Below are 57,671 nucleotides of genomic sequence, written 5' to 3'. Positions count from 1 at the left end.
GCAGGGCTAATATAAACGTAAACATGGTGGCCTCTTTTGCCGCGTAATGACGACTGATAACGGAAAATAAATCTTACGGTTAATAGGAATAGCAATTGACGGGTAATGCTGCCAAATCGATTATATAAATAAGGCGCATTGTACACGATTGCAAGGGCACTGTTAAACCTACTTTTGCCAACTGATAAGGACATTTTATAATCGAGACCGCCATGAAATGCACGTTTTATCTTTATTGACTAGTCTTTAGCTCGACTAAAGGCATTGGCAATTGCCAAAAAACTCTCTACCTTTAATGATGCGCCGCCAACCAATGCCCCATCAATCATAGGATCTGCAGCGAAGCTATCGGCATTGTCCGCATTGACACTACCACCATATAACACACTCATTATCTTTAGTGATTCTGCAAAGCCTGTGATGGTTTGCTTAATATGCTGATGCGTTTGACTGACTTCGCTCACGGTTGGGACTTTGCCAGTACCAATCGCCCACACTGGCTCATAAGCAATGATCAGTCGATCAGATAGTGATGATATGAGATCTGGTTGGGTAGTAATTACTTCTTTTATTACTGATAACTGAGTGTCAATTACGTCAAGGGTTTGCTTATCATCATATTGAGCCTGAGTTTCACCAATACAAAATACCACGCCCAAACCTTGGGTGAGTGCGTGAGTCACTTTCTGCAATAACGTATCGTGAGACTCGCTATGATACTGGCGACGCTCAGAATGACCCAGTATCGTCCAAGTTGCCCCAGCGTCTGCTATTTGCTGTGCTGAGCAATCACCCGTATAAGCGCCAACACTGGCACTATGCGCACTGACGTCCTGCGCTGCACTCAATATCGAACTACCAGCTAAACGCGCACTGACAGCTGCCAGATGAATACAGCTTGGTGCCACCATCAACTGACAGCGACTATTTGACCGTTCTGTGTCGGCTTGCTCTTTAGCATCAATCGTAGTCAACAAATTATTCAACAATAAATCGACGTCGTGACTCGTTGCTGGATTTTGTTTCCAATTACCAATTACCCAAGCTTGCATACTCATCTACCTTGTTTCATCTATTCTTGCCAATTTGGCTAATATGCGCGCCAGTATAACAAATAATTCCCAAGTGCTATAGTATGCTGCCGCCAGCAGAAAAACAGACAGTCAATGCAAATATTTACTAGGGCGTGTCCTCACTCTAAAAAATAATGATAAAAATGAGATAAATTACTGTCAAACAAGGAAAGTAGCGCAAATATTATCGAGATATTGATAAGCTATTTGACGATGTTTGGCAAAATTTAGCTTATTTAGAAAATAGTCTATTGAATTGAAGACACGCCCTAGACATTGTCTCAAGCTATGATTTTTTGGGTCAAGCACTCAATCGTCCATATAAAATCTTTAAACTAAAGTAATGTTTTATAGTATTGTGTCTATATATAACAGACTATTATCAAGAATCTAACAACTAAGCTACTGATGAACTACACTATTAAAACGGTTTCTCTGCTAAATCTCATAAGAGCATCTCTGCATTGACTGTTATTCATGATGGCCTAAAGGCTAACAATGACTTATAGCAGGTATTTGTTAAAAATTATAATAGTAAGTGGCTCTCAGAAGTATATGGATTTCAGACAAATATATAGCATATTGGATATTAAGGAGAAGTCGTAATGTCTATCACCACGAGCAAGTATGGTGGTTTAGCGCACCAGCTAATCAGCGAAGGTATCGTCAGCGAAGCGAATATGAAAATCGCGCAGACCGAATCGCAACAGCAACAAGTAGGACTAGTGCCCTACCTAGTCGACAATAAATTAGCAGATGCTTATCATCTTGCGCAGATGTTGTCACAAGCGTTTGGCGATCCTCTTTTCGATCTTGATGCTTTACATGTTGATGTCATTCCAAAAGACTTAGTAGATGAAAAAATCATTCGTAAATTTAATGCGTTGCCATTATTCAAACGAGGACAGCGTTTATTCGTCGCATTAAGTGATCCAACTCGTGTGGATGCAATTGACGCTATTGCTTTTAATTCACGGCTGTCTATTGAAACTATTGTCGTCGAAGAAGACAAGTTAAAAAAGCGTATTGAGAGTCTTTACGCTGATGCCATGCAAAATTTTGATAGCTTCTCTGATAGCGATTTAAATGTTGGCTTTGATGAAGGTGAAGAAGAGGAAGGCGAGACCAAGCTTAGTGATGGTGTCGAGGAAGCACCCGTTGTAAAATTTGTTAATAAAATGCTGGTTGATGCCATTCGTATGGGTGCCTCTGACTTGCACTTTGAACCCTATGAAAAAACCTATCGCGTTCGCTTTCGTGTCGATGGTGTGATGCAAAAAATGGCCAATCCACCCGTACAACTGGCTGGGAAAATTGCAGCCCGTTTAAAAGTCATGTCGCAGATGGATATTTCAGAGCGCCGTGTGCCACAAGATGGACGTATCAAGCTCAAGATATCTAAAGATAAAGCCATCGACTTTCGAGTAAGCTGTCTGCCTACCCTATTTGGCGAAAAACTTGTACTTCGTATTTTGGATCCTTCTTCAGCGATGTTGGGTATTGAAGCGCTCGGCTATGAACCTGATCAGAAAGATATGTTTTTAGAGGCACTGCATAAACCACAAGGTATGTTGCTTATCACGGGACCAACTGGTTCTGGTAAGACCGTGTCGCTTTATACTGGTATTAATATTTTAAATACTGGCGCGACCAACATATCCACTGCTGAAGATCCAGTGGAGATTAACTTGGAGGGGATCAATCAAGTCAACGTCAATCCAAAAGTGGGTCTAACTTTCGCAAATGCCCTCAAATCTTTTTTACGACAAGATCCTGATATTGTCATGGTCGGTGAGATTCGTGACCTTGAGACTGCTGAAATTGCAATTAAAGCAGCGCAAACAGGGCACATGGTGCTCTCAACCCTACATACCAACTCAGCACCTGAAACACTGACGCGGCTGCGGAACATGGGTGTGGCCTCCTTTAATATCGCGACTTCAGTAAACTTGGTTATCGCCCAGCGCTTAGCACGACGTTTGTGTAAAAACTGCAAAAAACCTATTAACATCCCTAAGCAAAGTCTGCTTGAGCTCGGCTTTACAGACGCTGATTTGGACAATCCAGACAATATCATTCACGAGCCAGTAGGTTGTAATGAATGCCGTGAAGGTTATAAAGGACGAGTCGGTATCTACGAAGTTATGAAAGTCAGCCCTGATATCTCACGCATCATTATGGAAGACGGTAACGCGATAGATATAAAAGACGCTGCACTTAAAAATGGCTTCCGAGACCTGCGTCGCTCTGGGATTTTAAAAGTCTTACAAGGCGTAACCAGTATTCAAGAAATGATGCGCGTCACTTCTGAATAAGAATACTGGCTATGCGTATGTTGCATACGCACAAAAATACAGACACTGCTGATCACTAAAGAGGAACGTTTGAAGTGACTAAACCAACTACTTTTTAATCTTGAATTGTCGAAAAAATAGCTTTTAGTAATGCACTGATAAAAGGGTATTTGGACATTCAAAACTGTCCTTATATGAGTAATGCCATTATTTATATGAGGACTTATATGATGGGTGGTAATCGTACGGACTTTTATAAATCAGCAATAATCTCTACCAGATATACTTAAATATAAAACAGAGTTATACTGGTTTTTTACGTTAAAATAAAGTATGCCTCTTTTATGTAATGAGTCAGGCATCGTTGTACATCTTTGCAAGATCTATATTAGACAATATTTTGAGGGTAGTAACATGGCAAAAGCGAAGACCGACGTGCTGTTAGACTTTGTCTATGATGGGGTGAATCGACGCGGACAAAAAGTGAAGGGAGAGACCACCAGCCGTAGTTTAGAGTTAGCAAAAGCAACTTTACGCAAACAAGGTATCAGCGTTAAAGGTATCAAGAAAAAACCAAAGCCACTTTACACTTTCAAAAAATCCATCAAACCTATCGATATTGCCATTTTTGCCCGTCAATTAGCGACTATGATGAAAGCGGGTGTGCCATTGACTCAATCCTTTGAGATTGTTGCTGACTCACTTGACAATCCAAGTATGAAAGACTTGGTATTACAAATAAAATATGACATTGAAGCGGGTGGGACTTTTGCTTCAGCATTGCGTAAGCATCCCCGTTATTTTGACGACCTGTTTTGTTCACTTGTCGATTCTGGTGAGCAGTCTGGTGCACTGGAAACCATGCTTGAACGTGTTGCTACCTATAAAGAAAAAAGTGAATTACTTAAAGCCAAAATTAAAAAAGCAATGAAGTACCCTATCGCGGTTGTCGTTGTCGCTATTATTGTGACTATGATTTTGCTAATAAAGGTCGTGCCGGTATTTTCAGAATTATTTGGCTCATTTGGTGCAGATTTACCTGCATTTACCCAAATGGTTGTTAATATGTCTGAGTGGATGCAGGTATGGTGGTTCATTCTAGTTGTTATTATTGGTGGTGCCATTATTGGTTTTTCGGAGGCCAAAAAACGGTCTAAAAAATTCCGTGATTTTTTAGACCGTGCAGTATTAAAAGCACCAATATTTGGAAATATCGCTTATCAAGCGGTTATTGCCCGTTTTTCCCGCACACTATCGACTACCTTTGCTGCGGGCGTGCCGCTTATTGACGCTCTTGAATCTACTGCTGGTGCGGCAAATAATGTCGTATTTTATAACGCTATTCAGCAAATCAAAAATGATGTTTCTACTGGTCAACAGCTACAGTTTTCGATACGCTCAACCAACCTTTTCCCAAGTTTAGCCATTCAAATGGTCGGTATCGGTGAAGAATCCGGTAGTTTGGAAGAGATGTTAGATAAAGTTGCTGTCTATTATGAAAATGAAGTAGACAACGCCGTTGATGGATTGACCAGCTTAATGGAACCTTTAATCATGGCGGTGCTCGGTGTATTAGTTGGCGGCTTGGTGATTGCCATGTATTTACCAATATTCCAAATGGGCTCAGTAGTAGGCTAAAAGCTATTTAAAGGACAGCTTGTTCATGCAATTTATAGAGTTATTACAAGACAATATGCCTATCGCTTTAGGCATATTCGGCCTGCTAGGTCTTTGCGTTGGCAGTTTTTTAAATGTGGTGATTCACCGTATTCCGCTGATGATGGTTTATAGCTGGCGACAAGAGTGCAGCCAGTTTATGTCAGAACAAGCAGATATGCCTCGCGGACACACTCTGCCCCTAACAAATATCGTAGCGGCTGACCAGCCGATTACTTTGAGTCGACCAGCCTCACGCTGCCCTCATTGCGCCCACAAAATAAAGTGGTACGAAAACATACCGTTAATTAGCTGGTTAATACTACGTGGCCGTTGCTCAGAATGTAAAGCAGCGATTGGACTGCGTTATCCACTGGTTGAGCTAGCAACAGCCCTACTATCAATGTTAGTGATTTATCAGTTTGACGTAACTGCAGCTGGCTTGTCAGCCCTGATTTTGGTATGGACGCTGGTTGCATTAACCGGTATTGATTTTGATACCCAATTACTGCCTGATCGCTTGACCTTTCCATTAGCGGGTTTAGGATTAGCAGTGAATTCACAAGGCTGGTTTGTCTCACCTACCCAGTCAATTTGGGGCTTATTGCTAGGGTTTTTGTCATTGTGGATAGTGGTTAAGATATTTTATCTAATCACTAAAAAGCATGGTATGGGGCAGGGAGATTTCAAATTATTGGCAGTATTAGGTGCTTGGCTTGGGCCCATGATGTTGCCATTGATTATTTTATTGTCTTCTCTATTAGGCTCAATTGTTGGGATTATTTTGATGAAGAAGCAGGGTGAAAGCAAGCCGTTTGCCTTTGGTCCTTATATCGCTATCGCTGGTATTGTTGCTTTATTATATGGCTCAGATATCGTCAACTGGTATCTCGGCATGTATACTTACTAAATTGTCCTAGAAAGTATTTCGGTCACTCCTTTTTAAACAGACACCAAATCTTAAAATAGGCACCAAAATACTTTCTTAGCTTATAACCATCACTGTCATTATATCGAGCAGATAAGTCATTATTATGTCAAAACAATCATTTTCACCTTATTCTCATAAGCCCCAGACCCCGCAAAAGAAAAGCAAAACTTTAGTAGTTGGCTTAACGGGTGGTATCGGTAGTGGTAAGTCCGCTGCGAGTGCTTGGTTCGCTGAGCAAGGCATTGATATTATCGATGCGGATGTGATTGCCCATGAAGTCGTCGCTAAAGGTAGCAACACTCTGCACAAAATCCAGAAAAAATTTGGTGATTGGGTGTTGAATAGTGATGGATCAATGGATCGAGTGGCAGTAAGAACGCACGTCTTTTCACATCCTGAGGCATTGATTGAGTTAGAAGCAATCACTCACCCAGCGATACGCGAAGCAGCAAAAGCACAGTTGGCAACCAGTACTTCGCCTTACGTGATATTGTCAGCGCCTTTACTTATTGAAGCAGCAGAAGCAGGGCTTGCCAATTTATGCCAACGTATCTTAGTAATGGATGCCACCGAAGATACGCAGATTGCGCGTGCCAGTCAGCGCGACGAACAAAGCATACAAAAAATCAAAGCCATCATGGTGAATCAGCTGAGCCGCGAAGAGCGTAATCGTCATGCAGATGATGTGGTGCTCAACGAAAGTGATCTTGCGGCTCTGTATGTGCAATTAGCGCCATTACACCAAGAATATCTTAAGCTTGCCCAGCAGCTAAAGTACGCTGTCGATTGACTTCATATAGCGCCATACCAGTGGCAACACTCACATTTAGACTTTGAAGGTTGCCATGCTCATTTCCTGACATCGGAATATACACCAGCTCATCACAGCTCTCCATAGTCAGGCGACGCATCCCCTCACCTTCTGAACCCATGATAATGGCTGTTTTGCCAGTCAGATCAGCAGCATGAATGGGTTTGGCATCCGCATTAAGCGCTGTACCAAACACAAATACCCCAGCATTTTTGATTTGCGTGAGCGTACGTGCCAGATTGGTAACACTAATAATCGGCATCATCTCTGCTGCACCGACTGATACTTTAGCCACTGTTGGTGTCAGACTTGCCGCATGATGTTTCGGACAAACCACGGCATCCACACCCATCGCCACTGCGGTACGCAAGCAAGCACCAAAGTTATGTGCATCCGTAATTTGATCTAAGACCAATAATAAGCATTGGTCACGCCCAGCAAGGGTAGCAAGCAAGCCTTCATCAGCAAATCCTAAAGGACGCGCATTCAGCACCACACCTTGGTGCTGCGGGCTGCCACACAATTGCGTGAGTTTGTCTTTTTGCGTGGGTTGGATACTGATACCATTGTCACGTGCTTGCGCCATAATCGCTTGTACATGGCTATCAGTCTCACGACCTTGCTGCACAAACAAGCTTAGCCCATCTAAAGGACGATATTCGAGTAAGGCATCAATCGCATGAATGCCATAAAAATAGGTAGGTTTTGCCATAATAGGCCTATTGATTATAAAGTGGGTATCGCGCTATATGATAAAAACTAGGCGATAAAAAGAGATGACAGTAATTGTATCAATAAATGGATATCTGCATATAAATAATATCAGCAGAAAAAGAAAAACCTTACCAATCCGATAAGGTTTTTCTTTTTTTGAGTAAAAGGCTTTTTGCTGTCATCAATCACTTAATAACAGCTTTAGCAAACTTACCCTTCTAAGTGGCAGATATATTGAACAATTTCTTCTGTCCGCAGATTAAAACCACTATTGCCTTCAACCACGAATGATTGACCAGCGCGGTAATAGCTGAATTCTTCATCACCATTAATTTTGACCTCACACTCACCGCCCGTGATTTCGATACGCTCGGAGGTATTGGTGCTAAAATGGTAATGCTCAACCAAATTATCACAAGGCAAGATAACGCCCAATGTTTTATGTCGACCATCTTCGAACATAATAGTGTGGCTTGAACAACGACCATCATAAGATACCGTCGCTTGAGCATTGACTGTTACATTAGTAAATTGCGCCGCTGTCATAGTGGCTTCCTTATCAAATAATCATTACGAAACTAAAAAATAAGTAATTGGTTAGAGTACCGCCAGAGTTGCGTCGTTAACCGACACCTCTGTACTACGTACTGTATCCTTCTATACTAGATATCTGTGCGCTAAAGCTAGCCACAGGTTCTATGAAAATACTTTAGAATAATGACCGAGTGGCATACTCTTCCAACTATACGCCTATCATTTTACAAAATTATGACTCGTTATCGTGTATTACACCGTACTAATCTAATCAGAAGAGTTTATCATTATGTGAGATTATGCTACCACATTATATCTATAAAGTTTGTTAAAGCGACTAGGAAAATGCTGTTTGATGCGAATCTTAAACTTACTTACTCATCTTTTTTTGAGTCAGCACCTTATCACTATAATGGGGCTTTTTTTATACATTTGATCCGCAACCATTCTTAGTCTAACGCCATCATTTTGACAGGCTTAGTCATCTTAATGATTGATATTGTGAATATTATGATGACGACTCATTGCCAGTTTTTGATAGCTTTATGGTAATCTTCCAAGAATAAATTCTATTATACAGTGCCTGAAAGTTTGTATTTAAGCGCGTTTAACATCATACTATTTGCCTATAACATTTATCTCATTAACACGGTTAAATGAATAATTTCACTCCCTTATCTACCCTATTTTATATATGGCTTCTTGAGATGTATATGAAGTCTATTGTCTGTCATGAGAGGCGTTGATGCTAGTATCATTAACTTTACATCAGTTTGCGTTGATCGCTCAGCATGAGCTGAGTGTGGCTGAAGGCTTCAATGTCATCACGGGTGAGACCGGTGCTGGCAAATCGCTATTACTCGATGCACTGTCTTTATGTGTTGGTGAGCGCGCAGACAGTGCAATGGTCAGACACGGGGCGGCGCAAGCCGATATTTATGCGCAGTTTGATGTGGAGCATAACAATGTCATCGCTGAGTGGTTCGCTAAAAATGATCGACCATTAGAAGAACCTGAAGTCCTAATTCGTCGTCAGCTCAGCAATACCGGACGCTCAAAAGCTTGGTTAAATGGCACGCCTGTCAGCTTGGCGGAGCTCAAAAGCTTAGGTGCATTGCTGGTCAATATCCATAGTCAGCACGCTCAGCAAGCGCTCCTCAAGCCGCAGTTTGTGGTGCAATGGCTCGACGAGATGGCACAAATCACGCCATTAGCTATACAAACTGCCAGTAGCTATCAAGCTTACCAGCAGCTCAAACGCCGTGCTGACGATATTGCGAGCCGTGAGGCTCAGCGCCAAGACCGTATTCAACTATTGCAAAGCCAACTTGCTGATATTGCGCCATTATTGGCGGTTGATTATGCAGAAGTTGAAGCAGAGCACGAAGAGCTGTCTAATATAGAAGCACTGATGCAAGAGGCCAGCCATGGCTTACATCTGCTCGACAATGACACGGATGAGCCAGATGTTATGACCTTGCTTGGACAAGCGATTAAGCTTTGTGATAACCAAATGAGTGTCAGTCAAACCTTTGAGCAAGCCTCCGAGCAACTACATTTAGCACAACAACAAATTACTGAGGTAACAGGCTTACTGTCAGATTATGCTGAGCAACAGTTGCCTGATCCTGAGCGTTTGCAGACATTAGACAGTCTTATCAGCTTAGGACATCGTTTATCACGAAAGCACAGCTTGCCAGCCAGTGATTTAATTGAGGAAGCAAAAGGCTGGGAGATACAATTAGAACAATTAGAGAACGAGCCCAGTAGCGATGCGATGGCTGCTCAAATTGAACAGGCTTGGCAAGAATATCTAACATTAGCCACTCAGTTAAACAAAGAACGCACTAAAGCTGCACCAATTGTCAGTAAACAACTGATTAAGCAATTACAACCGCTTGCGCTACCCAATGCCCGCTGCGAGTTTGTCTTTACCAAGAAGATCGAGCCGAGCCACTATAATGCACAAGGTTGCTATGATATTGATTTATTATTTAGCGCCAATGTCGGTATGCCGATGCAGCCGCTACATAAGATTGCCTCAGGCGGTGAGCTGTCACGAATGGCACTGGTGATGCAAGTACTGCAAGCGACCAATGCCGATAATAATGCCGCCAAGCCGATGCTAGTATTTGATGAAGTCGATGTCGGTATCAGTGGCGGCACGGCGCAAGTGGTCGGTGAGCTACTACGCGCGCTTGGGCAGACGCAGCAACTGCTTGCCATTACTCACCAAGCACAAGTCGCAGCGCAAGCGCATCAGCATATTTTGGTACAAAAGCATCATGACGAGCAGACCGAAAGCGCGCTATTAATACTGACTGATAGCGCGCAAGTCGACGAGCTGGCACGCATGTCTGGCGGTGTGATCATCACTGACGTCACTCGCGACCATGCGCGTAGTTTATTAACCGATGTGAAATAAAGGCTTGGTCATTCATCAACCAGTTGTGCAGCGCTGTGTCTCATCACTGCTAAATATTTGCTTTGGTTGATTTTTACCTCAGTATCGCCATATAGTGGTGTGTCATTTCTGTTATTTTACCTTCAATATTAGGGTGCGTTTGTCTCTATGTCTAAAGCCAATTTGACCCATCATTTCTTAATCGCGGCACCAGAACTGTCAGACCCACGGTTTGAGCAGGCGCTGATTTATATCTGTCGTCATGATAAACACGGCGCACTTGGTCTGATGGTCAATCGTCCATTAGAGCAGGCACGCGTGGGCAAACTGCTAGAAGATTTAGACATTGAAGTGACGGATGCGCAAGTGATGGAAGATGTAGCATTAGAGGGTGGCCCGATGTATCCAGAGGTTGGCTTTGTGCTGCATACGGGTCAACCAGAATGGGCATCGTCTTTTGCAATCTCAGAAAACGTCTGTATTACCACCAGTCAAGATATCCTTAAGCGTATCGCCGCAGGTCAAGGCGTTGGTCACTATCAGCTGTGCTTGGGTCATGCCAGCTGGGGTAAAAAACAGCTCGATCAAGAGCTAAATAATGGCGATTGGCTGGTCTGTCCTGCTGATCTAAATTTATTGTTTGATACACCATTCGAAGAACGCTGGCAAATTGCCGCGGATAAGATTGGGGTGAACTTTGATTACCTTAGTAGTGATATTGGTCATGCTTAATAATTGGTTATGATTGTTAAATTATCCATTTAAATTAAAGCCGTTAAGCTAAATGAATCACGCCCAATAGAAATAGGAAGTATGCATAATGATGGTAGAGTCTGATACGAGCATTAAAATCGAAACTGCTGACACTACTGTGGCGGAACCCGCTATTAAGCCTCATCTTATTTTGGCGCTCGATTACGGGGTAAAAAAGATGGGCATGGCGCTGGGTAATACCATTACCGAGACTGCGCGTGCCTTTGATATTTTAGCGATGAATAATGGTCAGCCTGATTGGGACAATCTGCTCGGTATTATCAAAGTCTGGGGCGTGGCAAAAGTGGTGGTTGGGTTGCCACTTAATATGGATGGCAGCAGCTCAATGCTGTCTAAGCGTGCGCATAAATTCGCTCGTCGTCTAGCGCATCGAGTCATGGAACAGCATCTACCAGTGGTTGTGAGCCTTTGTGATGAGCGTCTAACCTCAGTGGCAGCGCGTGAGATCGCGTGGGATAATGGTTGGATTAAGCATGAACGCGACCCAATTGACGACATCTCTGCCTGCATTCTGATGTCGACTTATTTCGCTGATCCCAGTAGCAGTATCGCCATCGACGCTATCAAAGCCGATTAAATCAGCGATAAACCTGCTGTTAAAGCACTCTTAATTAAAACACTGCCAATTCTGACATATCGTCACTCTACACGGATAAATACCTGATTATTATGACCACTGTCTCAGACCACTCCCTGCAAAACAAATCGCAACATGGTTTTGCGCCGCTTGCCATCGCCCGTATCAAAGGCGCACAGCGAGCGAATCAAATAGCGATTTATCTCATTTATGCCGCTATTCTCGCCTTTATGGTCTTTGGCACCATTGCCAGTATCAAAGCCTTTCATGACAATCAACTGCTTTATCAACTTTTCTATAACTTGCCTTATGCCTTGGTTGCGCTTACGATTCCTATTACTATTTATGATGCGCTGGTGATTTATCGTTATCGATTAAACCAAGCGTCGATGATTGCCATGAGCATTGGCGTATCGACCATCATATTGATTGGTGGCTTATTATTCGCTGATACCGCCTGGTTAGGCTTATCTTGTTGGCTAGGTGTGGCGTTTTTATTTAAAGTGAGCTTTAAGCGCTTTTTTAATTTTCTAGAAGCAGAAAAAGACACTGAAACCGCTGAAGAAGCGTAAAGCATACTTATAAATGACGCAAAAAACTTTTACCTTATATTATCGATTTAAATGACTACTATGAGCACTTCTACCATACAAACGACGATCAATCATCATTTAGACACTCAAGGGCTGATTTGCCCTGAGCCTGTCATGATGCTGCATCGAACCATCCGCAACGCTGATGCTGGCGAGGTGATTGAAATACTCGCCACCGACCCAGCCACCACTCGTGACATTCCTAATTTTTGTCGTCATTTGGGACATGAGCTTGTGCAGCAAGAAACGCTTGCTGAGAATATAAATCTAAACGTCGATCCCGATGAAATAATGGTCGCTGGCAATGAGGATGCACCAATCAGCGCCACGCTTTATCGTTATCTGGTTAAGAAAAAAAGCGCTTAAATGCACTCAAGTTACCGCAGCAAAGCATTGATCACAGCACAACATTGACAGCGCAATAAACAATATAAAGGTATCTTTGCATTTTAAGCGAAGTATCTTTCACAAAAGGTAGGCTATTACGTGTTACAAACAGAAAAGCAGTATGTACAATGGCAAGAAAACGAGACTCTACGTAATGCCCTTTGGTTGTCTGAAAGCAATCATATGCCACCTGCGCGCATTGTATTGGTCGATGATACAACGACCGCAGATGATGCTTACCGCTTGGCTTGCGAAGGCAGCTCACTGCTGTGGCGCGGTGACTTTCATAATGCACGCCAGTTGCTACAAGCGCTCGGTCGTCGCATAGATCGTACCAATGAGCGCTCTGAGCTGCGTAAAGCAAAAAAAGCGGCTAAATCTACAACAAAATCTGATTCAAGCAACTCTAAAGAAATACCTAATCTATTTCATCAGCAGCGCCAACTGCAAGCGCAGCGTTCGCGCATATTGAGCCGTTTGCTATTAGAGCTTGATGCCAGTTATGTCAGCCAACTACGCCGCGCCCCCGATGTCAGTGCAGCTTGTACAGCCGCTTTTGGCCCACTAGATAAGGCAATGGATGAGTCTTGTGTGCTGTCATTTCGTGACTTGCAAGGTGCACTTGGTGCAGCAGGATGGCGCGAAAAAGGTGTCCCAATAGACAGCTTAGGATTATCAATTTTCCCACATTATGGCGTCTTTGCACCAACTCGTCATGAGTATGTGCAGCTATTGCTCGATGCACCGTTACCAGCGAGCTATGATGTCGCTTATGATATCGGTACTGGCACGGGATTGCTGGCTATTATCTTAGCGCAGCGCGGTGTTCCGCAAGTGATAGCAACGGATTTGAATCCACGTGCTTTGGCCTGTGCTAACGAGAACTTTAAACGGTTAGAGCTGCCTGCCGTACGATTGCAGCAAGCCGATTTATATCCGACTGATGCCCCACTCGCCAATCTGATTGTCTGCAATCCGCCTTGGTTACCTGCTAAGCCAAGCTCGTCTCTTGAGTACGCCGTCTATGATGCCAAGAGCGCGATGCTACGTGGCGTTCTACAAGGTGCCAAACAGCACTTAGCTGAGCACGGCGAGCTCTGGTTAATAATGTCGGACTTAGCTGAGCACCTGCAATTGCGCACCCGTGATGAGTTATTAGGCTTGTTTGCCGATGCTGGATTGGCAGTAAAATATCGTCTGGATACCCAACCTAAGCATGGTCGCAGCCAAGATAATATTGATCCTCTACATGTCGCGCGCAGTGCTGAAGTCACTTCATTATGGTGTTTAACGCTTATCTAACATTCAACCACCGAGTACTGAGTTATGAGCCGTGATCGTGCCGTGCAACAGCGCCAACCTAAGGCGCTGGCAGTAGATGACGAACCCAGTTATATCACTGAGTTTCGTCAAGCTATGCTGGCGCGCGGTCTAGCAACGCGTACTCGTAATGCTTATGTCCGCGATTTGCGCTCTTGCGAGCTGACCAATCCTATCGCGCTGACACGCTGGCAGCCTGATGACGTGCTGCACTGCTTATCAACGCTTACTCAAGAAGGCAAAACCCCACGTACCCAAGCACGTATGCTCTCAAGCTTGCGTCAGTTTTATCTGTGGATGATTGCCAGTAATCTGCGTGAAGACAATCCTTGCGAGCGTATCAAAAGCCCAAAGCTTGGTCGTCCATTACCCAAAGATTTAGCCGAAGCGGATGTCGATAATCTACTTGCCGCACCCTATACCAGCACCGCGCTCGGACTGCGTGATAAAGCCATGTTAGAGGTGTTATATGCCTGCGGTCTGCGTGTGAGCGAATTGATTAATCTCTCATTAGAGCAAGTGAATCTAAACGCTGGCTGGCTGCAAATCACGGGCAAAGGGAATAAAACGCGCTTAGTACCACTCGGCGAATATGCCAGTGATGCGCTAGAAGATTATCTAACGCATGCTCGTGGTGATTTGATTGCGCATTTGAAATCAGGAAATTGCCAAGCGGTGTTTTTGACGGCGCAAGGCGGCTATATGACGCGGCAGAACTTTTGGTATTTGCTTAAGAAATATGCCAAAGTCGCTATTATCGATAAAGAGCTATCACCGCATACGCTGCGTCACGCTTTTGCCACGCATCTACTGAATCATGGCGCGGACTTGCGTAGCGTGCAGTTATTACTAGGGCACAGTGATTTATCAACGACGCAAATCTATACCCATGTGGCGACGGCGAGATTGCAGAAATTGCATGCGGAGCATCATCCGCGAGGTTAGAATTGAGACTAAGAGATAAAATTTATGACCAATAATAACAATCAAAGTTTTGTCAGAAAGATTACTGAACACTTTAAAAACTTGGATTTTGAAACTGCTTACAATATGTTGAAAAATTCAAATTTGCCAGCTATCGCTATTTTAGAATGCCAAGGAAATGCTGAGTTTTATAAGAAGAACTATCAAGACGCTTTTGCACTCTACGGTCAGGCGAATGCAATAGACAGTAGCTATCGCATAGCCAGAGATTGTTATCTGTAGGCTTCGAATTTCTTCGCTCAAGGTGATTTGGTTCAAGCTTTTGAATACTATCAAGAATCAATTGATATAGAGCCTGATTTTGTGGACGCCTATATCGATTTAGGGGCTTTAATGGCGGACATAGGAGAGTTTTCGTCTGCGAGAAAATGTTATGAAGATGCTCTGACTATAGATCCAAATGACACTAATATAAGAAAGAGCTTAGACTCCTTAAAAAACATGTGAAGCTAAAAGAGAGGTTGAGATTATAAAATGACTCACTATCGAGAAGTAATTATCGAGACTTACGAAAATATCAAAAGTGGTTCGTCTAAAAGAATTAGAGCTCGCCCAATCGAAGGACAGGGACTTGATACGAATATGAACGTCGAGTGTTCGTCAAAAATGAGAAAGTCTTACCCTGTAGGTACTAAGTTCTTATTACAGGCAAAAGTAACAGAAAAAGAAGGCGGTAAACCTTTTCTATACGCTCACTATGATGCCGAATACAAAGTAATTAAAGGTGATTAATTACTCCATAGTAGTAAGAATATAAGCATCAGTAGCAAAATCCACGCTCATAAACCAAAACTACTATATGGCTTATTACACACACTAATTTTTTTTCGATTAAAGTATAACTAGCACTATTAATAGTCATCTTGCTAGCATCAAGGTAGATACAAGTAAGAAACGTGATTAGCGTTATAAAACGTCAGTAATCCCTAGCTGCAATCTCTTTTAATTCTCGTTACAATACCCATCATAATGTGTACGCTGTTTTATTCCATCGCGTACCACCTTTTACTTATCTATTATCCGAGAATCTCATGAGCCATAGACCACCTGCTGACCTATTAAAAAACGCCCAACATTGGCGCGAAGACATTAATTTTCGCCAAGACGTACTGGGTAAGCCATTTGATTTTTCGACCACGTGGGGCATTTTTTCACCGCAAAAGCTCGATGACGGTAGCTTGATGCTGCTTGATTACATTGATTTTGAAGCGGACGATGACTCGATCGATTTGGGCTGTGGTTACGGCGTACTCGGTATGACGGCAGCGCGTGAATGTCCGAATGGTCTGCATACGCTTATTGATAAAGATTTTATGGCAGTCGAATATGCGCGCCGTAACTGTGAGAAAAACGGTCTAAAAAATGTCGATGTGCATTTATCAAATGGCTTCAATCACGTGGCAAAAGACAAAGACTTTAGCTTGGTGATGTCAAACTTGCCAGCCAAAGTCGGTAAAGAGCAGCATTATTTATATTTCCTCGATGCCTATGCCCGTATGCGTAAAGGTGGGCGTTTTTACGTGGTCACCATCAATGGCTTGCGTCAGTTTATGAAGCGCTCGTTTACCGAAGTGTTTGGCAACAGCGAAAAGATCAAACAAGGCAAAACCTATACGATTACCATGGCGACCAAAGACTAATATGAAACGCCAAAAATACGATTAGCTGTATCAAAATTGCTTAGACTACAATACGTATAATCAAAGAAGCCCGCTAAATCGTCATGATCTAGCGGGCTTCTTTATGGCAAATGATATCTGGCTACATCTGCCGTTTAAGCAAATAGCCACCCAATATCGCACTGGCGATAATCGGTAATATCACCATTAATAACGGCGAAAATCCAGTCGCCAATGAGACAAAGCCAACCAAGTCTTGCACGTAACTAAATAGCAAGCCAAACAATAATGCCACGACGATACGCAAGCCTAAGCTATGCGTACGTAGTGAGCCAAAGACGAATGAGCAGGCAACTATAACTAGCGATAGAATCGATAACGGTGAGAGCAGTTTTTGCCAAAAAGCCAGCTCATGACTTAACGAGCGCGTGCCTTGTTGGCGCATAAATTGACGATGCTCATACAGCTGAGTCAATGACAAATCCTCTGCCTTACGAGTAAGCAGATACACCGATTCAGGGGCAAAGGGCAGGCTTAAGGTATCTGACGGTGAGATGGCTTGGCTACTCTCAAAGCCCTGATTAATCATCAGCTTGGTCATGTTGTTCAGCTGCCACTCATAGCGATATTGCTCGCTCGGTTTGCTGCTGGCAGGATTAACAGGTTCACGACCAATATATTTACCACCCTCAGCGTGAATGGCCGTTTGCAGATTGCCATTATTGTCTAAATGCCAGCGTTTAACTTCGCCGATATTACCTTGCACATCAGCATAATCGATATACAAAATATCGCTACCATCTGGCTTGGCACTGCCATCTTTTGTACTCTCAAAGCGTGGCTGCAACGTCCAATAACCGCGTACCGAGGTGACCAATGAACTACTGTCTTCATCGTTGATTTCTTTTGCCAATTGATTAGAGTGCGGCAGCACGAACTGATTGATAATCAATGCGAGCAACACAAAAATCAAAGCAGGCTGCAATACCCAACCGACGATACGATAAACGCTGACGCCAGCGGCGCGCATCACGACCAGCTCACTTTTATTGGCAAGCAAGCCCAAGCCAACCACTGCACCTAGCAATGCGCCAGTGGGAATAAATTGCTCTAAAAAATAAGGCGAGCGATAAAAAATATACTTAATCGCCTCGCCCATCGTATAGCTATCATCTAACGAATCTAGCTCAGATAAATAAGAGAATACCAGCTGTAATGCCCACAAGCCTATGACAGCTCCGACGATTGCGAGCAAAGCGTTCAGCTTGACGTAACGGCTCAGCACTTTTAGTTTGGCAGGTTTACGAGCGTGCTTAGCATGAGCGTTTTGCGAGTCAGGATTGGACGGTTTAGAGAATAAGGCACTCATTAGGACTGCCCTCCTTGTGAGCCACTGCTCTGATGATCGGCAACCGTTAAAGGCGTGTTCTTCGGTTTGCGAAAGCGTAATCGATGCTGCACACGGCTACCCCAATTCATATAAAGCGCCAATGCCATAAATCCTAAAATGAGCCACGCATATGCCCAGACGCTCACACTGCCTTTGCTAACAGCGTTTTTGAGTGAAATAATACCCAGCGCACAGCTGACAAACAATAAAATAGAAGGAAATAGGCGCAACCAGCGACCTTGACGCGGACGTACTTGCGCCAGTGGTACAGCGAGCATTGGTGCAATGATCATCAACCACGGCAATGCCAAACGATAGCCAAGCTCACTTTGTGCCACACGCAGCGAGTTGCCACTACTTGCCGTACCACCCGTCGCGGCTCGCCATAATGGTCCAATCGCTTGCGTTTCGATATTATCTTCGGTGATGACTTCTTTTGAGGATTCTGTCAACGTAATGCGGTAACGATCAAAGCCCACTTGATTGTATTTCAGACTGCCAGCACCGACTTCATAACGACGCCCTTGGAACAAGTCCAATTGGGTCACACCGCTATTACCCGTGTCTACTTGCTCGGCACGCTTAGCCAACGTAATAGTATCTTTGCTGATGTTGGTATTATTAGTAATCGCAGTTGGCATATTTGGCATGTCTGAAATATTTAATTGCTCAGCTGTTTCGGGATCGATGGTATTTTTAACATCGACGGCAGCCTCTTTAGCAGTGTTGTTTTTAGCGGCACTGCCCTTTTTTTCAGGCTCAGATTGAATTAATATCACATCTTGCAATTGCTTTTTATCATCGCTCAAGCTGCCCACATACAAATGATAATTGCCACTACTAATAAATTCATTGGGACGAATTAAATCAAAAGCACTGGTCAATGCCTGCTGTTGCCAGACACTTTCCGATGAGCGTACGCCCCACGGTTTACCAACGATAGATAAAGCTGCTTCCCCAACGAACAACGCCAGGATTAAAGGCGTCATCAAACGGGCAAGTTTACCACGCGACACCCCACTGGCATTAATCACCGCCATTTCTTGATCGACATACAGCCGCCCGAATACCAGCATGAGAGCGATAAAAAATGCTAATGGCAGGATAAGCTCTAAAAAGTACGGCAAATTATAACCAATGATGGTAAATAACAAGCTGATATCTAAATTGCCTTCTGCGGCAATCCCAAAGTAACGGATCAAACGACCGCCCAGCATCATCACCACTAAAAACCCCAAAACCAATGCGGTCGTTGAGGCAACTTGTTGAGTCATATAGCGGCGTAATATCACAATGGGCACTCTTTTAAAAAGGTTGATAGTCGCACGATTTATCGCAGCTTTATTGGCAAACACTGACAATTATGGACCGCTCTAAATACAATAGCGGATACCGATAACTGGACAATAGAAATACAAGACCGTGCTGCTCAATCAGATACTTAAACAGCCCTAAAAGCAACGGCAAAAGATATGAAAATATCTGCGAGACGGGTTAGCGACATGCTGTAAAAATTAGCGATAAAGATAACCGCTAATCCTAGCATATTTTGCTCAAAAATGGCTGTGAAATGTGTTTGCAAACATTGCACCCCTCTTGCTATAACGCTGTATGGCTCACCAATAATAGATAAGATATGAGAAGAATAACTAGCATTTAACTCATTAGTTTGTCTTATCTAAGAAGCCTTTTTATTAAGTCTTTGCACGATATTTTTACTTGATGTCATTTGGAAACCTTTGTGTGTCATTCGTATCACTGCCCTCGCACCGTTAGGATTACTTGTTAAACTGAGAAAACTAAAAATTCCTAATTATCTCGCCCAATGGAGAATATTAATGACAAATAAACTTGCTTCTACCCCTTCTACTTTACTTGAAATCGCTGGTGGTCAATTTGATACGCTCGATTGGTCAAATTGCGCCGTGGTTTTTATTGACTATCAAAACGAATATGTCGATGGGGCGATGCCATTGGGGCAAGCTGGTACGAACGCCATTGAAAATGCGCGACTATTGCTAGACAAAGCTCGTAAACAGAACGTTCCTATCTTCCATATTGCGCATCATGGCGCAGATAATGGCAACGTTTTTGATCCTTTGTCATCTAACGTCGAGATTATCGCTGAATTACAACCAAAGGATAGCGAAACCGTCATCGTCAAAAAAAATCCCAATGCGTTCCATGATACCCAGCTTCAAGCACTTATTTCAGCTGCGCAAAAACAGCAAATTATTTTTGCAGGCTTTATGAGTCATATGTGTGTTAGCTCAAGCGTGAGAGCCGCCTTTGATTTAGGCTTTGACAGTTTCGTTTGCCATGATGCTTGTGCCACTCGCGACCTGCCTGACTATAAAAAAGAGAAAATCAGCGCTGATACCATACATGCTACCGCGATGGCAGCACTACAAGATAGATTTGCCGCTTTAGTAGCAACCGATGAGTTAGTTAATAGCTAATAAGCAGTTCGAACCCATGACCTAAACCTTGCTCACTGCGCACTCACCTCGCAATATGCTACACTATTGCGATTGCTTGATTGGCCAAACAATCTGATAATTTAACAGGTATCAGCAATTAAAAAAATCTGCCATTTTCATAGCGTTAACGTCATAACTATAATGTCATAACCCCAATAAGGATAAATATATGAATATTAAATTAACCCAAACACTGCCAAAAACCCATACGCAAAAAATCCTCAAAAAAGAAGCGAAAAGTAAAGACGCGGCCTGCCTCGTCGTCTTAATCGATGATAAGAAAAACATCTTAGCTGAGTCAGTATTGAGCGATTATCAAACCCGTATTGAGCAATTAATTGAAGTATCACACTTTAACGGCAAAGCTTGTGAAACCGTCGCTGACTATGCGCTAGCGGGTGATAAAAAAACCACCAAAGAAAATCCAGTACAGCTATTATTGGTCGGTGTGGGTAATGTTGATAAATTGCGTCATAGCGTTCTAGAAAAAATTGCCAAGACCATTTATAAGAGCACTCAAAAACGCGTCGACTCTATCACTGTGGCGTTAGGTGATAGCTTAGAAGAGAACCAGTTTAGTCAATTTGCGCTGAGCCTACTGGCAGCAAGCTATCGTTTTGACAAGTACAAATCTGAGCAGCAAACGCCTGTTTTAACGGATATCTACTTATTGGCAGAGTCGTCTTTAGAAGATTCATTAGACTTTGCACAAGCGGTCTTTACTGGTCAAAGCTTGACCCGTGATGTCGCTAATGAGCCGGGTAACATCTGTTTCCCAGCATATATGGCAGAACAAGCACAAGAATTGGCAGCCACTTATCCTGACCTCTTAAAAGTCACGGTACTTGGCGAAGACGAGATGTCAGCACTGGGTATGAACTGCTTCTTGTCGGTCGCGCAAGGCTCTACCAAAGAAGGTAAGCTGGTACTGATGGAGTATCGTGGCAAGTCTAATTTTAGCGTCAATGCTGATGCCGTTACTAGCAAAGCCACTACCAACAGCGCAAAAGTAGCTGGCGGTCTCAAAGCCTTGGCTGATAAATTACCAACCAAAGCTGCTAGCAAAAAAGCCGCTAAAAATGCTGACCAAAATAGCGAAGACAATGTCCAAACTACAAATGATGATGCACCTATCGTTCTTGTTGGTAAGGGTGTCACCTTTGATTCAGGTGGTATCTCAATCAAACCGGGTGCGGCGATGGATGAGATGAAATTTGATATGGGCGGTTCTGCTGCGGTACTTGGTACCCTAAAAGCACTATGTGAAGCGCGTCTACCTATCAATGTTGTCGGTGCACTAGCTTGTGCTGAAAATATGCCATCAGGAGAGGCGACGCGCCCTGGCGATATCATCATAGCTATGAACGGTAAGTCCGTTGAAATCCTGAATACCGATGCTGAAGGTCGTTTAGTATTGTGCGATACCTTATGCTACGTACAGAAGTATTATAAGCCAAAAGCCATCATTGATGTCGCAACCTTGACTGGTGCTTGTGTGGTTGCGTTGGGTTATGTACGCTCGGCAGTCTTTAGTAATGACGAAGATGTGTTGTTTGACTTAGAAAACGCCAGTAACCTATCAGGCGACCTTATCTGGCACATGCCGATGGATGACGAATATCAAGCGCAGATTGACTCACCTATCGCTGATATTCAAAATATCGGTGGTAAAGGTGCTGGTGCTGTGACTGCTGCCTGTTTCTTATCGCGCTTCATCGAAGAAGGTCAAGCATGGGCGCATTTAGACATCGCTGGTACGGCATGGATTTCGGGTCAAGACAAAGCCGCGACTGGTCGTCCTGTGCCATTATTCATGCAATACCTAAAAAATAGCGCAAATATGGCATAATCTATTGATGAATCATCACTCAATGAAAACCACTCTATGAAAGTTAGCTTTTATGTATTAACTGAGAATAAAGCCCAAGATTTCTTGGGCTTTATTTGTCAGCTGACCCAGACGGCGCTCAATAAAAGCAGCCAGTCGTTATTGATTCTTATCGAAAAAGACGATGCATTGCTGTCGACGCTTGATGAAGCCCTTTGGGCACAAGACGATACGAGCTTTATACCGCATCAACGCCTTTTAGATTCTAATCTTGAAAGCGCTGATATTGACGGTGTTCATACTGATATTAATAATCAATTATTAGCACCAGTGTTGCTTGCCAGCTATATGCCAGCCGATTTTAAAGGGATCGTACTCAATACTACGATACGTCCCGTTAATAACTTTATAAATGCTACCAGCAATACATTGCCCACTCGTATTTTAGAGCTTATCAAACCTGATACGGTCAGCACTGAGGCAGGACGCGCTAAATATAAGCATTACCAGCAATTAGGGTATGAGCTTACCCATTTCAAAGTTTAGTCTTCTATTACAAAATCAAACGCCAGTCATGGCGTTTTTTTATGCTTAAATTTTGACTTTTAAAATTCTTAGAGGCTTATAAGTACGTTATTGCCTACTGCTTCATAAAATCTGTCAGTAGGCGCTTATCACAAAAAATGCTAACATCCTTCGGTCGTTAAGCTAACGATTGTTAAGCTAATATTTATTTCCAAATGGACTAAAGGGGTAAAAATGCATTCATTAATAGCGATGTACCAACGAATCGGATTGGTAACGCTGATTGTTATCGGCTTAGTACTAGGTACTTTGATAGGATGGCTGGCGCCAAGTGTGGGTATTGCCTTAGGTATTTTGGGGACTCTGTTCGTAGGTGCCCTAAAAGCTGTTGCCCCTATACTGGTATTTTTTTTAGTGATGGCTGCTATCTGTCAACATCGTAGCGGGAATAAGGTCTATGTAAAACCGGTGCTGTTTTTATATCTGATAGGCACTTTTATAGCCGCTTTGGTCGCTGTTGGTGCCAGCTTTTTATTCCCAACCGAATTGACGTTAGTGAATGCGACCATCGAGCAAGTACCGCCAGCAAACTTAAAAGAAGTATTGAACAATTTATTACTCAGTCTCGTCGCCAATCCAGTTGCTGCCCTAGCCAATGCTAATTATATCGGTATATTAGCTTGGGCCGTTATTATGGGTATTGCGCTACGACAAGCTGGCGAGACGACTCGCAGCACTGTCAATGACATTGCAGATGCCATCTCAAAAGTAGTCAAATGGGTCATCGCACTAGCACCTTTTGGTATTTTAGGATTAGTCGCCAATACCGTTGCTGATACTGGCTTTACTGCGTTATTGGGCTATGCACGAATTTTGCTAGTATTGATAGGCTGTATGTTGTTTATTGCTTTGGTGACTAACCCTCTCCTCGTATACTTAAAAACGGGTAAAAACCCTTATCCACTGGTATTCACCTGCTTACGCGAATCTGGTATTACTGCGTTTTTTACCCGTAGCTCTGCTGCCAATATTCCTATCAATATGAACCTTGCTAGCAAATTAGGGTTACATGAAAATACTTATTCAGTCACCCTGCCATTAGGCGCCACTATTAATATGGCAGGTGCCGCTATTACTATTAATGTGTTAACCCTTGCAGCCGCGAATACACTCGGTATTGAAGTGACCTTTGGCTCAGCATTACTGCTAAGTATAGTCGCTACAATCAGTGCTGGCGGTACCTCTGGCGTCGCTGGTGGCTCATTACTACTCATTCCTTTGGCGGCCAGTTTATTCAATATTCCTGATGATATTGCGCTACAAGTGGTGGCTATTGGCTTTATTATTAGTGTGCTGCAAGACTCCGCAGAGACCGCATTGAACTCATCAACAGACGTCTTGTTTACTGCCGCTGCTGATCCAAAATATGCACGCTAATGTCACTTGAGCTAACAATAACGAACCAATCACCTTGATTGATAGGTATAAAAATAAAAAAGGGCTTAACTGCCCTTTTTTTGGTTATACTTTACCCATTTTTATTCTGTTTTACGAATCTTAGCTTTATATGAGTATGAGACTAGTAAAGCAAAAAACATAAAATGGCTTGATCTCTTTTATTATTCATTAGATTGTCGGGGTAAGGATGTATTCATTTTTTGCGATGTATAAGCGCATTGGTCTAGTACCACTTATTATTATCGGTTTGATAGCGGGAGTATTGATAGGTTGGTTGGCACCAGATATCGGTATTGCCTTAGGATTGTTGGGTACCTTATTTGTAGGAGCACTAAAAGCCGTTGCACCCATACTGGTATTTGTGTTGGTCATGGCGGCCATTAGCCAACATCGCAGCGGTAATGAAGTCTACGTCAAGCCTGTGCTTATCATGTATATGTTTGGCACTTTTTTAGCCGCACTAACGGCAGTTGGCGCGAGCTTTTTATTTCCGACAGAACTGGTATTGGTCAACGCCACAATTGAGCAAGTCCCACCAGCCAACCTCAAAGAAGTACTGACCAATCTACTGCTAAATCTGGTCGCAAACCCAGTTAATGCCATCGCTGAAGCCAACTATATTGGTATATTAGCGTGGGCAATTATCATCGGTTTCGCCCTGCGTCAAGCCAGTGATACCACACGCACTGTGGTCGGTGATTTTTCTGACGCCATCTCCCAAGTGGTGAAGTGGGTCATTGCCCTAGCACCTTTTGGTATATTGGGTTTGGTTGCCAACACCGTCGCTGAGACAGGCTTTGCGGCTTTGGCAGGTTATGCGCGTATTTTGATGGTACTGGTCGGTTGTATGTTATTTATCGCTTTGATTGCTAATCCTATTATTGTACTGATCAAAACGGGCAAAAACCCTTATCCGCTAGTATTCAAATGCTTGCGTGAGTCAGGGATTACCGCATTCTTTACGCGTAGCTCGGCTGCCAATATTCCCGTCAATATGAACCTTGCCCGCAAACTGGGTCTACACGAAGATACTTATTCGGTAACAATTCCACTGGGTGCGACCATTAATATGGCAGGCGCGGCGATTACAATTAACGTCTTAACGCTTGCAGCCGCGCATACACTCGGTATTGAAGTGACCTTTGCCTCAGCACTGCTACTCAGTTTGGTTGCAACCATTAGTGCTTGCGGTGCCTCTGGTGTCGCTGGTGGTTCATTATTGCTTATACCATTGGCAGCGAGCTTATTTAGTATTCCAAACGATATCGCTATGCAAGTGGTTGCGATTGGCTTTATTATTGGTGTGATACAGGATTCGGCAGAAACGGCGTTGAACTCTTCAACGGATGTACTGTTTACCGCAGCAGCTGATCCAAAATATGCGCGTTAAACGCTAAATATATTATTTGTAAAAAAAGGGTCTCATTTTAGAGACCCTTTTTTTGTGCTGATTTTTTATATACTGAATAAAAGGGATATAAGTTATTTTAAAGGATCGATTTCAATTTCAATCACTGGTGTCTGCATATCTAATTGGCGTTTAAATTGGCGTAATTGTTCGAGCTCATCCAATAACTCAAGTATCAAGCCAATCGCAGGAACACTGGCTTCAAAGTCGCGGCTAAGGCGCGAGGCACGGCGCACTGTCGTCAGCTGATAACCAGTGAACTGCTCACGTTCCGGCACATCATATTCGATGATGTCCTCTTCAATCAATTCGATGACCCATTGGCGCTCTTGGCCACAGGCAGATACCAGCTCATCCAAGCTCATGATAATGTCGGTAAATTCAGGCGAGTGTTTCATAGCTATTATCCTCGTTTGCTCTTTATTTCATCGTTATCGTATGGTCTTCATCTCTATTACAGTGTTTCAATGTGAGTAATTTTTGGTGGCCATTAACGACTAATATTGATATCGGCAAAGGCTTGTTTTAGTTGCTCATAAGCTTGGGTCGCAGCCTCAGTGCTAATATCAGGGTTCACGATGTTTAAGGTTAGATACAAATCACCCGCTTGCTTAGCAGGGATACCTTTACCTTTTAGACGTAAATTGCTACCAGACTTGCTGTTCTTAGGCACAGTCACAGCAAGCGTACCAGCTGGCGTACTGACGTTGATTTTTTCACCCAACGCCGCTTCCCATGGCGCTATATTGACGGTTTGATAAACATCAGCGCCTTCGATACGGATATTGTCTGCATGACGGATTTTTACTTTTAAAAATAAATCGCCGTTTTTACCGCCACCAATACCAGCGGCACCTTGCCCTGCTAGGCGAATTTGCTTGCCATCAGTAATGCCTTTAGGGATTTTAATTTTCAGCGTTTTGTTGTCATACTCGACACTGCCATTCGGTTGACGAATAGGGACATTCAACTTAATGCTGTAGTCGTCGCCATTATAAACGGACGCCAAATCAACCGTAATCTCTGCATGTTGATCTTGACCTTTGCTATCTTGCGAGCCAAAACCACCACGCTGCGATTGTCCACCAGCTGAACCACGTGCACCACGACCAAATGCCGAAAAGATGTCATCGAAGCGGAAGCCACCATCGCCATAAGCTTCGCCTTCACCAAACTGATCTTTGATATCTTCCCAGCGATAGCCGCCTTGCCCGCCACTTGCAGATTGACCACCAAAACCACCACTTTGACCAGCAAAGGGATTGTCTAGCATGGCGTCATATTCGGCACGCTTTTCTTTATCTCTAATGGTTTCGTAAGCATTATTAATCTCAGCAATCTTATTGTCTGCATCTGGATCATCGCTCACATCAGGGTGATATTGACGCACAAGCTTACGGTATCTTTTTTTAATATCTGCAGCTGACGCGTCTTTTTTGACCCCTAAAATGTCATAGTAATTTTTCTCTGCCATGTTTTTGTCCTCAACATAAAAGCATGTTAATGATACTGGTATGCCCATTTTAAACGATATGGTACGGAAATTTATTCAACTGCGACATAACAGGTGGTAACGATAGTCTATCTAATAATGATAGTAATACAAAAATTCAATACCGTTATACAAATATTACCAGTAATAGTGCCGAACAACAGCAGTGTTTAAGTTGTTTGAAGCACTTAATACATTATGATTCGCCTTTGTCACTGCATTGGCATATTTCTCTATGATTCTGACATTATTATTCTTTGATAACCACAGACGTCATATCAATTTAACACTCGCCCTAATGAAAAAATAGAGAGTCAAGCCAAAAATACCATTAACAATGTAAATCATTATTTAAAACAATTACATACAGATCACTGGTATTCACTAGCTAGCGTGCCTAAATGAGCATTTTGACCTTGGTAGTTCTTTTACAGAACCGTAAGAATATGACAAAGTATGTGTTGTAAAATGAATATATTATTTATACTCATAGGGAGTATGAATAACATAGGCAAGTGTATCTGTCTATTTTATAAATTGCTTAAAGGTATTAAATGTCTTATTTAATCAAGTCTTTGGTTATCACATTATCACTATTGCTGAGTACCACCGTTTTTGCTGGAAACACCAGTTATTACGGTAGTCAGTTCCACGGTAAACGCACTGCTAGTGGTAGTATCTTCAACATGAACTCTTTGACCGCTGCGCATCGCACGTTGCCGTTTGGTACGAAGGTACAAGTGACCAACAAGAAGACAAAGCAGAGTGTAATCGTAAAAATTACCGATAGAGGCCCTTTCATTCGGGGTCGTATTTTGGATTTATCGAAAGCCGCTGCTGGTCAAATAAACTGTCAGTTATGTACGACCACAATGGAAATACTGTCTTATGGTGATGGTAAATACCGTAAGGAATAACGTAATAAAAAAGGGAGAGCCAGCGCTCTCCCTTTTTTGTGACTGTCTCAATCAAGTAAAAATAGCTTAAAAAACAATCAAAACCTACTATTTACTATAGCGAACAGCTCTCTACTCAAAACCCGCTTCCATTTCTTCTAATGTCGTCATCAAAAGCAATAGTTTTTCTTCATTGTCACTGTGCTGCTGCTGCAATGCCGTTTGCTCGTTAAGTAATAAAAGCAAATCAGACTTGCGACCTTCTTCGTACAAATCCGTATCAGCCAGTTTTTCTTCAAGAGTCACGAGCTGTCCATCAATTTTAGCCAATGCCTTTTCTATTTCTTCTATCTCACGGCGAATAGGCGCGGTGAGTTTGCGTTGTTCAGCCGCCAATTTGCGCTGCGCATCTTTACTAAGCGCAGGCGTCGTCGCTTTACTTTTTGATGAATTATCAGGTGCTTTATTACTCACTTGACCATTATCTGTTTCACGTGAAACGAATTTCTTACTCTCTTTTTTACTTTTCTTCTTACTGGTACTTTTATCTGATGAGTTCTCTTGCTTACGCTTTTCTGCCAGCCACTTACCGTAGTCGCTGATGTCACCATCGAACTCCTCGATTTGACCATCATGTACCAAAAACAGCTCATCACAGACGTTGGCAATCAACTCACGATCATGCGAAACCAGTACCACTGCCCCCTCAAATCCTTGCAAAGCGATGGTCAGCGCTTGGCGCATTTGTAAGTCCAAATGGTTGGTTGGCTCATCGAGTACCAGAACGTTCGGACGTTGCCAAACGATCAAAGCTAACGTTAAGCGCGCACGCTCGCCACCAGAGAATAGCTCACTCGGCGTATCGATACGCTCACCGCGGAAGTCAAAACTGCCTAAAAACGAGCGTAACATCGCATCAGAGGTTTTACCGGCTAGACGACGCAACATCTCTATCGGTGTTGCCTTGGCATCCAAGATATCCATTTGATGCTGGTTAAAGTAGCCTAATTTTAGGGTATCCGAAACACGATACGTCCCTGTTAATACGCCAAGCTCACCGACTAAGGCTTTAATTAAAGTCGACTTACCAGCGCCATTCATACCCAGCAAGCCAAGACGCGTATCCGGCGTTACTTGCACATTGGCATTATATAGAAGTGGCGTATCGCTATAGCCAATATCCGCTTTGGTCAGCTCAATCAGTGGTGAGCTCATATTTGCTGGCTCATAAAAGCGGAAAGAGAACGGGTTGTCCGCCATCATCGGTGACAGCTCAGCCATGCGCTCAAGCTGCTTGATACGGCTTTGTGCTTGCTTAGCCTTACTGGCTTTGGCACGGAAACGACGAATAAAGTCATCCAAGTGTGCTTTGGTCGCTTCTTGTTTTTCAAACGCTTGCTGCTGCTGCGCCATACGCTCGTGACGGGTGCGAATAAACTGCTGATAATTACCGGTATAAAGGGTGATTTTTTGTTGTTCAACATGCAAGATATGACCGACCGTGGCATCCAAAAAGGCTTGGTCATGCGAGATGACGATGACCAGACCAGTATAGGCATTGATCCAAGTCTCAAGCCACAAAATCGCATCCAAATCCAAATGGTTGGTCGGCTCATCGAGTAACATTAAGTCCGCACGGCTCATCAATGTTTTGGCGAGATTCAAACGCATGCGCCAACCACCCGAAAACCCTTCTACGGGCAATTCATGCTGGCTGGTATTAAAACCAAGACCTGCCATAATTTGTGCCGCTTTAGTCGGTGTGCGATAGCCATCAATTTCATCGAACTGCTGATGCAATACCCCGATCTGCTCATCACTGACGCTACTCAAATCATTCAAAGAAGCATTGATCTCATACCACTGCTCATCACCGCTCAATACATAATCAATCGCAGACTGCGTCGTAGCGCCGACTTCCTGAGCCATGTGTGCCACATGCCAGCTATCAGGAATACTGACTTCACCTCTATCAAGCGTGACCTCGGTATCTCCTCTGCCCATTCGCGTCAACAATAAGGCAAATAAGGTAGATTTGCCGGTGCCGTTGTTGCCCGTCAAGCCAACTTTGTGGCCCGGATGTAGCTGGAAGCTTGCCCCTGCAAACAACTCACGACCATCACGGCGAACACCAACGTCTTTAAATTCGATCATATAATCTCTTCAACTCAACAGTAATATAAAATATAAGGCAATAAAAAACACACATCTGGCATGTTAACTGGCGGCTATTATTTCAAACGCTTGCCCCATAGGCAAACGATTAAATAACTATTTCAAAACCAAGTGTTTATTCGCACAAAAAGTCTTTCTCTTAGCATGAGTTTATGGGGATAATAACCGCTAGTATCAATCAGCCACCTTCAGCCAGTAGCGTCACTCTTGACAAACGAATCAATACCCCCATTATGATATACTGCGATGAGATAAGTGCCCGTTATCAACCAAATCGTTGTAATGACACAAATATCATATTTATAATGCGCCATTAGTCATACCAATAGCAGCGCCATAATAACAGCACCCAATTGAATCAAACGCCGTGCGTATCTTTATTTGCAACTATTTCATTGCAAACCCTAACTGGACGACCGCATTTGATCCTAGCAACTGAGGTAGATATGAACGAATCAGCCAACCAATTTAATCCAAGCGCCAGCCAGCCAGTAGACCCAACTGTTTTAAGCTTAACCGATAGCGCTGCACAAAAGGTGCGCCGTCTACGTGAAGAAGAAGGCGACAGCGATCTGATGTTGCGTGTCTATGTGACGGGCGGCGGCTGCTCAGGTTTTTCTTACGGCTTTAACTTCGCCAATGAGCTGAATGAAGACGATACCAATTTTGACAATGACGATGTAACCTTGGTCGTCGATTCACTAAGCTATCAGTATTTACAAGGCTCTACTGTTGACTATACTGAGGGGTTAGAGGGCGCACGCTTTATCGTCACCAATCCAAATGCCACCACCACGTGTGGCTGTGGCTCATCCTTCTCTATTTAAGTTGGCGAGACGCATGACTTTTGATCAAGATACCTTCCTCGTTAGTCAACGCTATCATAAACCGCTTAACGTCGTACTTTTGAAGCATCTATCTCGTAGGTAGATGCTTCTTGTTTTATGCGTTTTTTAGAAAAAAGTAACGCGCTGTGCATAAAATTTTTTATTGAAATACCTATTAAAATCAAGAGGAATGAGCGCCTGTAAAGCTTATCGTATTTGTAATTGTCCGTGGTTTTCAGGGCAGCTTTGAGCTAAACTGACGGCATTCTTAATCCAATATTTACCTTCATTATGGTCAAACGCCAGTCGTGTTTTGAGCCGCCATAATAAATAACAATAGATGACTATTATGAGTAATTTTGCGAGTAGCTTTGTGAATTTTGACATTCCTAATTGGTTTGATAGCAAGCATTTAACGGGCATGCTCCGCGGTATCGAAAAAGAAGGGCTGCGCGTAAGACCCGATGGTTACTTGGCTCAGACGCCGCATCCAGCCAAACTTGGCTCAAAGCTCACCCATCCGTTTATCACAACTGATTATTCAGAAAGCCTACTTGAGCTAATTACTGACCCTAAAACCTCACCAAAAGAGACGCTAAACATGCTGCGTCAGTTGCATGTATTGGTCTATCAAGCCATGCCTGAAGGTGAGCTGATGTGGCCGCTGTCTATGCCTTGTATGCTGTCATCGAATGATGAAGACATCCCACTGGCTAATTATGGCAGCTCTAATACGGGTAAGCTCAAGACGCTATACCGTAGCGGGCTTGGTATTCGCTATGGTCGCCGCATGCAAACGATTGCAGGTTTACATTATAACTTGTCTTTTGGTGATGGACTATTTGAAGTCTGGCAAGCTGAAATGCCTGCTGCACAAGCGCAAACGCTGACAGAATTTAAAAACGAAAAATACTTAGGGCTTATCCGTAACTTTAAGCGGCTGACCAGTTTGGTACTGTATTTACTGGGTGCTAGCCCTAGCGTTTGTCCTTGTTTCTTAGCTGGTCGTGAGCATGATTTAGAGCTGCTGAACGACTCAACCTATTATAAGCCTGCTGCCACCAGCCTACGTATGGGCAAGCTTGGTTATACCAATAGTGTGCAAGAACAGCTCGATATTCGTTATAACTATCTGCCAGAGTATGTCGATGGACTGCGCCGTGCGATTCAGACTCCGCACGAAAGCTTTGCCAAGCTTGGCTTAGATGATGCCGATGGCAACCCTATCCAAATCAACAATCATATTTTACAAATAGAAAATGAATACTATAGCCCTATTCGTCCCAAACAAATCGCGATGAGTGGCGAGACACCGACCGAAGCATTAGAGCGCCGCGGTATCGCCTATGTTGAGTTCCGTGCAATCGATCTAGATCCTTATAGCGATGTCGGTATTCGTCTGTCTAGCGCCTGTTTCTTAGAGGTTATGGCGCTGTACTGTCTGCTGAGCGCCTCACCTGATCTATTACCTGAGGAAGAAGAGACCCTAGCCATCAATCTTGAACGCGTGGTAAACGAAGGTCGACGCGAAGGCTTACACATTATAAACAACGGCGAAGAGCAACTGCTTGAGAGCTGGATGCTGGTGCATTTAGAACGTATGCAACCACTTGCCGCGCTACTTGATGCGCATTATGGCGGCAACGATTACCGTGCAGCAGTCGCGTTAATGCAAGGTAAAGCAGGGCACTCAGAATCGACCATTTCAGCACAAGTAAACTCTGATAGTCAGCGTTTAGGCAGCTTATGGCAGCTTGGCTTTACCTTGGCGCAGCAGCATCGTGAGTCTTTATTACAGCAGACGCTTAGTCCGAACACCCAAGCCAAATACGAAGTGTTGGCAGAAAAATCAATATTACAGCAAGCTGAGATTGAAAAAGCCGAAACTGAAGATTTTATGGAATTTTTACAGCAATATCGCTAAGCTTTGATTACTGATTTCTGAGTTCTGACCGCCACTTAACGTGTATAGATGACTATTTTATAAGAGTAACTGCCCAATGCTAAAGCTGACCACTTACCGAAATTTGCAAATATTTTTGGTGATAATAGCCGTAATAGGTATGAGTTTTGCGCTGTTTTTTTTACAGCGCTATATGGGATTTTCGCCTTGCCCACTGTGTATTTTTCAGCGTATTGGCCTCATAATAATGGGCAGTTTTGCTTTGATAGCGGCATTATTCAACCCTAAATCTAAGGCCGTTAGACTGGTATTATGGCTTGGTAGCTTAGCAGGTATCGGCTGGGCGACTGCCGTGGCTGGACGTCATGTTTGGCTACAGCATCTACCTGCCGATCAAGTACCTTCTTGTGGCCCAGGGCTGGATTATTGGTTAGATACGCTACCGATTTTGCAAGTATTTAAAGAAGTTTTTGCGGGCTCTGGCGAATGTGCCTCTGTTGAGTGGACATTTATGGGACTGAGCATTCCTGAACAATCTTTGATTCTATTTAGTCTGCTATTGGTGGTACACGGGTTGATATTATGGCGCATTTTACGACCTGTTGCCCCTAGCCGCCTTGCTTGATAGCGAATTAGCCCATACGTTGCTTTTTGCTATACCCTTCATTTTTCCAAACGAACAGGCGTGTTTATTACTAAACGTCTGTTCTTTAATGAACCACTATTAAATATCTCCGATAATTTTCGTTCGTCATATCTATCAATGTTAAACCATTATTCTTAGCTCATGGCTAAACCTATCATAACAAAAAGGCCACAGAGATATCTTTAACCTTTGATATCTTGACACAGTTTATTTGCTTTTTGATGGGTAAAATAGCGTTTTAAATATCCATCACTGTTGACTGATTGGCGATAGGCTACCGATAGCTTCTTCTCGCCGCCTAGCCTCAGATGGCACTTGTAGTCTCGTAGTCTTCTACTCTAATTTAAACATTTATAATTCCTATTATCTTTCCTTTTTGACAACGTATTGAGTTGTCGATAGTGTCGATAATCATTTGGAATGACTATTAAAAAACTGTTTTTTGGTGTGACCATGATATATTTTTCGCCTACTTGTTCTAACACGCTAACTATCCTCAAACGCGGTGGTCGTTGTTTGCTAGCGCTGCCCCTCTGTGTGCTGCTCATCGGCTGTGATAGTACCTCGTCTAGCGGCGATAAAGGTATGACGACTAAGGTCGCCCCTATCGATCATGTAGAAGAGAACAGCGCACAAGCTAGCGCAGAGAACTTGCCAGAGACCAATCTATTAAATGCGGGTAGTGAGCTAGATAAAGTGTCAGAAGGACAATCGCTGATTGCGGCTGCCCAATCGAGTAACGGTGCATATCCCCATCAATCGCTGACACGCTCAGAGCCGGGTAATGGCACGTTACAAGCCACGTTAATGGGCGATTATGGTGGCATGGTACCCTGTAAATCTTGTGATAGCACTGATATTACATTGAATTTGTTCGCTGATGGTTCAGTGCTAAAAACCAGTATAGATAACAATCCGGAAATGCCGAATGCACCCCTGTTTGAACCTGGTGTCTATCGTCAAGACAATGATATGATTACGATTGTCTATGAAGACAAAAACATTGAAGCGTATCATATTCAAGACAATCATCTTGTCTTAATGGATGAACATAAAAAACCTAACAATGACTATACCTTATCGCGCAAATAATAAAATAGCGGCATAAACATTTAGAGGCTCTAAATTTTAGGTGCTCTGAATGTAGTGATGCTCAATGAGCCAAACTATTCTTTTAATAACGCCTACTTACTGGGCGTTTTTTATTGGTCATCATACGGTGTTTACTTTACAATAAGTGCTTGTTTTCGACGCTGCTATTTGGCGAACCTATGCTGTTTTTGTGACAGAATATAGGGTCGAAGCAATATAAAGTAGAGATAAGGCAAGCGGACGTCAATAGTACGTTTGGTACATGAAGCACGGTTAACGCCGTCACCATTTATGATATTTTAATTATAGCCAAGACTGATGATCATTAGGTTGAGCGTATCCTAGAATAAGCCACGGTTAATATCGGTAACTTTTGGGATAATGCTCCATTTTTATTCTTTTAATTTAAGCTCGTACGGAACGTCTATGCATATTCATATTCTTGGTATTTGTGGTACTTTTATGGGCTCACTGGCATTGCTAGCGCGCGAGCTTGGGCATACGGTCACGGGCTCAGATGCCAACGTTTATCCGCCGATGTCCACCCAACTGGAAAACGCGGGCGTGACCATTGAGCAAGGCTATCTGGTAGAGCATTTACAACCAGCACCAGATTTAGTCGTCGTTGGTAATGCCATGAAGCGCGGTATGGATGTCATCGAATATATGCTGGACACAGGTCTACGCTATACCTCAGGACCACAGTTTTTATCTGAGCAAGTATTACAATCGCGTCATGTGATAGCCGTTGCTGGTACTCACGGTAAAACCACGACGACGACCATGCTCGCTTGGATATTGCACTATGCGGGTATCGACACTGGGTTTTTAATCGGCGGTGTGCCACTGGTTGATACCACTGATGAGCATTTACAGCACGTCTTCGCTCACAGCAGTTATTTGGGTGCGGATAAAATTGATAATGACGATTCGGTAAATACTGGCTATTTCGTTATCGAAGCGGATGAATACGATTCTGCATTTTTTGATAAGCGTTCAAAGTTCGTTCATTACCGTCCGCGTACGGCTATTTTAAATAACCTAGAATTTGATCATGCGGATATTTTTGCGGATCTTGAGGCTATTCAGACCCAATTCCATCATATGGTGCGCATGATTCCAAGCACGGGCAAAATCATTATGCCCACAGCGACTGCCAGCTTAGAGGAGACGTTAGCGAAAGGGGTTTGGACACCCGTTTGGCGGACAGCAGTATTGGACTCAGCGGCACATAATACCCATACTATCGATGAGCACTCAAAAGATAGTAGTGATTGGCAAGCTGAACTTATCAGCGAAGATGGTGGTCAATTTGCGGTTAGTTTTGCGGCTGATATTACTGATGAAGAAGCCACGGGAGTCGTCGACTGGTCGATGAGCGGCATTCATAACGTGAATAACGCCTTGGTTGCTGTCGCAGCAGCTTATAACATCGGCATCAGTGTAAAAACTGCGTGCGCGGCGTTATCAGCATTTGCGGGCATTAAACGTCGGATGGAGCTGATTGGCGATGTCAATGATATCTTAGTCTTTGATGATTTTGCCCATCACCCTACAGCCATTACTACTACTTTAGATGGTGCCAAGAAGAAACTGGCGAACAGACGCATTTGGGCGATTATTGAACCACGTAGTAACACCATGAAAATGGGTATCCATCAAGACAGCTTGGCTGAGTCTGCTGCTCTCGCCGATCATACCTTATGGTATGAGCCGACAGGACTGGAGTGGGGTTTAAAAGAAGTCATTGAAAATGCCAATAGCGTAAATCCTCACATGGGCAACCAGCAGGTGCTCTCTAGTATCGATGCTATCATCAAGCATATCGACACGCACGCAAAAGCGGGGGACGCCATTGTGATTATGTCGAATGGCGGTTTTGAAGGTATTCATCAACGTTTATTAACTGTGCTACGTAATAAAGCCACATAACAAACAATCTAGCTGGTTTAGTTCTGATGTCAAATAAGAGCGTTGCTTATTATAAATGAGCAACGTTTTTTTATGATCAACTTTCTCTGATTACTTGCGATTACTATAGTGAGTATCAGTATTAGGGAACGTCAATATCCAAAAATGCTTTAATATATAAACGGCGTTTTCGACTTCACTACCTTTGTAACCTTTCATTTACCTATTCTACCTGCATATTAGCAAATCTACGATTTTCCTCACATAGCTCATACACTGGTAACATTTCGCGCTTACCTTTACGTCTATACAGTGCTTACAATGAGCTTATCAAAATTGATTAACTATTATAAATGATAATAAATTAGGAGAATAATATGAGCTTTATTTGGATGATTATTGTAGGTCTGGTTGCAGGTTTATTGGCACGAGCTATCAAGCCAGGTAGCGACCCGATGGGCTGGATAATGACGATTGTATTGGGTATCGTCGGTGCTTTATTAGGTGGCTTCTTAGCTAGTCTTATCGGTATCAATGCTGATGGCGGATTTACTGGTTTGATATTCTCAGTAATCGGTGCGATCATCCTGTTATTTATCTACGAGATGATTATGAGCAAACGTGGCGTATAACTTGGCACTTTTGCTCAGATGTTTTGGTTGCATCAAGTGACTTTAATGACTCAGAAGTGACTTGATGTACTAGACTCAATTTACTAAAAAGCAACTCTACTTATGCAAGTCAGATTATATCTAATCTAGCTTATATAAATCAAAAAGCCTTGCGAATTGCAGGGCTTTTTTATGCCTATAATAAAAACGACCTCCCTCGTTTTTTACAATGATAAAAAGCAATAATTGTGCGAAAGTATTGATAAGCATTACTTTTGCCCCCATTTATCCTATAATATCAACCCTATTTTATCCCTATCATTGAGGTGAGCGTTATGGCTTTACTCCCTATTTTAAATTACCCAGACCCGCGCCTGCGTACTATTGCTACGCCTGTTAAGGAAGTGACTGCTGAAATCAAAACCTTAATCGCTGATATGATTGAGACGATGTATGAGGCACAAGGTATCGGTTTGGCGGCAAGCCAAGTGGATCGCCATATTCAGCTCATCGTTATGGATCTGTCTGAAGATAAAAATAGCCCTAGAGTTTTTATCAACCCAAAGGTGACACCATTGGTGGAAGAGAAACAGCCCTATGAAGAAGGTTGTTTGTCCGTACCTGAAGTCTATGACAGTGTTGAGCGCCCGAATAAAGTGCGTATTGAAGCCTTAGATGAGAATGGTCAAAAAATCGATGAAGAAGTAGAAGGCTTACTCGCGGTATGCATCCAACATGAAATGGATCATTTAAATGGGGTCATATTCGTCGATTACCTATCACGTCTCAAGCAAACTCGTGCTCGCGATAAAGTACGTAAAATCGTTAAAATACGCGAAAAACAAGGCGAACAAATGGCGGATAAACAGCCACAGCCTAGCCATTCTTAGTCCATTCATCCTATAAGCTATTTTTACGTCATTTAATCAGCATGGAAGCAAGGTTTCATCACCTGTGAGATGCGTGATGACACTAATGTGAGATGACAATGACGTGATGCGAGCATTTACTCTTTAACACCTACTGTCTTTATTAAAGGTTCCCTACCATGACCATGATCAAAATTGACCAATATTTTGACCCTGCCGGCTGGCAGAAATTCACTCAAGCTGCTGAAGGTCGCGAGACGCCATTTTTGGTCGTGGACCTTAGCCGTATCAAAACCAAATATCATGAAATGGTTGGGTTTTTTCCCAATGCTAAAATCCATTATGCAATGAAGGCCAGTCCTGCTGTTGAAGTGATTAACTTGCTTGCTGATCTTGGTTCGAACTTTGATTGTGCCTCCATCTACGAGCTTGATCGCGTGCTCGACTGCGGCGTTGAACCATCACGTATCTCTTATGGTAATACCATCAAAAAAGCGGAGCACGTCAAATACGCCTTTGAAAAAGGTATTGACTTGTATGCGACCGACTCAGAAGCTGATCTAAAAAATATTGCCAAGCACGCCCCTGGTTCAAAAATCTTTGTGCGTATCTTAGTACAAGGCTCTGAGACCGCTGAATGGCCATTGTCTCGTAAGTTTGGTTGTCATCCCAATATGGCAATTGAGCTGTTGATTCAAGCTCGTGATTTGGGCCTAGTACCTTATGGCATCTCATTCCACGTCGGCAGTCAGCAAAAAGACGTTGCCGCTTGGGATGATGCGCTAGCCAAGGTCAAATACATGTTTGATTGGATGAAAAACGAAGAAGATATTAAGCTACAAATGATTAATTTGGGTGGCGGTTTTCCAGCCAACTATATCAGTGAAGTGAACCCTATAAAAGTCTACGCTGAAGAGATTACTCGTTATTTGACAGACGACTATAATGAAGAAGACATGCCTGAGATTATCCTTGAGCCAGGTCGTTCATTGGTTGGCGGATCGGGCGTATTGGTCAGTGACGTGGTGCTTATCTCGCGTAAATCGCACACGGATTTAACGCGTTGGGTCTATACCGATGTGGGCTTATTCCAAGGCTTAATCGAGACGTTAGGAGAGGCCATCAAATATCCGGTGTATACACCTAAAATGGAGACATCAACCAGCGAAGGCACGGTAGTACTGGCAGGTCCCACATGTGATTCGACCGATATCATGTATGAAGAAGCGGGCTATCAGCTACCACAAGAGCTGGAGATTGGTGATAAAATATTTTGGTTGACCACGGGTGCCTATACTAACTCGTACTCATCTATTGAGTTCAATGGTTTTCCACCGTTACAAGTGATCTACGTTGACTAATCTGCAATAAATTATTGTCGATAAAAAGCGCGATACTGCTCATTACAGTATCGCGCTTTTTTATACCAAAGATAATAGTAATCGATGCAAGGCTACTGCACCATTATCCAAATTGGTGTGTTTTTAGTGCTATCAATGGCACGATTGCTACCATAACTTGCGTGTTGATTTTGGCTACTTTGAGAGATTTGTCCGATAGTTACCCATTGACCACGTGGGATAATAATGGTCGTGTCTAATCGTTGACCTTGAATGGCATGATTACTATTTTTCTGAGAAGTTGAATAGGAGCGTGCAAGTTTTTCTTCAACTTGTGACAATGTTACTTCGACTTGACCAGTCGGTAATAATCTTGGCGTAACCGTGATGCCTTGCGTCGTTGGTAGCAATACCTGCTGCTGAATGACAATCTGTACTGAGGGACTTTTATAATTTTTATAACTATTTACATCGTAGGTTTGATTCAGCGCATAAAGCGTCCCTGTACTGATGCTGGCGGCACTACCTGACAAGGTTTGTACTTGGTATAAATTATTTGTTTGCTGTTGGCTATTGCTCTGATGAATAATCCCTGATCCTTGAATACCACGATTGCTAATAATGACCTGCCCTTGCTCAATATTACCTTGGTCGCTGCTATTGTTGCCAACACGCACAGCGACCGTCAATGCCTGTGGCTGACCGTCAATCTGAGTCAATAACTGCTGTACCGCCTGATAGTTAGCGGCTGTCGTATGCAACACTAACTTGTCTTGATAGGTAGTAACTGTACCGCCGTCACGACTATTATTTAGTTGCTGACGAACTGACGGCAATAATGCATCGCCACCATAGGTATGAATGACGTAGGTTTGAAAAGTCGCAGCTTGTGCGACTATTGGCACTACCGTCAAACTTAGGGCAAATGCTATTTGGCTAGCGTAAAACGTGCTGTTGCTAGATTTGAGTGTCGTGACGATGTTGGCAGCTTTGATGCTTCTGGCACCCCTGACAACAGCCACAGTGCGACTAAAACCCACTATTAGATTCTTGCTAAACTTATTCATGTCTAACTCCTAATAATCATTTCGCTTTATCAATAAGCCGTCCTCAGCAGCCACCAAACAGCAAGCAAGAAACATTAATCACTCAAACCTTACTTGCTCAAAAACTAGTCATTCAAACCCAACACGTCCTGCATATTATATTGCCCGACCTCTTGTTTGATAACCCAAGTCGCGGCACGTACAGCACCCGCGGCAAAAGTCATACGCGCGCGGGCACGATGGGTAATTTCAACCACCTCACCATCGGCAATAAACATCACGGTATGATCGCCAATGATTTCACCGCCGCGAATGGCATGAATACCAATAGTACCTGCTTTGCGTTCGCCCGTTTGCCCTTCGCGGCCATAAACAGCAACATCTTTTAAATTCTGTCCACGAGCTTCTGCAACGGCTTCTGCCATCATATATGCTGTGCCTGATGGCGCATCGATTTTATGCTTATGGTGGGCCTCGATGACTTCTACATCGGCATCCTCGCCAAAGGCCTTCGCGGCCATGCCGAGCAACTTTAATGACAGATTAACGCCTGTTGAATAGTTACCAGCATAGACAATCGCAATTTTCTCGCTAGCTTTTGCCAATACTTGCTCTTGCTGCTCATTGAATCCTGTCGTCCCAATAACCATTGCGACATTGTTTACCGCGCAAATCTGCATATTTTGTTCAGTGGCATCAGGCAAGCTAAAGTCAATTAGTACATCGATGTCATTAATGACAACTTTTAAATCATCGACAATCTGCACTTCTAAGCGACCGATAGCGGCGACTTCGCCAGCATCCGCGCCGACAAGGCTTGAACCTTGACGTTCTATCGCGGCATTTAATATCGTTTGCGAGTTGTCTTGTACCGCTTCTATTAGCATACGCCCCATACGACCACCAGCACCAATCACCCCGACTTTGATGGCTTGTTTATTTGTATTTTCTTGCGCTGTTATCTGTTGGCTCATATTTTTACCCTAAAAGCTCTATATTAATAAGAAAGGTTTTAAATGTTATGATGCTAAGTTTAGCAAATATCACCACCTGAATGGTTTTTTATAGCGTCAATAAAAACCCCCAGTGTTTCATGTGAAACACTGGGGGTTTTGTATCTAGTTATTTAACCAAACGAGTGATTAAAACGACTCAGTTAATCAAATAAGTCGCCAATCTTTTTAAAGAATGACTTCTTATGTGGCGACTGCTGATGCTTGCTATCACCGTCAAGCGTATCTTGGAACTGGCGCAACAGGTCTTTTTGCTCGCGAGTTAAGTTCACTGGGGTTTCGATAACCACACGGCAAATCAAATCACCTTTCATGGTGGTGCGTACTGGCGTCACGCCTTTGCCGCGCACACGTAGCAACTTACCACTTTGCGTGCCCTCTGCAACCTTGATTTTCACTTTACCATCTAGGGTTGGAATTTCGACCTCTTTACCCAGTGCCGCATCGGTGATGCTCACAGGTACATCCATATAGAGATCCGCGCCTTGACGGGTAAAGACATTATGCGGTTTTACGCGTACTTCAACGTATAAGTCGCCGTTTTGGACACCCGCGCCGCCCGCTTCACCTTCGCCTGCTAGACGGACGCGATCACCATCATCAACACCCGCTGGGATAGACACTTCTAGCGTACGTGATTTGTCTTTAACGCCATTACCGTGACAGTTAGAGCACGGATTTTTGATTTGTTTACCAGTGCCGCCGCAATGTGGGCAAGCCTGCTGCACGGCAAAAAATCCTTGCTGCATACGCACTTGACCTTGTCCATGACAGGTCTGACAAGTCACGATATCAGAGGCATTTTTTGCCCCTTTGCCATCGCACGTGTCGCAAGGCGCAGGCGCAGTGAAACTGATTTCTTTTTTACAGCCACGTACCGCTTCTTCTAGCGTCAGCTCAATGACGTAACGCAAATCAGAACCACGGCGCGAACGTCCACCGCCGCCACCACGCTGCTGACCGAAGATATCGCCAAAGTTGCCGAAAATATCACCGAAAATATCTTGGAAGTTGCCACCACCTGCACCGCCAAAGCCGCCGCCGCCCATGCCATTTTCGAAGGCTGAATGCCCCATGCGATCGTAAGCAGAGCGCTTCTCTTCGCTGCTTAGTACTTCGTAAGCCATCGATGCTTCTTTGAACTTATCCTCAGCATCTGGATCATCAGAGTTACGGTCAGGGTGATATTTCATAGCCAGCTTGCGGTAAGCTCGCTTAATTTCTTTGCTTTCAGCGGTCTTGCTCACACCTAATACTTCATAAAAATCACGCTTACTCATGGGCTCTCCTATCGTCTTTACAGTCCACCGGACAGTCGATTCAGTAGTTCTAGCCAACCACCACCTTAATACGACTCACTATGGCACTCAAAGGTTTCACATGAAACATCATAAATAGTGAGAGAAAAGAGGTGATACTGCTATGAATCTTACAAGCGAATACGGCGGGATGCTGCTTAGCCAAATCAATTATTAAAAGTTTGCGCTATTTATGGAGATGCTATGGTGATTTATCAAGCGCTTAGGCAGGGAAAGTATCCACTATAGTGCGCTTAGCCATACAAAAAGGTTTTATTAAGGAATGAACAAAGGTTTTCATACCTTAAAAAGGATCAGCCATGCTAATATTTATCGCTATATTTTCGGGTTTTTAGATTTATACTCACCAGTATTAAATCTGCCCATCATTACGTTTTTGTTTTGCGATAAGGGTTTGATTTTTATGAAGAAGCTGATTATTTTATTAATCGTCATTGCCGTCGCTGTCTATGCAGGCTCGCCCTATTACAGCGCTTATCAGCTTAAAAATGCCTACGATGCCAAAGACGGCGCGACCATCGCCGCAGCGATCGACTATGAGCAAGTGCGACCTAGTATCCAAAACCAACTCACCAGTCAGTTTACGGCGACTATGGCCAATTACCCATTGGTCGCTGAGTTGGGCGGCGAGCCATTGACCCAAGCCGCTAATAGTTTTATCACGCAGGCGGTGGATGGTGCTATCACCCCACAAAATATCGAAAAAGTCATCGATACCCAAGGTCAGGCTAATACCGCGACTAAAGAGCTGGCCGCCGCATGGGCAATCGCCAGTAATCAAGTCGATCTCAAAAATTTGATTCAAAATCTTATCATCCAGCGCGGTGATGTGGATGCAGTGGTCAAAAGCCAAATGCAGCAAATCATGGAAAAACAAGCCGCTGAACTGGAGCAACAGGTAGCGCAAGGGTCGGACAGTGACAAGCCAAAATTAAGCTATTGCGGTATTAATTGCTTCACTATTAGCGGTCAGGTGAAAGGTTATCCGCTCACCATCAAGATGCAGCGTAACGGTTTAATTGATTGGAAAATCGTTGATATCGTGTTGCCACAATAGACTTGCTATCTCCATCTGTTAGAGGTAATAAAAAAACCGCCACATAGATTACTTATGTGGCGGTTTTTTATTAATATTCAGAAATATCATCTCTTAATACGTTTTTTATTCATAAATTTATTAAACAGCTATATGAGCTACTGCACACCCAAAAATTCTAAAAACTCAGGACTCTCAAAGCTCGCTTGAAACAACACGCCATCTTCACGGTAGATAGCAGGCGTTGCCATCACCGCAAGCCCTGCTGCTTTTTCACGATTGGGCGTCACATGATCGGCTTTACAACTTGCTGGTGCAGGTGTCATCTCACCCTGCAACATTGCTTTATCAAAACCTTTACGGCGGCTGTCCTCGTCACCTTGGCACCAAATCCCACGCATTTGCTCAGGGGACTGCTCGTATATCGGATAACCAATGGTTTTGACCGTCACACCTTTGGCATTAAGCATCGGTAGCTGCTGATGCAAGCGGCGGCAATAAGGACAATTGACATCATTGGCCACATAAATAACCGCTCTCTCAGGGCCGGTCGCTGGATAATTAATCAGCTGGCTTTCATCTAAAGTTGCAAACACAGACTGATTTTTACGCTTTTCAAACTGCTCATCGAGTCCGATGAACTGACCATTTTCGATGACAGAAATCTCGCCATCAGTAATATATTGTGCATCATCCGATAGTAAAAAAGGCACGCCTTCTAATGTCGCACCCCAAATCACGCCTGGCACTGCGGTATAAAAGAACGGCGTTTTGGCACTCATGTTTTTCAGCGCATCCATATTTGCCAATATATCAGCTTTAACACTCGCACTGACAGGTTTGCCTGACTGCGCACTGGTGCTACGCGCTGGTGTCTTGGTGACTACACGCTTGCTTGGATTCTTTTGTAGCTCGCCTTGAATAACATATTTGCCATCTTCAGTGATATGCAAAGGCAACTGCCCCGCCAAATTGACTTGATACATATTGGGTAAGTTGGACGGCACAATAGAGCTAATTTGTGTTTTGATCCCTGCCTGAGTGAGCAATTGGCGCAAGCGACTGTCAACAGACTTGCTAACAGTGCCAGCAGCTTTTGTATTTTGAGTGCTCTGGCTGGCTTTTTGATTAGTAGCGGCAGTATCACTAGACTGGGCACAGGCGGTGGTTGCCAATAACATGGCGCCAATTAAACTGGCAGATTTTAATAGAGATGATTTCACAGAGACAGTCCTATCTGGTTTTAACAAAAACAGCTTTTGATAACAGCGCGTTTCAGTAACAACGATTTTTAATAACCTTTAATTTTAACAACACTCAATCTTAAGAATAGCCGTTTCTAATAATGCTCGCTTCTAACAATAGCCAATTTTAATAAAGACAACGATATTATGTAAAAAAATAGATTAAAAAAAGATAGCCAGACTTTAGCACAAGGAATACTTTTGCAAAGGTTTAACGGCTCAACTTTGCAAAACTGCTACTGAGCTTTAAGAGATAGGCAACACAGTGTGCACACGAGACATAACAGGGTAAAAGTGATAGTTAAAAACTACAGTTAAAAAACATGGTCAAACACTACGGTCAAAAAAAGCAGCACACGTGAAGTGGCTGCTGATTGTAAAGAAGTGCTTGCGAGTTCATTTCAAGATGAAAAACTTAGAACTTAGCGACTTCTTCAGGTGTTAAAAAGCGACTGTCGCCTTTCTCTAATCCTTCCAAAGTGATATGACCGACACTAGCGCGATGCAGCTCAACCACTCGATTGCCAAAGTAACCCATCATGCGTTTTACTTGATGATATTTACCTTGCTCAAGGGTCAAACGTGCATGGGTCTCGTCAATGAATTCTAGAACCGCAGGTTTTGTTTCTTCGTGATCGCCTTCTAAAAGAATGCCTTCAGCGACCTCTTTGACGGCATTGGCTTGCGCCGCTTCATCCATCGCATCGGCTAAAGTCAGCTCATAAATTTTGGCATGTTCGTGCTTAGGACTGGTAACACGATGCAACCATTTACCATCATCACTCATCAGTAATGCACCAGTCGTATCAACATCGAGACGCCCTGCAATGCGCAAACTACCAAGCTCTGGCACCGCAATCAGTTCAGTGACAATTGGATGCTCTTTTACTTTCAGCGTACATTCAAAGCCTTCAGGCTTATGTAATAGAATATAACGACTGCCCGCAGCGACCGATAATGGCTCGCCTGCCCAAATCACATCGTCATTGACCACATCGACGTGGACGCCTGGGTCTTTGATGACCTGATCATTTACCGTTACTTCACCAGCGTGCAGAATTTTTTTGGATTCTTTACGCGATAGCTCAGTGGCTTTACTCAAAAATTTATCTAGACGCATATATTGCCTACCATTCGTTTGATGATACCTACTTTACCGTAGCAGCTAACGACACCAGCACTCGCACTGAGCTTGTCCGCTATCTTCATGGGTCAGAAGTGGTACTATAATAAAAAATTAAATGAACACTGTACCCAATGTGGACGACAGTGAAAGTTAGACAAGTTTACCATATCCAACCTAGACCTGATGAAATATGAGCTATCAAACGCTAAAACGTGCTGTCACTGCGCGCTTAGAAATTAAAAAATCCGAGTTTATTGCTTACGCTTATCCTGTAACCTCGCGTGAGCAAGCAATGTTTCACGTGGAACAATTACGTGAGCAATACGCTGACGCCCGTCATCACTGCTGGGCGTATATCATTGGCGACCCCAATAACACCACCAGTGCTGGTTTTGATGATGATGGTGAACCAAATAGTACAGCAGGTCGCCCGATATTAAATGTGTTGCAGCATAAAGCGATCGGTAACGTCATTATTATCGTGGTGCGTTATTTTGGTGGTATTAAACTGGGCGCAGGCGGTCTAACCCGTGCTTATGCAGGCGCAGCGCAAGCAGTCGTCGATGAGATGGATTTAAGCCCTTATGTGCCAATGGTACAAGTGCAGATATTGGCAGAGTTTGCGACCGAAGCACAATGCCGCTATGTGGTCGACAGTTTAAATGGCTGTATCGATGATATCGCTTATAGTAAACAAGTGACATTGACCGTGACGATTGCTGAGGCAGATATCGACCATTTAAAAGAACGTCTGGCGATGGATGGGCGGGTATTAGATGCGTCGGAAAAATTGAATGAGTAACCATGCGTTCACTGAGCATTCACTAAATCTTATTGGTTTTGATAACTGGCATGGGTATGATAAGGCACTGATTGTTAAAGATGATTTTAACGCCCATTAAATAAGATACCTTTATGCCAACCTCAAATTCGCCAACGTCAAAATCGAGTCAACCCTTCTCTCCAGCGCCTTTTAAACCGCCCTTTTGGCTGACCAATCCGCACCTGCAAAGTATCCTTCCTAAGCTTTTTGCTCCTAAAGCACCCACTTATCGCCGTGTGGTCGAAAAAGACTCGTTGGATGAAAGTGATATTGCTTATGACTTTTATGATGCGCATCCTATCGAAACCGTAGAAAATGGCGAGCGTGAACAAACGCCATTAATCGTGCTATTCCACGGTATGGAAGGCAGCAGCGACAGCTATTATGCACGTGCTTTGGCGCATCAGATGCACGCTCAGGGCTGGCACTTTGTGGTGGCGCACTTCCGCAGTTGTGGCGGCATTCCTGCTAATGGTCGAGTTTTTTATAATGCGGGTGACACGGATGAAGTGCATCACGCGCTGCAAAACCTAAGTCAACAGTACGCCAATATTTATGCGGTTGGGGTGTCACTAGGCGGTAACGCGTTGGCGAAATACATGGGCGAATATGGTGACGAAGCAATCTGCCAAGGCGCGGCTGTTATCTCCGCTCCCGTCGATATGTCATCAGCGGCGCTTAGTATGCACAGCTTTTTGAGTCATCGTATCTATACGCCTTATTTGCTCAACCCCATTATCAAAAAAGCCTTAGCCAATGACATCAGCAAAGAGGAGATCGACTCGATCAAAGCGGTCAATCGCATCAGTGACTTTGACGATATCTTTACCGCGCCGCGTCACGGCTACCGCTCTAATAACCACTACTATCAAGCCTCATCAGCCCTGCCTTATTTAATAAAAGTAACGAAACCATTGTTACTTATTAGTGCCAAAGACGACCCCTTCCTTGGTTTTACCGCCACGCCAAACGATGTGTCTAACAGTGTCACTATCTTAGACACTGAGCATGGCGGGCATGTGGGTTTTATTCGTTATCTCTCTGATAAAGACAAATCGCCGCATCTTTATAAAAAATCAAGATTTGATATCAACTGGATACCTGAAACTGTCAGCGCTTATTTTAATCATATCGGTGTAGCATCTAATAAGCCCTAAAATAAGAATACTCACCTTACCTTTTACTCTTTTGAGATTGCACTATGTATCCCTTTATCCGTTATGCCAGCACCATCGCCCACGCCGCGCTACAAGTCAAAAAAGGCAATACCTTAACGTTTAAAGATACGAGTGAGATTAGCTTTCGCTGTCGTCTGACAGATATTGATAATTTCTTAGAGATGAATAATGGTCGCGTACTTACCCTTTTTGATATGGGTCGTACTGACTTCGCGGTGCGTAGCGGGCTTGGACGTCAACTGCTCAAGCAGCGTTGGGGTTTGGTCGTCGCTGGTAGTACCATCCAATATCGCAAACGTATTCGCGCTTTTGATAAGGTCACCATGAAAACGCATATCGTCGGCTTCGATGAGCGTTGGATATATATCGAGCAGTCGATGTGGGTAAAGGGCAAACCTTGCTCCTCTGCGCTACTGCGGACGGGCGTGACTGAAAAAGGTAAGGTGATAGAAACAGCACGTGTACTAACCTCATTGGGGCAAGCAGATTGGCAGTTGCCACCGAGTGGCTATGTAGCAGAATGGATCGTCAGTGATGCTGATCGCCCGTGGCCACCGCAAAGTTAGCATTTATTTTTTAACTTTATTCATAAGTCACAAACACCTATTCACAATCAGTTAACCTTATAACTACTATTTCCTAACAATACATTATATAAATATATATATTAAATATTAGGATAGTAGTGAGCATCATACTCAGCTCAACTAAATACTATCTAATTAAAACAGTCTTATAAGGAGAATAATATGGCTAACACGACGGATTATGTCGGTACGTTATTTGATAATAGTGAATCAAATCCAAGCAAAATCACCTTAGCATTTACTATGGCAGGTGTCGCACTTAAAAAAGGTCATTCTGCCTCAGTGATATTGATGGTGGACGCGGTACATTTGGCATTGCCCAACGCTTTAGATAACGTCAATATTGGCGCGCCATTTGAACCTGCGGGCGAATTGTTAGAAGCCTTTATCGAAAAAGGCGGTCAAGTATTGGTCTGCGGCGCTTGCATGAAACATAATGGTGTCGAAGAATCAGCCATCGATAAGCGCTTTGAAGTGATTAGCGGTGATGATGTGGTTGAGCTTCTGATGAATGCGAAGGGCTCTTTGCAGTTGAATTAAGCGTTTAATCTAAGCATCAAGTTGAAATAAATGGGTTGGTTTTCTTGGCTGTCTTTTTGATGGGTTGAGGGCTGACCTATTTCCGTTAATTCTTATGTTATAAACCTAGGTAGTAGTCTTAATAAAAAGAAGATCCTTCATGACCTTACTTATTATTATAAAATCAACGCATTCCATAAGCTAAGCAGTAGTTTCAGGCGATGTCAAGAAGGCTTAGCTAACCGCTGCTATTAGTTAAAAACTAAATAAATATGTATTCTTAGCAAAAATTCTTACCTTAAATATGCAAAGGTGAGAATTTTTATCTCTTTGAAGGATATATATAGTCTGATATTCTTATCACTGAATATTTTTTATCTACTAAATTAGATCGGCAAAATCTATATCGTTCTTCTCTGACTTTTCGATGAAATCTTTTGTCTTTTTTATCTCATCGAGTAATGCATCTTTATATGAGATAGCTATATTCAGTGCATCATCATATGTTGCTTGAATGAAATAATCTGGGAATTCTTCTATTAATGATATTTCCCAATATTTCACACCGTCTACCACTTCAACTATAGGCAATATTTCCTTATCAATAACTTTGATCGCTTTAATAAGAATACCATGCAACTCAATTAGATAGTCTTCTCTAAAAGAAGATATTTTACCAAAATCATCGCTAAACTCTATTGCTGTACCCATAAGAACAGGACTTTTTTTAATTTTTGGAAATGACTTTTTAATAAATGATAAATAAAGGCTCTTATTACTTGAAAAATCTAAAATACTTTTAATTTCAATTAATAAGGGAAGGTAGTAAAGTTTATTAAAGTTCAACTCATCCATCTCTTCCAATAAGGATAAAAAGTTTTCTGATTCAAAAAATATTTGGTTTTTATCCAGCCTATTAAGTATTTTCTTATATACTATTTCTTTGCCTTCTAAAGTCATTTGTTTAACAAACAATGAGGCAAAATATTCTTGTAAAGAGCGATGGGCAAAAGAATACAACCCATTATCTTCAATCCACAACGCAACGGCTGAACTTAAGTCTTTTAAAATCTTATAGTTTTCAAAATTAATTTCACTTTTATTTTTAATAATTTTAAATTTTTCAAATATAAAATCTGTATCCCAGCTAAACTTGCTTTCAAAATAAGATAGATAACAGAATAACTGTAATACTGTTTCGAACTCCTCTTGAATTAATCCAGATTGTTTTTGTCTAATGTAACCAACTTTAGTTTGACTATCGTGTTCTGAAAATAACGCTTGAATAACTCTGCGGTAGAAAATATGTTTTTTAGCTGGTATATCTGCATTAGATTTAAAGGTTAGAATATACAGTGATAGCAGTAAAGGGTTTGTTAGAAAGCTATTAATATGTCCACTACTATTTGTGATTATAGATTCATTTATTTTATTTCTAAGCTCAACTTCATCTCTTAATTGTGTATTTACGAATTCCGAAATTTCATTGTCTTCTATAGAAAGCTCTTTTACATAATAATTATGAAATCGTTGTAATTGCTCGATACCTGAGTAGGGTCTTGTAGTTAATATAAACTTATTGCTTGGATATTTATTCCTAAACTCACTTAAATTTTTAACAATATTAGATTTAACTTCAGTATTTAGTTCATCATAGCCATCTAAGAAAAATACGAATTTTCCTGTTTCAAATAGTTTGTCTAAAATTTTAGGATTTTCAGCAATACAATCTTCTAAGACTTTATTCCTAATATACTCTTGTAGGCTATTTTCATCGTTGTTCAAATATCGTAATTCTACAAGTACAGGAATTGCATATCCTGTTTTAATTGTATTTAGAAATAAATGTTTTATAAGTGTACTTTTACCACTACCTGCATCGCCTATAATAGTAACAGCATTAGAATTCTCAAATATATTAGCGACATTATTTGTTTCAATAACTTCATCATCATTCTTTAACTTTAAAGGATAATATATATTATAAATATATACTGGTGTATTACCTCTTAGTAGAGTTTTAAGCTCAGAATATTGATCAAACTTCTTATTTAAATATTTTTTTAAACCAATTTCAAAAAACTGTCTAGTTTGGTCATTTATATTTCCAACAGTAGGTCTGATCTCATCCAGTATTTTTTTTATTAAGACCGGAATAGTAGCTTTCAATACAAGTGGAGTTACTAAATCTGGCATCAAAATTCCTTATATTTTTATTAGATTGAGGTATTATAATTAAGTGTAGTATTACAGCTTTTACCTTTATAATCCAACAAAATTCTATTCAAACTAAGATTTTGAGTGGAGTTTAATTTATTTATCTATAACCCTGTAGTCAAAACCTACTTCTTTTATCGAATAACTAAATAAACACTATCCAACACACGCTCCGCCTACCTCTGTTAAAGTAAGTGAGATAAAAACCTAACAAAATAAAAAGGACGCCCGTCATGACCTTACTGAATACCCTTAATATAACCCACCCTATCGTGCAAGCACCAATGGCAGGCGCAACCACCCCTGAGCTTGCGGCGACAGTGAGTAACTTTGGTGGACTGGGTTCATTGGGATCGGGCATGACGCCGCCAGAGGTTTTGCATAGCCATATTGACACCATTAAATCGCTCACTGATCGCCCTTTTATGATCAATCTAATGGTATTGTCTGAGCATGAGTCGAATACCTTTGATACCGAAATCCCTGCTTGGCTAAGTCATTACTATCAAGAAAACAATATAGAGTTTGCACTACCTGAACGCCCAGCACTAAGCTTCGCGGATCAGCTGCAAGTGCTCTATGACAATCCCGTTCCTGTCGCCAGTTTTACCTTTGGCATTATCAGTGCCGAGCAAGTTCAGCATCTGCAAGGTCTAGGCACGCGTGTCATCGGGACGGCAAATCATCCATTAGAAGCGAAAGCATGGAGCGATATTGGCGCAGATGCGGTATGTGTACAAGGGGTCGAAGCGGGTGGACATCGCGGTGGCTGGCTCGCGCAAAGTGAAACCGATCCATTGGGATTATTGACGCTGATTACTCAAACGCGCGCGTGTACCGATATTCCGTTAATTGCAGCAGGTGGCATCATGACTGGGCAAGATATCAAAGCAGTGCAAACGGCTGGCGCTGAGCTGGCGCAAATCGGAACGGCGTTTTTGACCACAGATAAATGCGGTATTAATGATATTTATAAACAAGCACTACTTGATGCTAGTGAAAATAAACGCAGTGCTGAGACACGCTTAACGAGACTGTTTTCAGGTAAACAAGCTCGTGGTTTATTAAATGATTATTTGCGTGATTTTGCTCGCTTTGAAAGCGCGCATGAGCTACCGCCCTATCCACAATTAAATGCGATGACCAAATTTTTGCGTGGTCATGCGACCAATAATCTTGACCCAGAATATCAGTCTTTATGGGCGGGACAAGGCGTCGCTTTGGTCAGACAAGAGCGCACGATTGAGCTGTTAGAGCGCTTGGTCAAAATGTTATAGGCTTAAATATTTTTATCAGTCTGCGCTACTCTAATAAAAAATCCACCGCTGCCGCTGCATGAATCACCGTGGTATCAAATACTGGAATTGGGCTATCTGCTTGTTTAATGAGCAGTCCAATTTCTGTACAGCCTAAGATGACGCCCTCTGCGCCTTGATCTGCTAAATCTTTAATCACCTGCTGATAATACTGGCGCGAGCGGTCTTTAAATTGACCGACGCACAGCTCTTTTTTGATAATTCGATGTACCTCTGCTCGTGCATCACTCTCTGGTATCAACACTTGAAGCCCTGCATCCATCAAACGCTGCCTATAAAAATCTTCCGTCATCGTAAACTGAGTGCCCAGTAAGGCAATTTTAGACAGATTCTGTTTTTTGATGGCGGCAATAGTGGCATCAGCGATATGAATAACGGGTAAATGCGTCGCGGCTTGCACATCATCGAGCAATTTATGCATTGTATTAGAGGCAATCATGAGCCCTTGTACGCCAGCCGCTTGCAAGCGCTGAGCACTGCTAGCCATGATTACACCCAGCGCTGCCCATTCATCTTGCTCTTGGTGCTTATTGATCAACGCAAAGTCCACGCTATGTATGAATAAATCTGCTGAATGTAATCCACCCAGCTTATCCTTGACACCCTCATTTATCAGCCGATAATAGCTTTCGCTACTCTCCCAACTCATACCACCGATGATGCCCAATGTTCGCTGCTTGTGCACGGTCATTTTATTGCCTTATTTGTGAGTTGTAATCGATTTTATCGTAGCAAAATTAATCATCTTTAGTTTGTTATTTTTTGGGAATTTTTATTTTTATGCATGGGACAACAGTCATTAAAATATAACGAATGTCACCATTGATAATAACGATTTTATCCACTTATCAACATACGATATCATGGTTGGTAATGATGACCCATGACGCTACGCAACATCGTTCATCGTTCCTCAAACGCCACCATCACCATGTAGGACACCTCCACACTATGGCAAAATTCCCTACCATTAGAATACGCACACGGCGCAAGTACTATCGGCTTATTTTTACCTTTTTAATGGCACTGCTCATGTCCACGATTATCTCAACTGCATTGCTGCTGATCAATGTAGGATTCGTCGATGGGTTCTTTATCACGCTGTTTCACTCATGGAAATATGCCTTTATAGTCGCGTGGCCGAGCGCTTATATTTGCGCCTATCTCATCCAAGAGCATTTGCTCAGTCGTATTGAGTTTTATTGAACCAGCTAGAAGTTAAAGTATGAGAAAGCATTGAGAAAGCATTGCTGTGAGCTGATGGTAAATCATCATGCCGCTATGAATTAAGAAATCTGTGGCTGTATACACAGCCTTGCTGAAGGTATTTTATGCGAAGATAAAAGGGTGTTTTTTGATTGGATATTAGGGACGTTGAGTCATCTTATGATAATTGACTGGATCTGGATAAGAGGCTTTAATGACCTTCCTAATTACTCCCGTAATAAGTCAATCTCCAAGCCCATCATCGTGGTCAGCTAACGACATTACTTAATGAAATGGCTATTGATATCGGTGAAACTGATTGATTGATGCTAACTCCTGACGTTTAAAACCAATGAGTAAAAGTATTAGATTGTATTAAGAGCATTTCAATAAGTCCGCCTGCTTTTAATACAGTCAATATCCATGAACCAAAAACCACTTTTAAGCCACCTCGACCTTATTTTTTAAACAAGCCACTCGGTGATTTATGGTGCCTTCTAACACGGGTTTAATCTGTGCGCATTCTTCATCAGCTAGTGGACAACGGGTGCGAAAAACGCAACCTGACGGCGGATTGATCGGACTGGGTAAATCACCCTCTAATAACTGAATGACCTTGTTACGCTCAGCAATAGGATCAGGTAGCGGTACAGCAGACATCAGTGCTTTGGTATAGGGATGAGTCGGATTGCCGTATACGGCTTTGTTCAAACCCAGTTCGGCGGCGTTGCCTAAATACATGACCAATACCCGATCAGCAATGTGCTTAATCACAGAGAGATCATGGGCAATGAAGATAAGCGCTAACCCCATCTCTTCTTGCACCTCTTGCAATAAATTAATGACCTGCGCCTGAATCGAGACATCAAGGGCGGAGACTGGCTCATCACAGATAATAATTTTGGGCTTTAATATCAGTGCTCGAGCAATGCCTATTCGCTGGCACTGACCACCTGAAAACTCATGCGGATATCGGTTAATTTGATTAGACAGTAGCCCCACCTTTTTCATGATGGCGCGTACCTCATTTTGCACCTCAGGCTTCTTCATTTCAGGATAATAAGTGCGAAGAGGCTCGGCGATAATATCCCCTACAGTCATGCGCGGGTTAAGTGATGCCAGCGGATCTTGAAAGATCATCTGAATGTCTTTTCGCTTTAATCTCATGGTCTTTTTGGACGCACCCACCATCTCTTCATCACAAAACTTGATACTGCCAGAGTCAGCTTGTATCAATCCGATGATAGTACGAGCGAGTGTTGATTTGCCGCAGCCTGATTCGCCCACCACCCCTAAAGTCTCACCAGCAAATAGCTCAAACGATACCCCATTAACTGCTTTTAGAGTGACAGGCTTCTGCCAAAAGTAAGTCCCTTTTTGTTTGATATTAAAGGTGGTATGAATGTCCTTTACTTGCAATAACGGTGCTGGATTATTGCTTTTGGCGCTATCTAAATTCTGTATCATCATGAGCTAGCCCTCCATCCCTGATTGATTATTGGCATCGATATCTGCTGAGCTATCTAGTGAGTGATCAACGGGCGTTTCAGGGTGCCAGTGACAAGCGCGTTGACGCTTGTTCGGTAGAAATTCCAGCGGTGGCGGTGTATCACGGCAGACTTCCATCGCATGAGAACAGCGCTCATAAAAAGGACAGCCTGCAGGCAAATCTAATAAATTTGGTGGACTACCTGGAATGGTTTCAAGCTTGCCCATATCGTTATCTAAACGCGGAATGGCTTTTAGTAGCCCGATAGTATATGGATGACTTGGGGCATAAAAAATCTCTTCAGTCTCTCCATACGCCATGGTACGCCCAGCATACATCACCAGTACTCGATCACAGATACCCGCCACAACCCCCAAATCATGGGTAATCATAATAATGGTGGTGCCAAAGTCGCGTTTTAGCTCGTTTAATAGAACCATAATCTGTGCCTGAACAGTAACGTCGAGCGCGGTGGTTGGCTCATCAGCAATCAACAGCTTAGGGCGACATAATAATGCCATCGCAATCATAACCCGCTGACGCATACCACCAGAGAACTCATGCGGATACATGCCAATACGATTTTTGGCTTCTGGAATCTTAACCGCGTCTAGCATTCGTATGGATTCGGCCCAAGCGTCTTTTTTACTCATGCCTTTATGTAAAATCAATACTTCAGCGAGCTGGTCGCCTATCTTCATATAAGGATTTAATGAGGTCATCGGATCTTGAAAGATCATCGCGATCTGCTCGGCACGAATTTTATTTAGTGCTTTTTGTGACAATCCTAGTAGCTCATTACCCTCAAAGCGTACCGAACCTTTGGCATAACCGTTATTTGCCAATAACCCCATAATAGCAAACGCTGTCTGCGACTTACCTGAACCAGACTCACCAACGATACCTAAGGTTTCGCCTTCATGTAGGTTAAAATTTAAGCCATTAACTGCCGTTACTAGACCCTCTTCGGTCGTGAACTGTACCGATAAATCTTTGACTGCTAACAAGGTGTTTTCTGCGTTAGGTGGCTTATCGATCGCTGAATCAGTACCTATATTAAAGGTAGTAGACTCTATTTTCTCAGGAGCACTAGGCGCGTTGGCGGCGTTATAAATCTTTTGAGTTGCTATGTTTTTATCTTCCATACTTTTACCCTCCATGCTTTTATCCTTCATGCTTTGGTTTTTCATGATGTCACCCTCTTAGCGGTCTTTAGGGTCAAACGCATCACGCAGACCGTCGCCAATAAAGTTAAAGCAAAATAAAGTAATGACCAAAAAAGCTGAAGGAATCAAAATCTGCCAAGGTGCTACCTGCATGGTTTTTGAACCTTCTTGCAACAGCGCCCCCCAACTGGTCATCGGCTCTTGAACACCAAGTCCCAAAAAGCTTAGAAATGACTCAAACAAAATCATCGTTGGCACTAATAAAGAGGCGTAAACCACCACCACCCCGAGTACATTGGGCACAATATGGCGTAAGATAATATTGAAGCCTGATACGCCGCCTACGTGCGCAGCTTCGATAAACTCTTTACTCTTCAGGCTTAGCGTTTGCCCGCGAACGATACGCGCAACATCCAGCCACGATACCAGTCCAATCGCCACAAAGATTAAGATAAGGTTACGACCAAAGATAGTGACTAATAAAATCACAAAAAACATAAAGGGGAAGGCGCTTAAAATCTCTAATACACGCATCATAACGGTATCGACTTTGCCACCAAGATAGCCTGACGTTGCACCGTATATCGTACCGAAAATCACTGCAACCGTAGCGCCGGCGACGCCTACCATTAAGGAGATACGACCACCTACTGCGGTTCGCACTAACAAATCACGACCGAGTGAATCAGTACCGAAGTAGTGCTTATTATCGATGGCTGGCGCGGACTGCATAAAGTTCCAGTCGGTTTCGGCATAGCCAAAAGGTGCTAACATCGGTACAAAGATGACGAAAGCTGCCACGAGTAGCAATATAAAAAGACTGGCTACGGCGGCCTTGTTGCGATAAAAACGGCGCTTAGCATC

Annotated in this window: 54 protein-coding genes and 1 pseudogene (2 of these 55 cut by a window edge); 36 read left to right on the top strand and 19 right to left on the bottom strand. The window is 42.9% G+C overall.

Features of this window, described 5'->3' with window-relative positions; translation table 11 throughout:
• Positions 1-25, bottom strand: partial view of a preprotein translocase subunit SecG gene (gene secG / locus JMW64_RS00745; RefSeq protein ID WP_025652589.1) — the 5' portion only. Its footprint begins 284 nt before the window's first position; 25 of the gene's 309 nt are visible here — the first part of the coding sequence; the start codon lies at positions 23-25; its stop codon lies off the left edge, out of view.
• Between the two features lie 214 nt (positions 26-239).
• Entirely contained in the window at positions 240-1,052 is an 813-nt protein-coding gene (tpiA, locus tag JMW64_RS00740; protein WP_201552318.1) for a triose-phosphate isomerase, read from the bottom strand.
• A gap of 626 nt (positions 1,053-1,678) precedes the next feature.
• Here tpiA and pilB point away from each other — a divergent pair.
• From pilB to coaE, 4 genes are all read left to right on the top strand, one after another.
• The gene (gene pilB / locus JMW64_RS00735; RefSeq protein ID WP_109590572.1) at positions 1,679-3,388 is read left to right on the top strand and encodes a type IV-A pilus assembly ATPase PilB; all 1,710 of its coding nucleotides are present in this window, start codon (positions 1,679-1,681) and stop codon (positions 3,386-3,388) included.
• 393 nt (positions 3,389-3,781) lie between these two features.
• Positions 3,782-5,005 carry a type II secretion system F family protein gene (locus tag JMW64_RS00730; RefSeq protein WP_109590570.1) on the top strand — a complete coding sequence of 408 codons (1,224 nt, stop codon included), beginning with the start codon at positions 3,782-3,784 and terminating at the stop codon, positions 5,003-5,005.
• A 25-nt stretch (positions 5,006-5,030) separates the two neighbouring features.
• Positions 5,031-5,933, top strand: a complete 903-nt coding sequence (locus JMW64_RS00725) for a prepilin peptidase (protein WP_109590568.1) — start codon at positions 5,031-5,033, stop codon at positions 5,931-5,933.
• Positions 5,934-6,057: 124 nt separating this feature from the next.
• Complete coding sequence (gene coaE / locus JMW64_RS00720; protein WP_109590566.1) at positions 6,058-6,744, top strand: dephospho-CoA kinase; 687 nt, start codon at positions 6,058-6,060, stop codon at positions 6,742-6,744.
• Here the strand turns inward: coaE and rlmB are convergent.
• Together rlmB and ppnP are read right to left on the bottom strand one after the other, a co-directional pair.
• Positions 6,707-7,477: a 23S rRNA (guanosine(2251)-2'-O)-methyltransferase RlmB gene (gene rlmB / locus JMW64_RS00715; RefSeq protein WP_055123702.1), complete on the bottom strand. Its 771-nt coding sequence runs from the start codon at positions 7,475-7,477 to the stop codon at positions 6,707-6,709. The two genes, coaE and rlmB, sit on opposite strands and share 38 nt — an antisense overlap.
• Before the next feature lie 212 nt (positions 7,478-7,689).
• Complete coding sequence (ppnP, locus tag JMW64_RS00710; RefSeq protein WP_045443006.1) at positions 7,690-8,025, bottom strand: pyrimidine/purine nucleoside phosphorylase; 336 nt, start codon at positions 8,023-8,025, stop codon at positions 7,690-7,692.
• A 733-nt stretch (positions 8,026-8,758) separates the two neighbouring features.
• Between ppnP and recN the strand changes: the two genes are divergently transcribed.
• From recN to JMW64_RS00660, 11 genes and pseudogenes are all read left to right on the top strand, one after another.
• Positions 8,759-10,438, top strand: coding sequence for a DNA repair protein RecN (gene recN, locus JMW64_RS00705; protein ID WP_109590562.1), 1,680 nt, complete (start codon positions 8,759-8,761; stop codon positions 10,436-10,438).
• Positions 10,439-10,585: 147 nt separating this feature from the next.
• Entirely contained in the window at positions 10,586-11,149 is a 564-nt protein-coding gene (locus tag JMW64_RS00700) for a YqgE/AlgH family protein (RefSeq protein ID WP_045443003.1), read from the top strand.
• Between the two features lie 91 nt (positions 11,150-11,240).
• Entirely contained in the window at positions 11,241-11,768 is a 528-nt protein-coding gene (gene ruvX / locus JMW64_RS00695) for a Holliday junction resolvase RuvX (protein ID WP_055123746.1), read from the top strand.
• Between the two features lie 92 nt (positions 11,769-11,860).
• Entirely contained in the window at positions 11,861-12,340 is a 480-nt protein-coding gene (locus JMW64_RS00690; RefSeq protein WP_060490167.1) for a hypothetical protein, read from the top strand.
• A gap of 60 nt (positions 12,341-12,400) precedes the next feature.
• Positions 12,401-12,727 (top strand): sulfurtransferase TusA, encoded by a 327-nt coding sequence (tusA, locus tag JMW64_RS00685; RefSeq protein ID WP_201552316.1) that lies wholly within the window; start codon positions 12,401-12,403, stop codon positions 12,725-12,727.
• Positions 12,728-12,847: 120 nt separating this feature from the next.
• The gene (locus JMW64_RS00680; RefSeq protein WP_201552314.1) at positions 12,848-14,050 is read left to right on the top strand and encodes a methyltransferase; all 1,203 of its coding nucleotides are present in this window, start codon (positions 12,848-12,850) and stop codon (positions 14,048-14,050) included.
• A gap of 24 nt (positions 14,051-14,074) precedes the next feature.
• Positions 14,075-15,013, top strand: coding sequence for a site-specific tyrosine recombinase XerD (gene xerD, locus JMW64_RS00675; protein WP_201552312.1), 939 nt, complete (start codon positions 14,075-14,077; stop codon positions 15,011-15,013).
• A gap of 24 nt (positions 15,014-15,037) precedes the next feature.
• On the top strand, positions 15,038-15,274 hold the full coding sequence (locus JMW64_RS00670) for a hypothetical protein (RefSeq protein WP_109590556.1): 237 nt from the start codon (positions 15,038-15,040) through the stop codon (positions 15,272-15,274).
• A 21-nt stretch (positions 15,275-15,295) separates the two neighbouring features.
• Positions 15,296-15,499 (top strand): annotated as a pseudogene (locus tag JMW64_RS14235) (tetratricopeptide repeat protein); the annotation flags it as partial.
• 159 nt (positions 15,500-15,658) lie between these two features.
• Positions 15,659-15,784 carry a hypothetical protein gene (locus JMW64_RS14125; protein ID WP_265089799.1) on the top strand — a complete coding sequence of 42 codons (126 nt, stop codon included), beginning with the start codon at positions 15,659-15,661 and terminating at the stop codon, positions 15,782-15,784.
• 299 nt (positions 15,785-16,083) lie between these two features.
• Entirely contained in the window at positions 16,084-16,692 is a 609-nt protein-coding gene (locus tag JMW64_RS00660; RefSeq protein ID WP_045454832.1) for a class I SAM-dependent methyltransferase, read from the top strand.
• 121 nt (positions 16,693-16,813) lie between these two features.
• Here the strand turns inward: JMW64_RS00660 and lptG are convergent, their stop codons facing one another.
• Together lptG and JMW64_RS00650 are read right to left on the bottom strand one after the other, a co-directional pair.
• On the bottom strand, positions 16,814-18,040 hold the full coding sequence (lptG, locus tag JMW64_RS00655; RefSeq protein ID WP_201552310.1) for an LPS export ABC transporter permease LptG: 1,227 nt from the start codon (positions 18,038-18,040) through the stop codon (positions 16,814-16,816).
• Complete coding sequence (locus JMW64_RS00650; RefSeq protein ID WP_201552308.1) at positions 18,040-19,335, bottom strand: LPS export ABC transporter permease LptF; 1,296 nt, start codon at positions 19,333-19,335, stop codon at positions 18,040-18,042. The genes lptG and JMW64_RS00650 overlap by 1 nt, the downstream gene beginning before the upstream one ends.
• A 564-nt stretch (positions 19,336-19,899) precedes the next feature.
• Here JMW64_RS00650 and JMW64_RS00645 point away from each other — a divergent pair.
• The 5 genes from JMW64_RS00645 (at position 19,900) to sstT (JMW64_RS00625) (ending at position 25,742) form a co-directional block, all read left to right on the top strand.
• The gene (locus JMW64_RS00645) at positions 19,900-20,520 is read left to right on the top strand and encodes a cysteine hydrolase family protein (protein WP_109590547.1); all 621 of its coding nucleotides are present in this window, start codon (positions 19,900-19,902) and stop codon (positions 20,518-20,520) included.
• 190 nt (positions 20,521-20,710) lie between these two features.
• The gene (locus JMW64_RS00640; RefSeq protein WP_201552306.1) at positions 20,711-22,390 is read left to right on the top strand and encodes a leucyl aminopeptidase; all 1,680 of its coding nucleotides are present in this window, start codon (positions 20,711-20,713) and stop codon (positions 22,388-22,390) included.
• A 36-nt stretch (positions 22,391-22,426) separates the two neighbouring features.
• The gene (locus JMW64_RS00635) at positions 22,427-22,915 is read left to right on the top strand and encodes a DNA polymerase III subunit chi (protein WP_109590543.1); all 489 of its coding nucleotides are present in this window, start codon (positions 22,427-22,429) and stop codon (positions 22,913-22,915) included.
• A 213-nt stretch (positions 22,916-23,128) separates the two neighbouring features.
• Positions 23,129-24,331, top strand: a complete 1,203-nt coding sequence (gene sstT, locus JMW64_RS00630; RefSeq protein WP_109590541.1) for a serine/threonine transporter SstT — start codon at positions 23,129-23,131, stop codon at positions 24,329-24,331.
• A 208-nt stretch (positions 24,332-24,539) separates the two neighbouring features.
• On the top strand, positions 24,540-25,742 hold the full coding sequence (gene sstT, locus JMW64_RS00625; RefSeq protein WP_055123716.1) for a serine/threonine transporter SstT: 1,203 nt from the start codon (positions 24,540-24,542) through the stop codon (positions 25,740-25,742).
• Positions 25,743-25,834: 92 nt separating this feature from the next.
• On the opposite strand, the gene JMW64_RS00620 is transcribed toward sstT (JMW64_RS00625), so the two are convergent.
• Together JMW64_RS00620 and JMW64_RS00615 are read right to left on the bottom strand one after the other, a co-directional pair.
• Positions 25,835-26,158: a chaperone modulator CbpM gene (locus tag JMW64_RS00620; protein WP_060490155.1), complete on the bottom strand. Its 324-nt coding sequence runs from the start codon at positions 26,156-26,158 to the stop codon at positions 25,835-25,837.
• A 92-nt stretch (positions 26,159-26,250) separates the two neighbouring features.
• Positions 26,251-27,234: a DnaJ C-terminal domain-containing protein gene (locus tag JMW64_RS00615; RefSeq protein ID WP_045442971.1), complete on the bottom strand. Its 984-nt coding sequence runs from the start codon at positions 27,232-27,234 to the stop codon at positions 26,251-26,253.
• A gap of 572 nt (positions 27,235-27,806) precedes the next feature.
• Between JMW64_RS00615 and JMW64_RS00610 the strand changes: the two genes are divergently transcribed.
• Positions 27,807-28,169, top strand: a complete 363-nt coding sequence (locus JMW64_RS00610; RefSeq protein ID WP_045442968.1) for a septal ring lytic transglycosylase RlpA family protein — start codon at positions 27,807-27,809, stop codon at positions 28,167-28,169.
• Positions 28,170-28,280: 111 nt separating this feature from the next.
• Here the strand turns inward: JMW64_RS00610 and JMW64_RS00605 are convergent, their stop codons facing one another.
• Entirely contained in the window at positions 28,281-30,302 is a 2,022-nt protein-coding gene (locus JMW64_RS00605; protein ID WP_201552304.1) for an ABC-F family ATP-binding cassette domain-containing protein, read from the bottom strand.
• Between the two features lie 467 nt (positions 30,303-30,769).
• Here JMW64_RS00605 and erpA point away from each other — a divergent pair, with 467 nt between their 5' ends.
• From erpA to JMW64_RS00565, 8 genes are all read left to right on the top strand, one after another.
• Positions 30,770-31,150 (top strand): iron-sulfur cluster insertion protein ErpA, encoded by a 381-nt coding sequence (gene erpA, locus JMW64_RS00600; protein WP_201552294.1) that lies wholly within the window; start codon positions 30,770-30,772, stop codon positions 31,148-31,150.
• 349 nt (positions 31,151-31,499) lie between these two features.
• Positions 31,500-33,074, top strand: coding sequence for a glutamate--cysteine ligase (gene gshA / locus JMW64_RS00595; protein ID WP_201552292.1), 1,575 nt, complete (start codon positions 31,500-31,502; stop codon positions 33,072-33,074).
• 76 nt (positions 33,075-33,150) lie between these two features.
• Positions 33,151-33,678, top strand: coding sequence for a disulfide bond formation protein B (locus tag JMW64_RS00590; RefSeq protein ID WP_045454815.1), 528 nt, complete (start codon positions 33,151-33,153; stop codon positions 33,676-33,678).
• 474 nt (positions 33,679-34,152) lie between these two features.
• Positions 34,153-34,791, top strand: coding sequence for a copper resistance protein NlpE N-terminal domain-containing protein (locus tag JMW64_RS00585; protein ID WP_201552290.1), 639 nt, complete (start codon positions 34,153-34,155; stop codon positions 34,789-34,791).
• A gap of 426 nt (positions 34,792-35,217) precedes the next feature.
• Entirely contained in the window at positions 35,218-36,723 is a 1,506-nt protein-coding gene (gene mpl, locus JMW64_RS00580) for a UDP-N-acetylmuramate:L-alanyl-gamma-D-glutamyl-meso-diaminopimelate ligase (protein ID WP_201552282.1), read from the top strand.
• 356 nt (positions 36,724-37,079) lie between these two features.
• Positions 37,080-37,334, top strand: coding sequence for a GlsB/YeaQ/YmgE family stress response membrane protein (locus JMW64_RS00575; RefSeq protein WP_045454808.1), 255 nt, complete (start codon positions 37,080-37,082; stop codon positions 37,332-37,334).
• A 314-nt stretch (positions 37,335-37,648) separates the two neighbouring features.
• Entirely contained in the window at positions 37,649-38,203 is a 555-nt protein-coding gene (def, locus tag JMW64_RS00570; RefSeq protein ID WP_045442956.1) for a peptide deformylase, read from the top strand.
• Between the two features lie 164 nt (positions 38,204-38,367).
• Complete coding sequence (locus JMW64_RS00565) at positions 38,368-39,543, top strand: type III PLP-dependent enzyme (RefSeq protein ID WP_201554975.1); 1,176 nt, start codon at positions 38,368-38,370, stop codon at positions 39,541-39,543.
• A gap of 92 nt (positions 39,544-39,635) precedes the next feature.
• Here the strand turns inward: JMW64_RS00565 and JMW64_RS00560 are convergent, their stop codons facing one another.
• The 3 genes from JMW64_RS00560 to dnaJ form a co-directional block, all read right to left on the bottom strand.
• The gene (locus JMW64_RS00560) at positions 39,636-40,589 is read right to left on the bottom strand and encodes a hypothetical protein (protein WP_201552274.1); all 954 of its coding nucleotides are present in this window, start codon (positions 40,587-40,589) and stop codon (positions 39,636-39,638) included.
• A 104-nt stretch (positions 40,590-40,693) separates the two neighbouring features.
• The gene (dapB, locus tag JMW64_RS00555) at positions 40,694-41,542 is read right to left on the bottom strand and encodes a 4-hydroxy-tetrahydrodipicolinate reductase (protein ID WP_201552273.1); all 849 of its coding nucleotides are present in this window, start codon (positions 41,540-41,542) and stop codon (positions 40,694-40,696) included.
• A gap of 182 nt (positions 41,543-41,724) precedes the next feature.
• Positions 41,725-42,861 carry a molecular chaperone DnaJ gene (dnaJ, locus tag JMW64_RS00550; protein WP_201552269.1) on the bottom strand — a complete coding sequence of 379 codons (1,137 nt, stop codon included), beginning with the start codon at positions 42,859-42,861 and terminating at the stop codon, positions 41,725-41,727.
• Positions 42,862-43,303: 442 nt separating this feature from the next.
• On the opposite strand from dnaJ, the gene JMW64_RS00545 reads away from it, so the two are divergent.
• A complete protein-coding gene (locus JMW64_RS00545; RefSeq protein WP_201552268.1) occupies positions 43,304-43,957 on the top strand; it encodes a DUF2939 domain-containing protein in 654 nt (217 codons plus the stop codon).
• Between the two features lie 137 nt (positions 43,958-44,094).
• Here JMW64_RS00545 and JMW64_RS00540 read toward each other — a convergent pair whose 3' ends face one another.
• Positions 44,095-45,159, bottom strand: a complete 1,065-nt coding sequence (locus JMW64_RS00540) for a disulfide isomerase DsbC N-terminal domain-containing protein (RefSeq protein ID WP_201552266.1) — start codon at positions 45,157-45,159, stop codon at positions 44,095-44,097.
• A gap of 436 nt (positions 45,160-45,595) precedes the next feature.
• Positions 45,596-46,300, bottom strand: a complete 705-nt coding sequence (locus JMW64_RS00535; RefSeq protein ID WP_045442943.1) for a pseudouridine synthase — start codon at positions 46,298-46,300, stop codon at positions 45,596-45,598.
• Between the two features lie 196 nt (positions 46,301-46,496).
• On the opposite strand from JMW64_RS00535, the gene JMW64_RS00530 reads away from it, so the two are divergent.
• From JMW64_RS00530 to JMW64_RS00515, 4 genes are all read left to right on the top strand, one after another.
• Positions 46,497-47,108: a YigZ family protein gene (locus JMW64_RS00530; protein WP_201552263.1), complete on the top strand. Its 612-nt coding sequence runs from the start codon at positions 46,497-46,499 to the stop codon at positions 47,106-47,108.
• 113 nt (positions 47,109-47,221) lie between these two features.
• Complete coding sequence (locus tag JMW64_RS00525) at positions 47,222-48,286, top strand: YheT family hydrolase (protein WP_201552261.1); 1,065 nt, start codon at positions 47,222-47,224, stop codon at positions 48,284-48,286.
• A gap of 44 nt (positions 48,287-48,330) precedes the next feature.
• The gene (locus tag JMW64_RS00520) at positions 48,331-48,873 is read left to right on the top strand and encodes an acyl-CoA thioesterase (RefSeq protein ID WP_201552259.1); all 543 of its coding nucleotides are present in this window, start codon (positions 48,331-48,333) and stop codon (positions 48,871-48,873) included.
• Between the two features lie 183 nt (positions 48,874-49,056).
• Positions 49,057-49,434 carry a DsrE family protein gene (locus JMW64_RS00515; protein WP_045442939.1) on the top strand — a complete coding sequence of 126 codons (378 nt, stop codon included), beginning with the start codon at positions 49,057-49,059 and terminating at the stop codon, positions 49,432-49,434.
• A 360-nt stretch (positions 49,435-49,794) separates the two neighbouring features.
• On the opposite strand, the gene JMW64_RS00510 is transcribed toward JMW64_RS00515, so the two are convergent.
• On the bottom strand, positions 49,795-51,609 hold the full coding sequence (locus JMW64_RS00510; protein WP_201552257.1) for an NACHT domain-containing protein: 1,815 nt from the start codon (positions 51,607-51,609) through the stop codon (positions 49,795-49,797).
• Between the two features lie 254 nt (positions 51,610-51,863).
• Between JMW64_RS00510 and JMW64_RS00505 the strand changes: the two genes are divergently transcribed.
• Positions 51,864-52,907, top strand: coding sequence for an NAD(P)H-dependent flavin oxidoreductase (locus JMW64_RS00505; protein WP_045442933.1), 1,044 nt, complete (start codon positions 51,864-51,866; stop codon positions 52,905-52,907).
• A 25-nt stretch (positions 52,908-52,932) separates the two neighbouring features.
• Here JMW64_RS00505 and JMW64_RS00500 read toward each other — a convergent pair whose 3' ends face one another.
• Positions 52,933-53,637, bottom strand: a complete 705-nt coding sequence (locus tag JMW64_RS00500) for an aspartate/glutamate racemase family protein (RefSeq protein ID WP_201552256.1) — start codon at positions 53,635-53,637, stop codon at positions 52,933-52,935.
• Between the two features lie 260 nt (positions 53,638-53,897).
• Between JMW64_RS00500 and JMW64_RS00495 the strand changes: the two genes are divergently transcribed.
• Positions 53,898-54,152 (top strand): DUF2798 domain-containing protein, encoded by a 255-nt coding sequence (locus JMW64_RS00495; protein ID WP_045442930.1) that lies wholly within the window; start codon positions 53,898-53,900, stop codon positions 54,150-54,152.
• A gap of 441 nt (positions 54,153-54,593) precedes the next feature.
• On the opposite strand, the gene oppF is transcribed toward JMW64_RS00495, so the two are convergent.
• The 3 genes in view from oppF to oppC are tightly spaced (at most 12 nt apart) and all read right to left on the bottom strand, a layout consistent with a single transcriptional unit that may run on beyond the window.
• Complete coding sequence (gene oppF / locus JMW64_RS00490; RefSeq protein WP_201552255.1) at positions 54,594-55,622, bottom strand: murein tripeptide/oligopeptide ABC transporter ATP binding protein OppF; 1,029 nt, start codon at positions 55,620-55,622, stop codon at positions 54,594-54,596.
• Between the two features lie 3 nt (positions 55,623-55,625).
• Positions 55,626-56,831: an oligopeptide ABC transporter ATP-binding protein OppD gene (gene oppD / locus JMW64_RS00485; protein WP_227694008.1), complete on the bottom strand. Its 1,206-nt coding sequence runs from the start codon at positions 56,829-56,831 to the stop codon at positions 55,626-55,628.
• 12 nt (positions 56,832-56,843) lie between these two features.
• Positions 56,844-57,671 carry the 3' portion of an oligopeptide ABC transporter permease OppC gene (gene oppC, locus JMW64_RS00480; RefSeq protein ID WP_060490135.1) on the bottom strand. The gene runs 78 nt beyond the window's last position, so 828 of the gene's 906 nt are visible here — the last part of the coding sequence; its start codon lies beyond the right edge, outside the window — the gene reads right to left on this strand; its stop codon occupies positions 56,844-56,846.

This window comes from Psychrobacter immobilis (genome assembly GCF_904846065.1).
GTDB lineage: Bacteria > Pseudomonadota > Gammaproteobacteria > Pseudomonadales > Moraxellaceae > Psychrobacter > Psychrobacter immobilis_H.
Note: the sequence above shows the minus strand (reverse complement) of the source record. Positions and strands in the feature narration are given on the sequence as shown.

Excerpts from the sequence above, each read along its gene's own strand:
- JMW64_RS00530 (WP_201552263.1), top strand. The coding sequence starts at position 46,497 with ATGAGCTATCAAACGCTAAAACGTGCTGTCACTGCGCGCTTAGAAATT.
- rlmB (WP_055123702.1), bottom strand. The coding sequence starts at position 7,477 with ATGGCAAAACCTACCTATTTTTATGGCATTCATGCGATTGATGCCTTA.
- JMW64_RS00660 (WP_045454832.1), top strand. The coding sequence starts at position 16,084 with ATGAGCCATAGACCACCTGCTGACCTATTAAAAAACGCCCAACATTGG.
- ppnP (WP_045443006.1), bottom strand. The coding sequence starts at position 8,025 with ATGACAGCGGCGCAATTTACTAATGTAACAGTCAATGCTCAAGCGACG.
- JMW64_RS00565 (WP_201554975.1), top strand. The coding sequence starts at position 38,368 with ATGATCAAAATTGACCAATATTTTGACCCTGCCGGCTGGCAGAAATTC.
- JMW64_RS00730 (WP_109590570.1), top strand. The coding sequence starts at position 3,782 with ATGGCAAAAGCGAAGACCGACGTGCTGTTAGACTTTGTCTATGATGGG.
- JMW64_RS00635 (WP_109590543.1), top strand. The coding sequence starts at position 22,427 with ATGAAAGTTAGCTTTTATGTATTAACTGAGAATAAAGCCCAAGATTTC.
- pilB (WP_109590572.1), top strand. The coding sequence starts at position 1,679 with ATGTCTATCACCACGAGCAAGTATGGTGGTTTAGCGCACCAGCTAATC.
- JMW64_RS00525 (WP_201552261.1), top strand. The coding sequence starts at position 47,222 with ATGCCAACCTCAAATTCGCCAACGTCAAAATCGAGTCAACCCTTCTCT.
- xerD (WP_201552312.1), top strand. The coding sequence starts at position 14,075 with ATGAGCCGTGATCGTGCCGTGCAACAGCGCCAACCTAAGGCGCTGGCA.
- lptG (WP_201552310.1), bottom strand. The coding sequence starts at position 18,040 with ATGAGTGCCTTATTCTCTAAACCGTCCAATCCTGACTCGCAAAACGCT.
- JMW64_RS00670 (WP_109590556.1), top strand. The coding sequence starts at position 15,038 with ATGACCAATAATAACAATCAAAGTTTTGTCAGAAAGATTACTGAACAC.
- sstT (WP_109590541.1), top strand. The coding sequence starts at position 23,129 with ATGCATTCATTAATAGCGATGTACCAACGAATCGGATTGGTAACGCTG.
- JMW64_RS00505 (WP_045442933.1), top strand. The coding sequence starts at position 51,864 with ATGACCTTACTGAATACCCTTAATATAACCCACCCTATCGTGCAAGCA.
- def (WP_045442956.1), top strand. The coding sequence starts at position 37,649 with ATGGCTTTACTCCCTATTTTAAATTACCCAGACCCGCGCCTGCGTACT.
- JMW64_RS00585 (WP_201552290.1), top strand. The coding sequence starts at position 34,153 with ATGATATATTTTTCGCCTACTTGTTCTAACACGCTAACTATCCTCAAA.
- JMW64_RS00560 (WP_201552274.1), bottom strand. The coding sequence starts at position 40,589 with ATGAATAAGTTTAGCAAGAATCTAATAGTGGGTTTTAGTCGCACTGTG.
- JMW64_RS00500 (WP_201552256.1), bottom strand. The coding sequence starts at position 53,637 with ATGACCGTGCACAAGCAGCGAACATTGGGCATCATCGGTGGTATGAGT.
- JMW64_RS00620 (WP_060490155.1), bottom strand. The coding sequence starts at position 26,158 with ATGAAACACTCGCCTGAATTTACCGACATTATCATGAGCTTGGATGAG.
- JMW64_RS00520 (WP_201552259.1), top strand. The coding sequence starts at position 48,331 with ATGTATCCCTTTATCCGTTATGCCAGCACCATCGCCCACGCCGCGCTA.
- oppD (WP_227694008.1), bottom strand. The coding sequence starts at position 56,831 with ATGAAAAACCAAAGCATGAAGGATAAAAGCATGGAGGGTAAAAGTATG.
- coaE (WP_109590566.1), top strand. The coding sequence starts at position 6,058 with ATGTCAAAACAATCATTTTCACCTTATTCTCATAAGCCCCAGACCCCG.
- JMW64_RS00650 (WP_201552308.1), bottom strand. The coding sequence starts at position 19,335 with ATGACTCAACAAGTTGCCTCAACGACCGCATTGGTTTTGGGGTTTTTA.
- JMW64_RS00535 (WP_045442943.1), bottom strand. The coding sequence starts at position 46,300 with ATGCGTCTAGATAAATTTTTGAGTAAAGCCACTGAGCTATCGCGTAAA.
- JMW64_RS00495 (WP_045442930.1), top strand. The coding sequence starts at position 53,898 with ATGGCAAAATTCCCTACCATTAGAATACGCACACGGCGCAAGTACTAT.
- JMW64_RS00510 (WP_201552257.1), bottom strand. The coding sequence starts at position 51,609 with ATGCCAGATTTAGTAACTCCACTTGTATTGAAAGCTACTATTCCGGTC.
- JMW64_RS00575 (WP_045454808.1), top strand. The coding sequence starts at position 37,080 with ATGAGCTTTATTTGGATGATTATTGTAGGTCTGGTTGCAGGTTTATTG.
- dapB (WP_201552273.1), bottom strand. The coding sequence starts at position 41,542 with ATGAGCCAACAGATAACAGCGCAAGAAAATACAAATAAACAAGCCATC.
- sstT (WP_055123716.1), top strand. The coding sequence starts at position 24,540 with ATGTATTCATTTTTTGCGATGTATAAGCGCATTGGTCTAGTACCACTT.
- erpA (WP_201552294.1), top strand. The coding sequence starts at position 30,770 with ATGAACGAATCAGCCAACCAATTTAATCCAAGCGCCAGCCAGCCAGTA.
- tusA (WP_201552316.1), top strand. The coding sequence starts at position 12,401 with ATGAGCACTTCTACCATACAAACGACGATCAATCATCATTTAGACACT.
- JMW64_RS00605 (WP_201552304.1), bottom strand. The coding sequence starts at position 30,302 with ATGATCGAATTTAAAGACGTTGGTGTTCGCCGTGATGGTCGTGAGTTG.
- JMW64_RS00645 (WP_109590547.1), top strand. The coding sequence starts at position 19,900 with ATGACAAATAAACTTGCTTCTACCCCTTCTACTTTACTTGAAATCGCT.
- JMW64_RS00690 (WP_060490167.1), top strand. The coding sequence starts at position 11,861 with ATGACCACTGTCTCAGACCACTCCCTGCAAAACAAATCGCAACATGGT.
- JMW64_RS00515 (WP_045442939.1), top strand. The coding sequence starts at position 49,057 with ATGGCTAACACGACGGATTATGTCGGTACGTTATTTGATAATAGTGAA.
- JMW64_RS00590 (WP_045454815.1), top strand. The coding sequence starts at position 33,151 with ATGCTAAAGCTGACCACTTACCGAAATTTGCAAATATTTTTGGTGATA.
- JMW64_RS14125 (WP_265089799.1), top strand. The coding sequence starts at position 15,659 with ATGAGAAAGTCTTACCCTGTAGGTACTAAGTTCTTATTACAGGCAAAA.
- JMW64_RS00640 (WP_201552306.1), top strand. The coding sequence starts at position 20,711 with ATGAATATTAAATTAACCCAAACACTGCCAAAAACCCATACGCAAAAA.
- dnaJ (WP_201552269.1), bottom strand. The coding sequence starts at position 42,861 with ATGAGTAAGCGTGATTTTTATGAAGTATTAGGTGTGAGCAAGACCGCT.
- JMW64_RS00615 (WP_045442971.1), bottom strand. The coding sequence starts at position 27,234 with ATGGCAGAGAAAAATTACTATGACATTTTAGGGGTCAAAAAAGACGCG.
- oppF (WP_201552255.1), bottom strand. The coding sequence starts at position 55,622 with ATGATGATACAGAATTTAGATAGCGCCAAAAGCAATAATCCAGCACCG.
- JMW64_RS00725 (WP_109590568.1), top strand. The coding sequence starts at position 5,031 with ATGCAATTTATAGAGTTATTACAAGACAATATGCCTATCGCTTTAGGC.
- tpiA (WP_201552318.1), bottom strand. The coding sequence starts at position 1,052 with ATGCAAGCTTGGGTAATTGGTAATTGGAAACAAAATCCAGCAACGAGT.
- JMW64_RS00610 (WP_045442968.1), top strand. The coding sequence starts at position 27,807 with ATGTCTTATTTAATCAAGTCTTTGGTTATCACATTATCACTATTGCTG.
- recN (WP_109590562.1), top strand. The coding sequence starts at position 8,759 with ATGCTAGTATCATTAACTTTACATCAGTTTGCGTTGATCGCTCAGCAT.
- mpl (WP_201552282.1), top strand. The coding sequence starts at position 35,218 with ATGCATATTCATATTCTTGGTATTTGTGGTACTTTTATGGGCTCACTG.
- JMW64_RS00545 (WP_201552268.1), top strand. The coding sequence starts at position 43,304 with ATGAAGAAGCTGATTATTTTATTAATCGTCATTGCCGTCGCTGTCTAT.
- gshA (WP_201552292.1), top strand. The coding sequence starts at position 31,500 with ATGAGTAATTTTGCGAGTAGCTTTGTGAATTTTGACATTCCTAATTGG.
- JMW64_RS00700 (WP_045443003.1), top strand. The coding sequence starts at position 10,586 with ATGTCTAAAGCCAATTTGACCCATCATTTCTTAATCGCGGCACCAGAA.
- ruvX (WP_055123746.1), top strand. The coding sequence starts at position 11,241 with ATGGTAGAGTCTGATACGAGCATTAAAATCGAAACTGCTGACACTACT.